The sequence below is a fragment of the Streptomyces massasporeus genome, assembly GCF_014648995.1.
In the GTDB taxonomy this organism is placed as follows: Bacteria; Actinomycetota; Actinomycetes; order Streptomycetales; family Streptomycetaceae; genus Streptomyces; species Streptomyces massasporeus.
In genome coordinates this window covers 113334-164258 of record NZ_BMSE01000020.1, presented here as the reverse complement: position 1 = coordinate 164258, position 50925 = coordinate 113334, and the positions used below count along the sequence as shown (strand labels likewise).

The window sequence follows — 50925 nt, the reverse complement described above, 5'->3', positions numbered from 1 at the left end:
GCGGAACGTGCCGTGGGGCTGCTCGGGGGTGCCCTCCGAGCGCGGGAAGAACTCGTACCAGGAGCCGTACAGGGCCCGCTCACGCTCCACGAGGAGCGGCAGGGGCTCACTGCTGGTGACCAGGTCCCGCAACGGGTGCCGCTCCAGGACCGCGTCCACCTCCGGCGTCAGCGCCGCAGCGAATCTGTCGGCCGTGGGCAGCGAATCGTCGCGCAAGGCCTCCGCGGCGGCGAGCAGCACATCGCGGCCGGCTTCCTTCGGCACGCCGGCCGCTGCCCGCTCGTGGAGTTCCGCGCCCTCCTCCAGGACCAGGCCCGGGTCGATGCCCGCCGGGATCTTTATGCCCGCCGTGTGGCGCCAGGTGGCCACCGGGTCGCTCCAGGCCTCCACCCGGTACGACCAGCGGCCGACGGCGTTCGCGCTGACCTCGGCGCCCCACCGGTCGCTGCCGGGGGCGAGCTCGCGCATCGGCGTCCACGGGCCGGGACGGCCCTCGGGATCCTTCAGGACGACATGGGCGGCCACCGCGTCGTGCCCCTCCCGGAACACGGTGGCGGTGACCTCGAACGTCTCACCCACGACCGCCTTCGCCGGCCGGCTGCCGCTCTCCACGGCCGGGCGGACGTCCCGTACCGGGATACGGCCGATGGCCCGGGTCCTACTCATGGTCCTCACCTCCACCGTGCTCGAAAGCCGGGCCGCGGGGCCCGGTTCAGGGGACAAGAAGTGCGGGAAGGGCGCTACCTTCCCGCGGTGGATCTCCGCTCGGCGGCCGGGGATCTCCGTTCCGCCGCCGGCGGTCTGCGTCGGACCGCCGCGGCCGGACGAGGCCGCTCGACGGGTTCCTGCAGACAGGTGACGTGCTGCTCCTGCAGGCAGGTGATCTGCTGCTCCTCCAGATACGTGATCTGGTTCGTGCGCAGGTACCGCTCGGCCGCGTCCGCCGCCTCCCGTGCGCAGCGCTTGCCCATCAGCACGCAGAGCGTGTAGCCGGAGTCCTCGAACGTGGTCCGCACCGTGCGGTCGTTCGGTGCCGCGAGCATCACGCGTTCCCAGGCCCGGTAACGCCGCAACTGCCGGGCGACTTCGGCTTTGGCGGGTAGCAGCATGGCGCCGATCACCTTTCGGGGCTCGAGGGGCACGGTCTCCCGACGGTCGGACGGCGGCCGTGCGCACAGCGGCACGGATCCGTAACGGCGATCGAGTTCTTCACACATGGTGCACGCGCGGCGACGCAGCGTCTTGTTGGATCTTCAACCAGTGGCGCTCCTCTGCGCCGTTCGGGCCATCTCGGCCCGCTCACTTGTGTGCCATACCGCCTCAACCGTGCGCTCGTGTTGCACGAACGGGCTAGCACCCTCAGGCTGAGGGTGACTCAGAAGCGAGAGGCGCTCACGTTCCGTGTTCGGGGAACGTCCCGCAGACCGCGGGAGTGAGAAGGAACTGAGCTTCGCGGTGAGGAGAGCCGACCGATGAAGACCGCAGTGCCCTGCTACTACCACCTCGACGTGGAAGTCAGCCCGGAACGGGTGGGACAGGTCAGCCGCATTCTGGCCGCTCACCTGAAGTTCTGGGACCTGGACAACCTGGTCCAGCCCGTCTGCGGCGGTGCCGAGATGCTGCTCAACGCCATCGACGAGCACGCCACGGACAAGAACACGTCGATCGAGATGTGGTGGAACCGGCAGCACCTGATCACCGCCATCGGGGACAACGACCGGGCCCTGCGCCCGGACCAGGAGCTGCGAGGCTGCCTGGAGCACCTCGCGGCGATGAGCGACGGCTGGGGCTGCTGTGCGACCGAGACCGGCAGCAAGGTCATCTGGTTCTCGCAGCGCGCCCGCGCCGGTGAACGCGTCCCGCTGGTGCCGACCGCCCCCGCGCCGCGGGAGAGCGAGGGTCTCGACGTGCCCCGCGAGGAGCGCGTCGCGCAGCTGGCCGGACCGGCCAGTACGCCGGGCGACGTCCTGGAGGACGCCCGGTGACGCGCCGGCAGACTCGGAAAGGGGTGTCCGCCTGGAGCGGGCGCCCCTACCCGCTGGGTGCGGCCTACGACGGGGAGGGCACCAACTTCGCGCTCTTCAGCGAGGTCGCCGAACGCGTCGAGCTGGTCCTCGTGGACGACGACGGCACCCACGCCCGGGTGCCGCTGAACGAGGTCGACGGCTTCGTGTGGCACGGCTACCTCCCCGGCGTCGGCCCCGGCCAGCGCTACGGCTACCGCGTGCACGGGCCGTGGGCCCCGGCCGCCGGGCACCGCTGCAACCCGGCGAAACTCCTGCTCGACCCGTACGCCCGTGCGGTGGACGGACAGATCGACAACCACCCCTCGCTCTACGAGCGCAACCCCGCCGGCCCCGACCCGGCCGACAGCGCCGGGCACACCATGCTCGGCGTCGTGACCGACCCGGCCTTCGACTGGGGCGACGACGCCCGGCCCTGCCGGCCCTACGCCGACACCGTGATCTACGAGGCGCACGTCAAGGGCATGAGCCACACCCACCCCGAGGTGCCCGAGGAGCTGCGGGGCACCTACGCCGGGCTGGCGCACCCCGCGGTCGTCGACCACCTGACCTCCCTGGGCGTCACGGCCGTGGAGCTGATGCCGGTCCACCAGTTCGTCCACGACGGTGTGCTGCACGACCGCGGCCTGGCGAACTACTGGGGCTACAACACCATCGGCTTCTTCGCGCCCCACAACGGCTACGCCGCCCACGGCACACGCGGGGAACAGGTCGCCGAGTTCAAGCAGATGGTGAAGACCCTGCACGGGGCCGGGCTCGAAGTGATCCTCGACGTGGTCTACAACCACACCGCCGAGGGCAACGAGAGGGGCCCCACGCTGTCCTTCCGCGGCATCGACAACTCCTCGTACTACCGCCTGGTCGACGGCGACTGGGAGCACTACTACGACACCACGGGCACCGGCAACAGCCTGCTGATGCGGCACCCCTACGTCCTTCAGCTGATCATGGACTCGCTGCGGTACTGGGTGACCGAGATGCATGTCGACGGCTTCCGCTTCGACCTCGCGGCGACGCTCGCCCGGCAGTTCCACGAGGTGGACCGGCTGTCGGCGTTCTTCGACCTCATCCAGCAGGACCCGGTGATCAGCCGCGTCAAACTGATCGCCGAGCCGTGGGACGTCGGCGAGGGCGGCTACCAGGTGGGCAACTTCCCGCCGCTGTGGTCGGAGTGGAACGGAATGTACCGCGACGCGGTCCGCGACTTCTGGCGCGGCGAGGACCACACCCTCGGCGAGTTCGCCTCCCGGCTCACGGGCTCCTCCGACCTGTACCAGCACAGCAGGCGCCGGCCCCGTGCCAGCGTCAACTTCGTCACCGCGCACGACGGCTTCACCCTGCGTGACCTCGTCTCGTACAACGACAAGCACAACGAGGACAACGGCGAGGACAACCAGGACGGCGAGAGCACCAACCGCTCCTGGAACTGCGGCGCCGAGGGCGCGACCCGCGACCCGGCCGTGCGGGAGCTGCGCACGCGCCAGCAGCGCAACTTCCTCGCCACGCTGCTGCTGTCCCAGGGCATCCCCATGCTCTCCCACGGCGACGAACTCGGGCGCACCCAGGGCGGCAACAACAACGCCTACTGCCAGGACAACGACATCTCCTGGATCGACTGGCGGCTCACCGAGGAGCAGCGCGACCTGCTGGAGTTCACCCGGTGCCTCATCCGGCTGCGCACGGGACACCCCGTACTGCGCCGGCGCCGCTTCTTCCGCGGCGAGACCCTGACCCGGGCGGACCAGCCGCTGCCCGACCTGGTGTGGCTGGCGCCCGACGCCCGCGAGATGACCGACGACGACTGGCAGCGCGGCGACGCGCACTCCGTCGGCGTCTTCCTCAACGGCGACGCCATCGCCGAACCCGACCCGTGGGGCCGCCCGGTCGTCGACGACTCGTTCCTGCTGCTGCTCAACAGCCACTGGGAGCCGGTCGACTTCCGCCTCCCGAAGGCCTCCTACGGCGAACGGTGGACGGCCCTCATCGACACGGCCGACCCGGAGGGCACGCCCGACGAGGCGGAGCACAAGGCGGGGACGGGCCTCACCGTCGACGCCCGCAGCCTGGTCCTGCTGTCCCGGCCGTCACGGGCGGCGCGCGAGAAGGAGTGAGGGGAGTGACCCGGGTCGGTGCTCGTGGAGCGGGCCCGGGTCAGTGCTCGCGGCGCGCGGTCACCGTGAACTGCGCGCCGTCGTGGTCCCGCAGCACGGCCTCGTCGCTGCCCTTGGACAGGACGCTGCCGCCGTGGAGTTCCGCCGCGCGGGCGCAGGCCTCCACGTCGTCGACGGAGAAGTGGACCTGCCAGTGCGGCCGGATCGCGGGGTCGGGGGCCGCTTCCAGGGCACCGGAGTCGATCCGGGCCACCACGTCCCCGCGGCTGCGCAGCACGACCTCGCCGCCCTCGTAGTGGACCTCGCAACAACCGGGCCGCTGTGTCGCCCATTCGAGGATCTCGCCGTAGAAGATCGCCGCGTCGAACGCGTCACGGGTGTGGAGCGTGATGAAGGCCGGCTGGGCGTTGCGCCACGTCTCCCAGTCGGTGAAGAGGTCGCCCTCCCAGATGCCGAACGTGGCCCCGTCCCGGTCGGCCAGCAGCGCCGCCCGCCCAGGCGGCAGGGAGATCGGTCCGACCGCGACCGTGCCCATGCGCTCCTGCACCCGCGCGACCGCCTCGTCCGCGCTGCGCACCGCGAAGTACGGCGTCCACGCCACGGCCATCTGCCACATGGCCGCCACCCCCGCGATCCCTGCCACCGGCGAGCCGTCGACCAGCGCGATCCGGAACCGGTCGCCGAGTTTGGCCGGCCGCCACTGCCAGCCCAGCACGGCGCCGTAGAACTCCTCGGTCGCCTTGACGTCCCGGCTCGTCAGGCTCACCCAACAGGGCGCGCCGAACACGGAGTGTGATGAGACGACGTCCTTCGTGCCGGAGGAGGTGGGCATGTCGTGATTCATGGCAGTCGCGTCCTGATCTCGTCGGCCTGGCAGCCACCGGAGGATTGACACCAGTGTCCAACCGGAACCGCATCGGGCGCCTGCCGAGTACCCCGGCGAGGGTGCCGAAACGGCGTCCGGCCTGGTCCGCCCCGGTGGCACCGGGCGGGCCGAGTGAGGACGATGGATGGGTCGGACACTGCGTCAAGGTACTCAAGCACCCGGTGAGACCTCGGGCGCAGCGGCGCACCGGACCCGGAGGTGACCATGCCCACGGACGGGGGCTCGGATCGGATCTTCGCGTTGCAGGAAGAGGTCCAGCAGCTGAAGGAGGCGGTCGTATCCCACGCCGTCGTGGACCAGGCGATCGGCATGGTCGTCGCGCTCGGCCGGATCTCCCCCGACCAGGGGTGGGCCGTGCTGAAGGAGGTCTCCCAGCACACCAACATCAAGCTGCGCAACGTCGCGGAACTGATCCTCGTCTGGGGGCGCACGGGCGTGATGCCCGAGGAGATCCGGGCCGCCCTGGAAGACGCCCTCGACGGCGCCGGACCGACGCAGATCCCCGGCTCGCCGCCGGAGGGGTGATCCCCGGCGGCGCCTGCTTCACCGGGCCTCGGCCAGCAGTTCCTCACGCAGATGGGCGAAGCAGCTGCTCAGCAAGCGGGAGACGTGCATCTGCGAGATGCCGAGCTGCTCCGCGATGCGGCTCTGCGTCATGCCCTTGAAGAACCGCAGATAGAGAATGATCCGCTCGCGCTCGGGCAGTGCCTCGAGACAGGGCCTGACGGCGACGCGGTTGACGACGATGTCGAAGGCCGGGTCGGGCCCGCCGATCGCGTCCCCGAGGGCGTAACCGTCGGTCCCGGGCATCTCCGCCTCCAGCGACAGCGCGGAGAAGCACTCCAGGGCCTCCATGCCGGTGCGCACCTCGCCCTCGGTGAGCTGGGCGTACTCGGCGATCTCGGCGACCGTGGCGGAGCGCCCCGGGGTGGTCTGTGACAGCTCCTTGGAGGCGTGCCGCACCCGGTTGCGCAGGTCCTGGACCCGGCGGGGCACGTGCAGTGTCCACATGTGGTCACGGAAGTGGCGCTTGATCTCCCCGGTGACCGTCGGTACCGCGTACGCCTCGAAGGCGTTGCCGCGGGCCGGGTCGTAGTGGTCGACCGCCTTCACCAGGCCGAGAGCCGCCACCTGGTACAGGTCCTCGAGGGCCTCGCCACGGCCCCGGAAGCGGACGGCGATCCGCTCGGCCATGGGGAGCCAGGCCTCGACCAGCTCGTCCCGCAGGGCCTTGCGCTCGGGCCCCTCAGGCAGCCGTGCCAGTCGCGCGAACGCCGCGGCGGTGTCGGGGGCGTCGTCGTGGGGGTGCGTTCGGGTGCTGCCGGCGATACGCATGGTGCGTACCTCCCTGAGCAGGTGCTGAGTAGGGACAGACACCGTGGGAAACGCGGCCTCGGACCTCACGGAAAAGCACCGGGGGCCCGGTCGGCCGGCTCCCCACGCACGTGCCTCCTGTCCGAAGCACTGACAATTCAGACAATACGGCATTTGGGGGACGCGGGCGCTCTCAAGGCCGCGCTCAATTCGAGGGCGTCTCTTGACCTCGCTCGACCTCACCTTGGGCCGGTTACCTCTGTCGCAGAGCTGATCTCGGCCGCATGGAGCCGGAGACCTTTCCCGAAGAGCTGGCCGACGCGCTCGTCGGTGTCCAGCGGCTGATCCGGCGGCGACTGCGACGGCAGATGCCCGACCCGCGGCTGCGCGGCGCCGAGGTGGAACTGCTCCGTCTGGTCGTGACCCGGCCCGGCATCGGCATCTCCGACGCGGCCAAGGACCTCGGTCTGGCGGCCAACTCGGTGTCCACCCCGGTCAACCAGCTGGCGAAGGCGGGCTACCTGGTCCGCGAGACCGACCCGGCCGACCGGCGGGCCGCCCGGCTGCTGCCCACCGCCGCCGCCGGGACACGGCTGCGCGCGTGGCGCCGCCGCCGCGCCGAGCTCGTACGCCGCCATGTGTCGCTCCTCGACGAGCCGGACCGCCGGGCGCTGCACGCGGCGATCCCGGCCCTGCGCAAACTGGCCGACACCCTGCACGAGGAGGCCGAGGAGCCATGGCGTCCGACACCGCCCCGTCCGGTACCGACGCGACCACCTCACCCTCGGCCGACGCCGTCGCCGGCATCGTCCTCAGCCGGGACCGCCTCATGGGCATCGGGCAGGCGATCACCATGCCGCTGTTCTTCGGCTCCAACGCCCTGTACCCGGTGTCCGTGATGCACGGCTGGCTCCAGGCCGTCAGCAAGGCCAACCCGCTCAGTTACGAGGTCGACGCCCTGCGCGGGCTCCTGCTCGGCACCCCTCACCATCTGGCGTCCGGCTTCGCCGTGCTGTTCGTGGCGGCCGCGCTCGGCGTCACCGCGGCCTCGGCCCTGCTGGGCCGTCTGGCCCGTTGATCTTCACTCGTGGAAGTGATGTGCGGCACGCCGGTGCAAGCGCTTTCTCCGGTTGTTTCCGGATAACTGCTGGGCACGGCTTGATCACCGATCAAAAAGGATGAACTGCCTGGCCACAGCGCATTCTGCTCATTTGACAGTGCGCTGAGACCACAGATAGGAAGCAGCTTCCAGAGGTCGAGAGGGTGCAGCGTGTACGAGCCGAACGTGGTCGGGGACTGGCAGGAGTACGACGAGCATGCCGGTCTGCGCGTCCGCGTCCACCGTCTGGAACTGGCCGAGCCGCCCCGCGGCCGGGACGACGCCGCCGACGGACTGACGTACTTCTGCCTCCGGGTGACGGTCGAGAACCGCGGCAACCGCCAGCTCGGCGTCCACCTCGAGGACGGCCAGATCGACGTCCGGCTCGGCCCGGACGGGGAGAGCGCCTTCATCGACTGGCGCAACTCGCAGTTCATCGAGGGCTTTGACGTCTATCCGCTGCGCCGGGCCACCGCAGTGCTGTACGCGGCCGGTGCCGAGGCCTCGTTGAGCCTCGTGGACGTTCAGGTGCAGTTGCGCGTCGAGGAGGAGTGGACCGGCCGCAGGCTGTGGGCGGGCGGCATCGGGGCGCACGAGGGAGCCGCCGGCGGCCAGCAGGGCGCGGTGCGGGACAGCCTGGCGCACCAGGTGAGTGTCTTCCTGCGGGAGCAGGCGGAGGAAGGCACCGCCTGATCCGGCGTCAGGGCGTCGCGGAGGTCAGTGCGGGATGCCGTCGATGATCTCGCGGGCACCCTGACGCAGCAGGGCCACGGCGACCGAGGTGCCGAGCGTGGCCGGGTCGAGGCGGCCCGCCCACTCGTGGGCGTTGAGACGCGTCTTGCCGTCCGGGGTGAACACGCAGGCCCGCAGGGACAGTTCGCCGCTGCGGTCCACCTGCGCGAACCCGGCGATGGGGCTGTTGCAGTGCCCCTGGAGCACATGCAGGAACATGCGCTCGGCGGTGGTCTCACGGTAGGTGTCCGGGTCGCCGAGACCGCTCACCGCGTCGATCAGCGCGGCGTCGTCCTCGCGGCACTGCAGCGCCAGCACACCCGCGCCGATGGGCGGCATCATCGTCTCGGTCGAGAGGATCTCGGTGATCACGTCCTCGCGGCCGATGCGCTCCAGGCCGGACACCGCGAGCAGCAGGGCGTCCGCCTCCCCGGCGGCCAGCTTCGCCAGACGCCGGTTGGCGTTGCCGCGGAACGGCACGCACTCCAGGTGCGGATGCGTGGCGGCCAGCTGCGCCACCCGGCGCACCGAGGAGGTCCCGATCCGCGTCCCGGCCGGCAGCTCGTCCAGGGTGAGTCCGCCCGGGTGGATCAGGGCGTCACGGATGTCGTCCCGCTTGAGGAACGCGGCGAACACCGTCCCCGCCGGGAGCGGCCGGTCGGCGGGCACGTCCTTCACGCAGTGCACGGCGAGGTCGGCCTCGCCGGCCAGCAGCGCCGCGTCGACCTCCTTGGTGAACGCGCCCTTGCCCTCGACCTGGGAGAGGTCGCCCATCCACTTGTCGCCGGTGGTCTTCACCGGCACGACCTCGGTACGCACTCCGGGATGGGCGGTGGCCAACTCGGCCCGGACGCGCTCCACCTGGGCGAGGGCCATGGGGGAGTCGCGGGAGACGATGCGAATCAGTTCGGGGACGGACATGCGGACACGATAGACCCTTCCGCGGGGGCGTTCGTGCCGTACGTCCTCCGACCGCCGGGGATCGGGCGTCAGTTCGGGACGAGCGGATCACGCGGCGCCGACCCGGCCCGGCCGGACGGCCGGACCGGGTCCGCAGGCGTCAGGCGTACGGGTCGAAGGAGATGCCGGAGGGCTTGGCCGACGCCAGATGATTGGCGAAGTTGCCGTCCTTCAGGCCGAAGTTGGCGCTGCCGAAGTCGTACGACGTGAGCTTGTCGCGCACCCCGGCCGGGTAGCCGTTCCAGCCGACCAGCGCCGGGTACTGCCAGGTGCGCTTGTGGTTCTCCGGCGGCTCGTCATTGGAGTTGGCCGCGCGGAAGCAGTGGGTTCTGACACCGTCCTTGTGGTAGACGATCTTCGCGTGCGTGCCGTCGAAGCGGACCGAGGAAGCCGCGTGCACCGTGAACCCGCCGTGAGCGGACGTCGACACGTACTTCACCTGGTTGTCCTGCACGAACACCGCGACGTGCTCGAAGTCGTGCCGGTGGCCGCCGATGCTGCTCCCGGCCACGGCCTGGTCCTTCTCGAAGTAGAGCGCGTACAGGATCGCGCACCAGCCGTTGTTGCACTTGGAGCGCGCGTAGCCGTTGGTGTTGTCGAGGTCCGAGGCGTCCCGGCAGTTGCCGTTCAGGGCACCGGTCGGGTTGAGCCCGCCGTTCACGGCGCCGTCCGGGCCGATGGCGGGGCTCGAGTAGCAGCCGTCGGTGTCGTAGTCGTAGGCGGGCTGGTACGTCTGCTCCAGCGCGTCCGCGTTGGCGGGCAGCGCCGGCGGAGGGGCCGCGAAGGCCGTGGCCGGGAAGGCGAGGACGAGGGCTGCGGCACCGGCCGCTCCGGTGAGCCATCTCCTGCGGTGGGCGAACGGGCGTGACGACACTGCGTCCTCCTTGGTCCGGGCGCAGCCCAACGGCTGTGGGGGAAAGGGAGGTTCAGCTTCCAGGTTGAACGCGTTCATGCCAAGAGGGGTGGAGGATCTCAAGGGTGAATCGCAGCCCAACAGGTGGAGTCCGGCCGCCGTTTCAGACCAGGTCGTCCGGGATGTCCGCCGCCGCGTCCTCGGGCGCCAGGTCGGGCCGGAGCCGCAGCCAGGACGGCTGCCTCAGCAGCCCCTCCCGGGTGCGGGTGCTGTAGCGGACCTCACCGACCAGGCGGGGCAGGACCCAGTGCGCACCCGGGGCGCGCGGGGCGGGATCGAAGGGGCAGACGTCGGTCGCGGCGGCCCGCAGCAGCCCCGCCAGTTCCGTGCGTTCGGCCTCGCTCCAGCCGGTGCCCACGCTGCCGACGTAGCGCAGCCGTCCGGCGGCGCGCTGTCCGACCAGGACCGCGCCGGGCAGGCCGGTGAGCCGCCCCTTGCCGGGCTGCCATCCGCCGACCAGGACGTCCTCGGTGCGCATGTTGCGGATCTTGATCCAGGCCCGGGAGCGGACGCCCGGTTCGTACACCGAGTCCAGCCGCTTGCAGACCAGACCCTCCAGGCCGTGCTCCCGGGTGGCGCGCAGGGCTTCGGCGCCGTGACCGACGAGGGCGCGCGGGGTCGACCAGGAGGGCCCGGAGAGTCCGAGGTCCTCCAGCGCCGCGCGGCGTCGTGCGTAGGGGAGCCTGAGGAGGGAGTGGCCCTCCAGGTGCATCAGGTCGAACAGCGCGAGATGGACCGGGACCTCCGCCGCCCGCCGCGCGGCCCTGGCGGGTGCGTGCGCCAGGCCCATCCGTGACTGGAGCAACTGAAAGCTGGCGCGGCCCTGGTCGTCCAAGGCCATGATCTCGCCGTCCAGTACGGCGGGCGTGGCGCCGAGCGCGGTGCTCAGCGGCCGGAGTTCGGGGTAGGCGGCCGTGATGTCGTCCCCGGAGCGGGCGCGCAGCAGTACGCTGCCGTCCCCGGGCAGGTAGACCACCACGCGCTGGCCGTCCTGCTTGGTCTCGTAGGCCCAGCGCGTGTCCTGCGCGGCGGGCGGCAGGGTGCCGGACGAGGCGAGCATGGGCGGGATCAGCGGCAGGTCCACGGGTGAGGTGTCGACGAGCCGGCAGGCCGTCACGCGTGTTTGCGGCCTGTTTCCCCTGAACGGCGCCCCGGGCCGATTTAGTTGAGTTACGCAACGAGATGGTAGTCTGGTGCTCATGTCCACACCACCGCTCCCCGACGTCCCCTCCCCGGAAGTGATCGAGATCGAGCGTGCGCTCACCCGCATCACCTACCTGAGCACGCGCGCCCGTCAGCACGACCGGCTGATGGCCCTGGCGGGGGTGCCGCTCGACCGTGCCGCCGTCGCGTTGCTCCGTCAGATCGCCGACTCCGAGCCGCTGCGGCCCGGGGAGCTCGCCGTCCGGCTGGGCGTGGAGGCCTCGCACGTCACACGCACGGTGCAGCAGTTGCAGAAGTCCGGGTACGTCACCCGCGTCCCCGACCCGGACGACCGCCGCGCCCAGCGCATCGAGCTCACCGACGCCGGCGGCGAGGCCATCGCCAAGGTCCGCGACGCCGGGGTCCGCGGCATGCAGATGGCCCTCTCGGACTGGTCGCCCGAGGAACTGCGCCACCTCGCGACGCTCTTCCACCGCATGGTCGACGACTTCCTCGCCCACTCCGTGGACGAGGAGGGCGAACCCCAGTCGGCCCGGGCCGGCACGGTGTGATCCGCGGCCGGACCGGCCGGTCCGTCATGTCACGGCGGGGAAGAGCCCAGCCGGGCACCGCCGGAGTTCCGCTCCGGGCCGGATGACGCCGGCAGGCCGTCCCTGAGCCCCGTCACCCCTTCACCGCGCCACCGGCTCCTGCGGATCCACCCGCTCGGGCGCCGCGGCCCCTGGCGGCACCGGCTCGCGCAGGCCGCACAGCAGCAGTCGGCCCAGCGCGGGCAGTGCGACGAGGGGCAGCAGGGCCGCCCGGAGGGACGTCGCGTCGGCCAGGGCGCCGAGCGCGGGCGCCGCGAGACCGCCGACGCTCACCGTCAGGCCCAGCGTGACCCCGCTCGCGGTGCCCACGCGCCGGGGCAGGAAGTCCTGGCCCAGCGTGATGTGCAGCGAGAACGGCACATACAGCCCCGCCGACGTCAGGGCCACGAACAGGTGCACCGGCGGCCCGGGCACCAGGACCAGCCCGGCCACGGCCAGGACCGTCAGGGCGTAGGACCGGCGCACCACCGCCGTCCGCCCGTACCGCTCCGCCAGCCGGCCCCCGGCCAGCGTGCCGACCGCGCCACCGGCGTAGAGCACGAACAGGGCCGCCGTACCGGCCGCCTCCCCGCCACCGGTGCGCTCCCGCACATGGAGGGAGACGAACGTGCTCAGGCCGACGAACACCACGGAGCGGCAGACCACGGCCCCGGACAGCCGCAGGAAGGACGGCCAGTCGTCCTCGCCTACGGCGGTGGACGCACCGGCGCTCCCGGCTCCGGGCCCCGCCGACCGCATCGCCGCCGCGCACAGTGCCGCCCCCGCCAGGGCCGGGACGACCAGCAGGGGAGTGGCGCGCAGCCCACCCGTGGCCACCACGGCGAAGACCAGCAGGGGCGCCAGGGCGAAGCCGGCGTTGCCGCCGAAGGAGAACCAGCCCATGGCCGTGTGCCGGCCCCGGGAGACGACCCGCGCCACCCGGGCGGCCTCGGGATGGTAGGCGGCCACGCCCACCCCCGATACGGCCACCGCCGCCAGGGTCAGCGCGTAGGAGCCGGTCACCCCGCTCAGGGCGACGCCCGCCCCGGCCGTCAGCGCGCTCAGCGGCAGCAGCCACGGCATCGCCCACCGGTCGGTGAGCACCCCGAACAGCGGCTGCACCAGCGACGACAGCAGGGACGCCGCCAGGACGACACCCGAAGCGGCGGCATAGGAGTAGGCACGCTCGGCGACGAAATACGGCACCAGAGCGGCCACGGCTCCCTGGTACACGTCCACACAGGCGTGCCCCGAAGACATCAGGGCTACGGGTCGATCGCGTCTCGAAGTGGTCACCCGGCGATCGTCGTCCGCCGGGCACCTGGCCCGCTTCCGATAATCTGCCGGATCGTGCCGAAGATCCGCCACACCCCCGCGGCCCCGACCCGCGCCCAGCGGCTCACCGCCGGCGACCGCATCGACGCCCACCGGCACGACGACCACCAGATCGTCTACGCGGGCGCCGGCGTCGTCGCCGTCACCACCGACGCCGGCACCTGGTTCGCCCCCGGCACCCGCGCCATCTGGGTCCCGGCCGGCACCGTCCACGCCCATCGCGCCCACGGCCGGCTCGACCTGCACCTGGTCGGCCTGCCCGCCGCCGACAACCCCCTCGGCCTGGACCACCCGGCCGTCCTCGCCGTCAGCCCCCTGCTGCGCGAGCTGATCCTCGTCTACACCCGCGACCCCGGCGACGACAGCCCCGAGCGCCGCCGACTGCGCGCCGTCCTGCGCGATCAACTGCGCCTCTCGCCCCAACAGCCGCTGCGCCTGCCCACCCCCGCCGACCCGCGCCTGGCCGCCGTCTGCGCACTCGTGCACGCCGACCCGGCCGACGTGCGCACCCTCGCCGAGCTCGGGGCGGCGACCGGGGTGGGGGAGCGGACCCTCAGCCGGCTCTTCCGCGCCGAGGTCGGCATGACGTTCCCGCAGTGGCGCACCCAGTCGCGGCTCTACCACGCCCTGCGGATGCTGGCCGACGGCCTGCCCGTCACGACCGTGGCCCACCGCTGCGGCTGGTCCTCCGCCAGCGCGTTCATCGACGTCTTCCGCCGCTCCCTCGGCTACACGCCCGGCAGCCACCACCGGCACACCCGGGGCCCGGTGAACTGACCTGTGTACCGACCGGTAATAATGCGCGGCAGGCCTTCAGAGGAGGAACCGTGTCCCGGTCCGAACGCTCGCCCCTGCTGCTCGCCGGCCTGCTGGCCACCGCGGGCGTCGCCCACTTCGCCACCCCACGCCCGTTCGACGCGACCATCCCGCGCGGCCTGCCCGGCACACCGAGGGCCTGGACCTACGCCAGCGGCGCCGCCGAGCTCGCCCTCGCCGCCGGTCTGGCGCTGCCGCGCACCCGCAAGGCCGCCGCGCTCGCCACGGCCGCCTTCTTCGTCGGGGTGTTCCCCGCCAACGTCAAGATGGCCGCCGACTGGCGCCACCGCCCCACCCCGCAGAAGGCCGCCGCCTTCGGGCGCCTGCCCCTGCAGGTGCCCCTCGTGCTCTGGGCCCGCGGCGTCGCCCGGAACGCGGAGGGCAGGTCGTGACCGCGCGCGTGGAGACCGGGGACAAGGTCGAGGACTTCACCCTGCCCGACGAGACCGGCACGGTCCGCAGCCTGTCCGAGCTGCTCGCCGAGGGCCCCGTCGTGCTCTTCTTCTACCCCGCCGCCCTGACCCCCGGCTGCACCGCCCAGGCCTGCCACTTCCGTGATCTCGCCGCCGAGTTCGCCGCCGTGGGAGCACGCCCCGTCGGCATCAGCGGCGACGACGTCGAGCGCCAGCAGGAGTTCGCCGGACGACACGGCCTCGGCATGCCGCTGCTGTCCGACGCCGACGGCGCGGTCCGCGAACGGTTCGGGGTGAAGCGCGGCTTCTCCCTGGCGCCCACCAAGCGCACCACCTTCGTCATCGCACAGGACCGCACCGTCCTCGACGTCGTCCGCAGCGAACTGCGCATGAACGCGCACGCCGACCGGGCGCTCACCGCGCTGCGCGCCCACCGGACCTGACACTGTCACGAATGCTGCGTCGCGGTTGATAGAGGGCGGCAAAGGGATAATCCTGGACGATATGGAGGACGCCTCCGCTGCTGCGATCATCGACGCCCGCGGCATTCTGACGGGGTGGAGCGAGGGAGCCCGGCGGCTGACCGGCTATCCGGCCCATGAGGCCCTGGGCCGTGCCGTGCGGGAGCTGCTCGCCGAGGCCGTGCCGCCCGAGGCGGTGTCCGCGCGGTCCGGCACCGTCATGGTGCGGCACCGCGACGGCTATCTCGTCGGGCTCCGCGTCAGAGCGTGCGCCGTGACGGGCCCGGACGGGGAGTCGGGCGGGTACGTGATCACCGCCGCGTCGCCCGGCCACGGGGAGACGTCCCTCGCGGGCCTCGCCTTCCAGCAGGCGTCCATGTCGATGTCCGTCTTCGACACCGGCCAGCGCTACCTGCGGCTCAACGAGGCCGCCTGCCATGTGATGGGCGTGCCCGAGGAGACCCTGCTCGGCCGGCACTTCCCGGAGACCGTGGGAGAGGCCGAGCACATGCGTGGCTTCAACTGGCATCTCAGGCATGTCGTGGAGACGGGCCGGCCAGTGCGCTACGAGAGCTACACCGGTGCGCCGGCCCTGAACCGGGAGCACGCCTGGGTCACCGAGATGTGGCCGGTGCGGAATGCCGCCGGCGAGCTCGTCGGCACCGCCCTGGCCGCGTTCGACAGCACCGAGCAGTACTGGGCCCGCCAGCGGCTGGCCCTGCTCAACGAGGCCGCGGCCGCCATCGGCACCACCCTTGACGTGGTGCGCACGGCCGAGGAGCTCATCGGGGTCGTGGTGCCCCGCTTCGCGGACTTCGCGAGCGTGGATTTGTTCGACTGGGTGCTCGGCGCGGACGAGCAGCCGACGGTGCCGGCCGACGAGATCGCCCTCAGGCGGGTCGCGCACGGTTCCGTCACCGAGGGCACCCCCGAGGCGGCCGTGCATCTGGGAGAAGTCGACGTCTACACCCCGTTCTCGCCGATCGCCCGGGCCATGCGGGAAGGCGGGGCCATCCTCAGCCAGGCAGGAGAGCCGGCGTTCATGCGCTGGGTCGCCGAGCGCAATTCCCGCGCCCCGAAGGGACGGCCCTACCGCGAAGGCGCCCATTCGATGCTGGCCGTACCGCTGCGGGCCCGCGGCACCACGCTGGGTGTCGCCGTGGCCGTCCGCGTGGCGCAGGCCGACGACTATGGCGCGGACGACGCCGTGTTCGCCGAGGAACTCGCCAGCCGGGCCGCGGTCTGCGTCGACAACGCCCGCCGCTTCGCCCGCGAGCGCACCACCGCCCTCGCCCTCCAGCACAGCCTGCTGCCCAGGGGCCTGCCCGGCCAGGCCGCCGTCCGGGTGGCGCACCGCTATCTGCCCTCCGGATCGGCGGCCGGCATCGGTGGCGACTGGTTCGACGTCATCCCGCTGTCCGGCAGCCGCGTCGCGCTGGTCGTCGGGGACGTCGTGGGGCACGGCATCCCCTCCACGGCCACCATGGGCCGGCTGGTCACAGCCGTCCGCACCCTCGCCGACGTGGACCTCCCGCCCGACGAGCTCCTCACCCACCTCGACGACCTGGTCACCCATCTCGCCTCGGACGACCAGGGCGACGAGGTCGCCGAACTCGGCGCGACCTGCCTCTACGCCGTCTACGACCCCGTCACACGCCGGCTGAACCTGGCCGCCGCCGGGCACCCCGCACCCGCCCTGGTGCTGCCCGACGGATCCGCCCGGCTGATCCCCATGAGCGCAGGCCCCCCGCTGGGCGTGGGAGGCCTGCCGTTCGAGGCGACGGAGCTCCAACTGCCCGAGGGCTCCGTCGTCGCCCTCTACACCGACGGACTCGTCGAGGACCGCGACCGCGACGTCGACCACGCCACCGACGAGCTGTGCCGCGCCCTGACCGTGCCCGCCGACTCGCTGGACGCCCTGTGCGACACCGTGCTGAAGGCCGTCCTGCCGGAGGAACCCGGCGACGACGTGGCCCTGCTGCTGGCCCGGACCCGGGCCCTGGGCGCCGACCAGGTCGCCACCTGGGACGTTTCCCCCGACCCCGCGGAGGTGGCCGCGACCCGGCAGGCCGCCACCGACCAGCTCGCCGCGTGGGGCCTGGACGAGACGGCCTTCGTCACCGAACTCGTCGTCAGCGAACTGGTCACCAACGCCATCCGGTACGGCGCCCCGCCCATCCAGCTCCGCCTGATCCGGGACCGGACCCTCATCTGCGAGGTGTCCGACGGCAGTTCGACCTCCCCGCACCTGCGACGGGCCCACCAGGACGACGAGGGCGGCCGCGGTCTGCTGCTGGTCGCCCAGCTCACCCAGCGCTGGGGCAGCCGGCAGACCACCCGGGGCAAGACGATCTGGTGCGAACAGTCCCTCACACCGCTGTTCTGACCGGCCGGCTCACGCCCCGGACGCGTCCGAGGCGACCTGGGCGAGCGTGCGGCCGGACTTGGCCGAACGGGCCCGGCGGGGATCGGGGGCCCCGTGCGCACGGGCCGGGCCCCCGGCCCGCTTCACCAGCAGCCAGGCCTCCTCGCCGTCGCCGTCCCGACCGCTGCGGAACCGGGTCAGGGCGTACTCGCCGTGCAGCTTGGAACCGCTCAGCCGGAACGTGGCGTGCCCGCGCTCCAGCGACTCCGCGAAATCGACGGGCCGCCCCTCGCGGTCATGGCTCAGCGGCTCGTAGGTGCCGTGGTCCCAGACGATCACCGTGCCGCCGCCGTACTCGCCGCGGGGGATCACGCCCTCGAACTCCTCGTACTCCAGCGGATGGTCCTCCGTGGGCACGGCCAGCCGCTTGTCCTTCGGGTCGGCCGAGGGGCCCTTCGGGACCGACCAGGACTTCAGCACGTCGTCCACCTGCAACCGGAAGTCGAAGTGCATCGTGCTCGCGTCGTGGATCTGCACCACGAACCGGGGCCCGTCGCCCCCGGACGCACCACGTCCCCGGGGCTCGCCGGTCCGGTCGAAGTCGCGCTTGCCGCGGTAGTCCCGCAGCCGGTCCCGCTCGGCCACCTGCGGCTCCCTCCTGCCTCGGGCGCCCCCGGGTACCCGTCAGAACTCCTCGTGCACCTCGGGGTCCCCGCCGACCCTCCGCTGCGGCCTGTCCGCGACGGCCCGCATCTCGTCCTCGCTCAGCTCGAAGCCGAAGACGTCGAGGTTGGCGCGCTGCCGCTCGGGGTTCGCCGACTTGGGGATCGGTACCGCGCCCAGCTGCGTGTGCCAGCGCAGCACGACCTGCCCCGGCGACACCCCGTGCGCCTCGGCGATCCGCGCCACGGCGGGATCCTCCAGCAGGGGCGTACCCGGGCGCAGCGGGCTCCAGCTCTCGGTGACGATGCCCTTGCCCGTGTGGAAGGCGCGCAGCTCCTCCTGCGGCAGCAGCGGGTGCAGCTCGATCTGATTGACCGAGGGCAGCACCCCCGTCTCCTTCTCCAGCCGCTCGATGTGCCCGGCCGTGAAATTGGAGACGCCGATCGACCGGACGAGCCCCTCCTCGCGCAGCTTGATCATGGCCTTCCAGGAGTCGACGTACCGGTCCACGCGCGGCAGCGGCCAGTGGATCAGGTACAGATCGACGTACTCCAGGCCCAGGCGGGTCCGCGACTCCTCGAAGGATGCGAGGGTCTCCTCGTAGCCGTGGTGCCGGCCCGGGAGCTTCGTCGTCACGACGACCTCCTCGCGCGGCACCACGCCGGAGGCCACAGCGCGGCCGACCCCCGTCTCGTTGCGGTAGTTCGTCGCCGTGTCGATCAGGCGGTAGCCGGCCGCCAGGGCCGAGAGCACCGCCTGCTGCGCCTCGTCGTCGCCGAGCGGCCAGGTCCCCAGGCCCAGGGCGGGGAGCGTCGTACCGTCGTTGAGCGTGTGGGTCGGGATGCTGATCACCATCGGACCTTCCCGTTGACTGTGTCGTCCCTCCAGCGTCACGGATAGGGTGAGCAATGATCAACCGGACAGGTGGGGGATGAAGGCGGCGGACGGCATGGGCAGCGCCGAGGAGAAGCCGGCGACAAGATCGGGACGACCCACCTCGCGGGACGTCGCACGGCTCGCCGGCGTGTCGCACACCGCCGTGTCCTTCGTGTTCAACGGCCGGGCCGCCGGCAACCTCTCGCCCGCGACCCAGGAACGCATCCGGCAGGCCGCCACCCAGCTGGGCTACCGGCCCGACCCCGTCGCCCGCGGCCTGCGCCGCAGCCGTACGGCCGTGATCGGCCTGGTCACCGACGAGATCGCCTCCTCCCCGTTCGCCGGACGGCTGCTGCGTGGCGCCATGGACACGGCCTGGGCGGGCGAGCACCTGGTCCTCACCATCGACTCCGGCGGCGACCCGGACAAGGAGGACGCCGCGGTCGCCGAACTCCTCGACCGGCGCGTCGACGGCATCATCTACGCCGCCATGTCGCTGCGCAGCGTCCGTGTCCCCGAGGGCCTGCACCGCACCCTCTCCGTCCTCGCCAACTGCCTGCCGGAGGACGACTCGCTGCCCGCCGTCATCCCCGCCGAGCGCGCCGGAGGCCGTACGGCGGCCCGGCTGCTCCTGGAGCAGGGGCACCGGCGGGTCGCGCTCGTCGGCGGGCAGGACGACATCGCCTCCGCGGAGCGGCTGCGCGGCTTCCGCGACGCGCTGCGCGCCGAGGGCATCACCGTGCCGCGCGACTGGGTGGTCCGCACCGGAGGAGAGATCTCCGCCGGCTACGAGGGCGCCACACGCCTCCTCGACAACGCCCCGCCCGAGCTCAGGCCCACCGGGATCTTCGCCTACAACGACCGGGTCGCGGCGGGCGTCCTGCACGCCGCGACCCGGCTCGGCATCACCGTCCCCGGTGATCTGTCGGTGGTGGGCTACGACGACCAGGAGCACATGGCCGCCCACCTGGCGCCGCCCCTCACCACGGTCGCGCTGCCCCACCGGGCGATGGGGGAGGCCGCCGCGCGGCTGCTCCTCGACTCCCTCGCCACGGGCCGGACGCCGCCCGCCACGGTGCGGCGCCTGGCCTGCCCGGTGATCAGCCGTTCGTCGGTGGGACCAGCGCCCATCCGGTGACGGACGCGCCGGGCGTCACGCTCAACTCCCTGCTGTCGTCCGCGCGTGCGTAGACGCGCTCGGTGACCGTGGCCCGGTCGCCCACGAACAGTTCGTACAGCGAGCCGTCGACGAGGACGCGCAGGGTGAGCTCCTCGCCCGGCGGCACCGGGACGACGACCGGTGCCGCGGCCTCCGCGCGGGGCCACCCGTCCCGGTTCACTGTCACCGTGCCCGCGTCCGGGTCCAGGCAGACCGTCAGCTCGTCGCCCGCGGCCGACCTCAGCAGACCGACCGTGGTGCGGGCGCGGGCGCTGACCGTCAGGTCGTAGGCCGCCGGCAGCGCGGCCCGGCCCGGGGCGGTGACGAACGGCTCGGCGGCCCGCAGCCGGTGCAGCTCCGGCGCCGGGGACACCCGCAGCGCCCCGTCCGGATGGACGTCGACGACACGGGGAGCGGTGAGGACACCGGCCCAGTCGGCCTCGCCCTGCTCGCGGGCCTCCCACGACCAGCCCCACATCAGGGCCCGGTCCGGTTCCTGCAGCACGGCGGGGGCGTAGAAGTCACGGCCGTGGTCGAGCAGGCCGCCCGTGCGGGCGGTGAAGCGCAGGTCCGTGTCCAGGCGGCCTGTGAGGTAGCCCGTGGTCCACGGGTGGCCGTCCCACAGGGACACCACCAGCACCCACGCGCCGTCCCGCGCGGCATACAGCTGCGGGCACTCCCAGCCGGTGGCCCGGCCGCCGAACGCGGCCCGGGCGGCCGGGGCGTGCCCGTCCAGGAAGACCCCCGCGAACCGCCAGTCGGTGAGGTCGTCGCAGTCGTAGAGGAGGACCGACGGCGTGCCGTCGGCGTGCCCCGCGCCGACCAGCGCCCGGCGCCGGCCCTCGTGCCGGAAGGCGAACGGGTCGCGGAACATCACCACGTCCAGACCCTCGGGCGGGCCCGTGACCACCGGGACGGGCAACGGCGTCCACTCGGCCAGCGCGGGATCGTCCGGGTCCGCCGCCCGGGCCAGGCAGATCGTGCCGAGCCCGCTGTGATCGCGGTCGACCCCGGTGTAGACGGCCGTCGGCACGCCCCCGTCGTCGACCACGCAGCCCGACCAGCAGCCCGCCTCGTCCGGCCCGCCCGGGGTGGGGGTGAGCGCGATCGGATGGTGCTCCCAGTGCGCGAGGTCGGCGCTGGAGGCATGGCCCCAGTGGACGTTGGCGTGCACCGGGGCGTCCGGGTTGTGCTGGTAGAACAGGTGATGGCGGCCGCGCCAGCGGAAGGGACCGTTGGGGTCGTTCATCCAGTTGGCGGGCGGGCGGACCCGGAAACGCGGGGCGTGCGGGTCGTGCGGGGGAGCGGCGAGGCTCAACGGTTGACTCCAGCGGACGTGATGCCCTCGCGCAGAGGGCGCTGGCCGACGACGAACACGGCGACGGCGGGGATCATGGACAGGACGACACCGGCGAGCACCACGGAGATGGAGCCGGTGCCGAGGTTGCCCTGGAGGGAGACCAGCCCCAGCGGCAACGTGTAGTTCTGGCCCGACGTCTCGAGGATCAGCGGGCGGAAGAACTCGTTCCAGTGGTAGTTGAAGGCCAGGACACCGACGATCGCGAGGCCGGGCGCGGCCAGCGGGGCGTACACCGACCGGAAGGTCCGCCAGGGCCCGGCCCCGTCCAGCATCGCCGCCTCGCCCAGGTCCTTGGGCATGCCGAGGAAGTACTGGCGCATCAGGAACGTGCCGAACGCGGTCGGGAAGGCCGGGACGATCAGCCCGAGCAGGGTGTCGGTCAGGCTCATCGACTTCAGCACCAGGAACACCGGCACGATGGTGACCTGCAACGGCACCATCATCGTCGCCAGCACCAGGCCGAACAGCGGCTTCTTGAAGCGGAACTCCAGCCGGGCGAAGGCGTATCCGGCCAGGCCCGCCGTGATCATCTGGCCGACGGCGATCAGGGCCGTGACCAGCGTGGAGTTCAACGCCAGCAGCCAGACGTCGATCTGGTCGAAGACCCCGCGGTAGGCCTCGGTGGAGGGGTTCGACGGGATGAGCTGCGGCGGGAGGTCGAAGGCCTCGGCGGGGGTGCGCAGCGAGGTGGACACCGTCCACACCACCGGGCCGAGGGTGAGCAGCGCGCACACGGCCAGGCCGGCGATCCGCGCCCACGGCGCGAGCCCGTGCCGCACACGGCTGTAGGAGAGGGTTGCTTGGCTCATGGGAGGACTCACCCGGCTCACTGGTAGTGGACGAAACGCCGGCTGAGCCGGAACTGGAGGGCGGTCACCGCCATGATCAGCACGAACAGCAGCACACCCACCGCGGACGCCTCACCGAATCGCAGCTGCTCGAACGCCGTCTCGTAGATGACCATCACGACCGTGCGGGTGGAGTCGCCGGGGCCGCCGTTGGTCAGGACGTACGGCTGCTCGAAGACCTGGAGGGCGTTGATGATGCCGACGACCGAGGCGACCAGCAGCGTCGGCGAGAGCAGCGGCAGCGTGACGGTGAGGTGCTTGCGCAGGCCCGTCGCGCCGTCGAGGGCGGCCGCCTCGTGGATCTCCTTCGGAATGTTGTTCAGCCCGCCGACGAACAGCAGGAACGAAAAGCCGAACTGCTGCCAGACGTAGACCAGGACCACCGTCGCCATCGCCGCGTTCTCCGACGTCAGCCACGGCACCGGCGCGATCCCGACGAAGCCGAGCAGCCAGTTGATCACCCCGAAGTCCTGGTTGAACAGGTACTTCATCACCACCGAGATCGACGCGGCGGACAGCACCAGCGGGAAGAAGAACGCCGAGCGGAACACCGACCGCAGCCACACCGGCATCCGCCCGTTGATCGTCAGCGCGAGGGCCAGCGCGACGAGGAGTTGCAGGGCCACCGCGAACACCATGAACACCAGCGTGTTGCGGAAGGAGACCAGCACGGTCTCGTCGCCGAACACCTCGCCGTAGTTGGAGAGCCCGGCGTAGGAGGGCGAGTCGATGACGTTCCAGTGGAAGAGACTCAGGATCACCGAGCCGACGATGGGCACGACCGTGAAGACCACGATCCCGACGATCGTCGGGGTCAGGAACAGTGTGGCCAGCAGCCGGGTGCCGCGGTCACGGGCCGAGGGGCCCTTCGGCGCCGGGGCGGGCGGTGCCGCGGGGCGTTCCGCCCGCGCGGGCGATATCTGGGTGTTCGTCATACGTCACGCTCCATGGCCTTCTCCAGATCGCCCTGCATCCGGCGCAGCGCGGGACGCACCGAACGCGCGGAGGCCAGGGCCGTGCCGGTGTGCTTCAGCAGCACCTGCTCGACCTCGGCGACCTGCGGCGGCGCCGGGATGGGTCCCGTGTCGGGGAACCGGTCGAGGGTGTCGTAGAAGACCGGCCAGTGGGCCGGGCCGGTCTTCGCGTAGCGGCCGGCGGTCAGCAGCGAGCGGCGGGCCGGGGTGGTCTGGTTCGTGGCGAACAGCCGCTCCAGGGTGTCCTTGCGGGCGGCGTACTTGATGAACTCCCACGCCTCGTCCTGCATCTTCGAGGTGCGCAGCAGCGCGTAGCCCGCCGCGCCGTACTGCATGCGCTGGGTGCGCCAGCGCGGGAAGTACTGCACGTCGAACCCGTCCCGCTCCATGCCGGCCAGGTGCAGTCCGCCCGCCCAGAAGCCGCCCGCCGGGGTGACGCCGACCCGGCCGGTGGAGAACACGCCGATGAGGTTCTGGCCGTTGCCGCCCTCGGGGCGGGTGCACAGGCCGTCCTGGATCAGGGAGGCGAGGTAGTCGTAGACCTCCTCCACCCGGTCGTGCGTGGCCTGCGGCGTCGTCCAGCGGAAGCCCCCGCCGCGGCCCTTGCGCTGCCCGGCGGGGTAGAAGCCGTCCCACAGCCAGGCGCCGCCGGGTGCCTTGGACTCGGTGAGCAGGTTGGTGTCGTTCGCGAACAGCCAGGGCACCACACCGCCCCAGAGCCGGTTGGTCCAGAAGTACGGCGTGAAGCGGGCGCCGCTCGACTTCTTCATGTCCCGCAGCAGGGCCGTGAAGTCGTCCCGGGTCCAGTCGGCCGGCGGGAAGTCCGCGCCCGCCCGGCGCAGCACCTGGCGGTTGACGTACATGTCGGCCGCGTTGAACTCCACCGGCAGCTGGTAGAGGCTGCCCTCGTACATCATCGACTCCACCAGCGAGGGGTGGACGTCGGTGAAGTACTCCTTCAGTTCGGCCGCGTCCCGCTTCACCCACTTGTCCAGGGCCACCCCGAGCCGCTGCGCGAACAGCTGCACGCCCTCGGTGGCGACATAGACGAGGTCGGGGGCGGTGCCCGCGGCGACCTGGGTGAGGATCTTCGCGAAGAAGTCCGACCAGTCGACGGCCTGGACCGCGTTGATCCGGAGCTTGATGCCGGGGTGCAGCTCGGCGAAGCCCTCGCGGAGCGTGCGGATGGCCTCCGGCCCGTAGGCGGGGCCCAGCGTGGCGACGACGAGGGAGCCGTCGTCCCGGCCGGGGATGTCGGCTCCGGTGAGCCGGTCCCAGCTCGCGGCGGTGCCGGCCAGGGCGGCGGCGCCCGCGCCATAGGCGCCGTACCGCAGCAGAGAGCGGCGGGTGAGGTGCGAGTCGGTCATCGTGTGTGGGGCCTAACTCGTGTTAGCCGTGGGTTGATGCCCCAGATGATGTGAGCGCGGAACGGCCCTGTCAAGGCGTGCGGGCGCTTGACCTTTAACGAGTTAGGTCCGAAAGTCCTGATCCCATGAGCCGCAGTTTCCGAGGAGAGGGACGAGGTGTGTGATGCGCGGAATCACCAGGAGAGCTCTGTTCGCCGGGTCGGCCGTGGGCGCGGCCGGCGCTCTGCTGCCGACGGCGGGCCCGGCGGCGGCCGGGCCCCGGACGGCCCGCGCGAGCTACCGCGCCGGGTACCACTTCACCGTCCCCGAGCAGTGGAAGAACGACCCGCAGAGGCCTGTCTGGATCGACGGCAGGTATCACTACTACTACCTGCACAACGCCGACTACCTCGCCGGTGAGATCGGCACCGCCTGGCGCCTGGCCACCAGCACCGACCTGGTCTCCTTCACGGACCAGGGGATCGCCGTGCCCAAGGACACCACGCCGGGCGGCGACGTCTGGTCGGGGTCGGCGGTGGTGGACACGCACGACACGGCCGGCTTCGGGGCGGGCGCCGTCGTCGTGCTGGCCACGATGTCACCGCACGACGGCCCCGCCGATCAGGCCCAGTACCTGTACTACTCCACCGACCGCGGCCGCACCTTCACCCCGCACGGCACCGGCCCGGTGCTGCCCAACCCCGGCGTGCGCGACTTCCGCGACCCGAAGGTGATCCGCGACGAGGAACGCGACCGGTGGGTGATGACCCTCGCCGAGAACGACAAGGTCGGCTTCTACCACTCCGCCGACCTCAAGTCCTGGACGTACGTGAGCGGTTTCGTCCGGGGCGGCATCGGCGTGCTGGAGTGCCCCGACCTGTTCCGGATCCGCGCCGGGGACGGCACGCCGAAGTGGGTGCTCGGGGTGAGCGCCAACGGCAAGGGGGCCGGGCTGCCCAACACGTACGCGTACTGGACGGGCTCCTTCGACGGCAGCGCCTTCACCGCCGACACGACCGATCCCCAGTGGCTCGACTACGGCTGGGACTGGTACGGGGCGGTCACCTTCGACAAGCGCGGCACCGACGGCACCCTCGACGAGGGGACCCGCTACGCGATCGGGTGGCTGAACAACTGGGACTACGCCCACATCACGCCCACGATCGACGGCGACGGCTTCAACGGCACCGACTCGATCGTCCGCGAGGTCACGCTGAAGCGAGGGGGCGACGGCAGGTACTTCCTGGCGTCCCGGCCGGTCACCGCGCTCGACGGGTACGTCTCCCGCACGGTGACGCTGGGCGACCTGGAGGTCGAGGGGACGCGCCTGCTCGACTACCGGGGCACCGCCTACGAGCTGACCTGCGAGATCACCTGGGACCAGCTCACGGGTGCGGGGGTGCAACTGCGGCGCTCCCCGGACGGCGTCCGGCACATCGACGCGGGTGTCCACCGCGACTACGCCTACCTCAACCGCCGCCCCACCGTGTCGCCCGACATGACGGGCAGGTGGCAGGAGAGCCACAGCCCGTTCGACCCGGGCCGGCGGGCGGTGCGGCTGCGCATCCTGGTCGACCGCACCTCCGTGGAGATGTTCGTGGACGACGGCCGGTACGTGCACTCCTCGGCGGCCTTCCCGTACCTGGTCGACACGGGGCTCGCGCTCTTCACGGTCGAGGGGAAGGCGGTGTTCCGGAACACCGTGATCCGCGAGTTCAGGGTGTAGGGCGGGCCTTCCCGTGCAGCAGTGCCCCGGTCTGCTCGAAACCGCGGTCCCGGACGACGGGCCGGGAACCCTCCACCGCGTCGACCCAGTCGTCGATCGCCGCGGGGGAGGTGCGCACGGCGTCGATCAGCTCCTCGACGAGCCGCAGCGTGTCCTCGCCGAGGTTCGCCCTGAGCTGGTCGAGCGTCACCTCCCGGTAGGGCATGCCCAGTTGCCACCAGAACCGCATGAGGTAGCGGCACTCCTGCTGGTCGCGGTCGTCGGCGAGACGGTCGTGGATCACCCGGCGGACGTACCCGCGCTGCTCCTCGTCGCGAAAGCCCGCCGGCAGGTCCGTCAAGGTCATGGGGCCTGACGCTACCGGCGAAACCCGCCCGGCTCGACCGGATTTCTGTCTCGCCCCGACCCTCTCGTCGAGGCATGGTCGCCCTCTGCTGAGATCGCTGTCACGATCTTCGGGAAGGCCGGACCACGCCCACGACCAGCGGAGCGCTCATGACGACGGACAGCGGGATGACGGACGAGGCGGCGCGGAAGGCCGGGTTGGAGGTGAAACCGGCCGCCGGGTACATCGGGGCCGAGATCGGCGGGGTCGATCTGGCCGGGGATCTCGACGACGCCGTGGTCGCCGCGATCCGGGCGGCGGTGCTGCGGTGGAAGGTGGTCTTCTTCCGGGGGCAACGGCTGGACCACGCCGGGCACATGGCGTTCGCGCGCCGGTTCGGCGAGATCGTGGAGCTGCCCCGGCGGGGCAAGGCCTCGCCCCCGGACTTCCCCGGGATCGAGACGACCGCCGACCGGCTGGAGCTGGGCGGGCGGTTCGGCATGGAGCACGACGAGTGGCTGCGGCGCCGCCGTCACACCCTGCTGCGCGGCTGGCACTGCGACCACGGCGCCCGCGTCGACCCGCCCGCCGCGACGATCCTGCGCGCCGAGACCGTACCGCCCTACGGCGGCGACACCACCTGGTCGAACCTGGCGGCGGCGTACGCCGGACTCTCCGCGCCGCTGCGGCGGTTCGTCGACGGACTGCGTGCCGAACACCGCCTCGGCGTCGGTTATCAGCCGCGGCCGGGCGACGACGCGTACGTCCGGCACCTGCTCGACCGTCAGGTCGCCTCCCTGCACCCCTTGGTGCGCGTCCACCCGGAGACGGGGGAGCGGATCCTGTACGTCAACGGCTACTACGTGGAGCAGATCGCCGGCCTCTCCAGGCCCGAGAGCGCCGCGATCCTGGAGATGCTGCTGGAGCAGGCGGTCCGGCCCGAGTACACGGTCCGCTTCCGTTGGGAGCCGGGCAGCGTGGCGTTCTGGGACAACCGCGCCACGATGCATCTGGCCCCGGGCGACACGTCCCAGCTCGACCATCCGCGCATCATGCACCGGGTGATGCTTGCGGGGGACGTGCCCGTCGGGGTGGACGGCACGGCGTCGGAGCCGATCACGGGGAGCAGCCCGGGCCACTGGTGACCCGGGGGAGGTCTAACGTGCCCGGTCTGCAGGTCTACGTGCCAGGTTGCCAACCCAGGGCCGGGCCCAGCCTGGTCGCCATGTCGGTGAGGATCTGTTCGTAGTCCTCGTGCTCGAAGGTGAAGGGCAGGGCGAACGCCACCTCGTCCACCTCCCGGAACGCGGCGTGCGCGTGCAGTCGTTCGGCGATCTGCGCCGACGTGCCCACGAGGTCCGGTGCGAAGATCAGCCGTCCCGGGCCCTGGGGCGAGGCCGTCCGGGGGGTGCGCCGGTCGGCGTAGGCCTCGTAGCGTGCGCGCTGCTCGGGCGAGGCGGAGTCCGTGGGGATGACGACCAGGCCCTGCGAGACCCGGGCGGCCTCGCCGTCGGGGTGGGAGGCGCGGAAGGCTCGGATCTGGGCGAGCTGGATCTCCGCGAAGTCGTAGGGGCCCTCGGGCTCTTCGGCCTTGACGACACTGCTGGTGAGGAGGTTCATGCCGTGCTCACCGGCCCACCGGGCCGACCGCAGGCTGCCGCCGCCGTACCAGAGGCGGCGGCCCAGGCCGGGGGAGTGCGGCTGCACCCGGTCGGAGAAGACCTCGAAGCCCTCGACCCCGCTGAAGTCCGTCGCCGGCTTGCCCCGCACGAAGTCGAGCAGCCGCTCCACCCGCCCGTAGCCGAAGTCCTCGGCGTCGGCCGTCTCCGGATAGAGCGCCCCCTTGACCTGGTCGAAGTGCATCGGCGGGCCCACGCTCACGCCCGGGTTGAGCCGGCCCCCGGACAGCAGGTCGACCGTGGCCAGGTCCTCCGCCAGCCGCAGCGGGTTCTCCCAGCCGAGCGGGATGACCGCCGTGCCGAGTTCGATGCGGCGGGTGCGCTGGGAGGCCGCGGACAGGACGGCGACGGGGGAGGAGATGCCGTACTGCAGGTGCCGGTGACGCACCCACGCGCTGTCGAAGCCGAGCCGCTCCCCGAGCTCGATGATCTCCAGCGTGGACTCGTGGCCCCGGCGCGGATCCGCCTCGTCGAACAGCCCGATGGTCAGGAAACCCAGCTTGCGCAGCGGTCGTGGGGTCGGCGGCACAGGACCTCCATCATTGAACCTTCAATGGTCTACGGAGGTGTCAACCCGGCGGCGGCCCGTGCTGTTCCCGCTCCGCCCGGTCAGCGCAGCGGGATCGTGACCTCGTCCTCGACCGGCGGGGCGACTTCCTGGGCCCGGTTGCCGGTGGCCGCGTAACAGCGCAGCCGGACCGACTCCGGGGAGACGTCCAGATGCAGGAAGCATTTGAAGAACGGCGGGCTGTACGTCGCCGAGCTCGGCGAGAACAACGACGTGTAGATCTTCCGCACCGGCAGCCTGAACCGCCTGGCCTTGTCGGGGCGGCGGCCGGTGCCGAGCAGTCCGGCGGCCAGGCGGACGCGCCGGGTGATACGGGCCGGGGCGCCCGGGGCGCGGGTGGGCTTGATCCCGAGGCGCTCGGCGATCACGGCCGTCGCCTCGGCCTCGGTGAGCGTGAAGAAGCGGCGCATCCGCAGCCGCCGGCCGTAGAGGCGGCTGTAGAAGGCCAGGGAGTCGCCGCGCAGCGGGTAGCAGCGGAAGTCCTGCTCGGTGACGCCCGCGACGTTGACGCGGGGGATCGTGTGGGTGGCGTGCATGAACGCGCCGCCCCCGCCCGCGACGACGTACTGGAGCGTGCGTCCGTCGTCCAGCCGCACCGGGTAGCGCTGGTAGTTGTGGATGTCGCCGCCGATCGCCGCCACGTAGTGGTGGTCCGGGGCGCGGACGATGTCGTCGACGGTGCCGCCCCCTTCGATGGCGCAGGGCTCGCGCCGGCCGTCCACGTACAGGGGTGAGCCGGTGACCAGGATCTTCGGGCGGGGCCCCCGGGAGACCTCGCGCAGCCAGGCGCCCTGCTCGGCGTCGAGGGTGCCGAGCAGACCCGTGTCGATGCCGATGATCCGCACCGGACCGGCGTCGATCGCCCAGTACGGGCCCGGCTGGACGGCCTGTTGCTCGGGGGCGGAGCGCAACGTGCGCGCCTCGGGCAGGTGTTGCCCCGCGTCCGGGCGCGGCCGGTGCCACAGCAGCGAGCGCAGCCAGGCCCGGGTGAGCGGGCGCGGCCGGGGCTCGCGCGGCAGGGGCGGCGCGTCGTCGCAGAAGACGCGCATGAAGCCGCCGAGGTCCTCGTACCAGTCGTGGTTGCCGGGTATCGCGTAGATCGGCGCCCGGTAGTCCTGGTACGGGCGGAAGAACTTGGTGTCGTAGTCGTCCGCGCTGCCCACCGGGTAGATCACGTCGCTGGCCAGCACGGCGAACCGGGTGTCCTGACCGGTCTTCAGAAAGCCCGGCACGACGGCGTACTGCGGGTCGTCGCCCTCACCGGTGTCGCCGATCACCAGGAACGAGAACCGGTCCGGGTCGTCGCGCCGGATCACCTTGTCGGCCGGTGCGCCGGAAGCCGCCCGCTGAGCCACCCATCGGCTGCGCGTCCGGCCCGTCGGATCCCCGAACCACGAGGCCAGCACGCCGTTGCGCGCGACCCACAGCATCTTCGGGTCCAGCCAGGAGATCTTCTCGGCCTTCGGCGGCATCAACCGCCGGTAGGCGCCCCGTTCGCTGGTGCCCCAGCCGGCGCCTTCGGCGGTATCGCGTGAGGAGTCAGACACCGGTGCACCGTAACAATCGATCTATGTCGCGTCCGCAGGCGGGCCGCTCACCGCCTGCGTGCGGATGAGGCCGACGCGCGCCATGAAGGGCGGTTCGGGGCCGCCGAGTTGGCGGCAGGGGCGTCCGGCCGGGGCGCCGGCGACCGCTCGCCCAGCACCAGCAGGGGATCGAACATCACCACGACCCCGGCCAGCAGCAGGAAGACCACCGGCCCCAGCAGCATCGGCAGCAGTAGGGAGGTGGGTGAGTCGCCCGCCCATGTCCCGCCGGTCGAGTCGTGCACATGGACGCTGACGGCGGCCATGCCCGTGTAGTGCATCCCGGACACCGCCACGCCCATCACAAGGCTCGCCCCGAGGCTCGTCAGGAAGCCGCGGATGGTGACGGCCGACCACAGCGCGGCGGTCGCGGCGCCGATGGCGATCAGCACGGACAGCGCGACACCGACCGGGTCGTAGCCGACCTCGCCGTTCAGCCGCATCGCCGCCATGCCCAGGTAGTGCATGCCCGCCACACCCAGTCCGGTGATCGCACCGGCGACCGCCAGCGTGACGCCGCCCGTGCCGCGGTGACCGACGATGAACACGCCGACGCCCACCACGACGACGGCCACGACGAGACTGAGCACCGTCGTGGCCGCGTCGTACCGGACCCGGGTCTCCTCCACATGGAAGCCGATCATGGCGATGAAGTGCATCGTCCAGATGCCGCATCCGATGGAGGCGGCGCCTAACGCCAGCCAGCCCGCCTTCCACGACTGCGCGTCGAGCAGCGAGCGCACGATGCACCGCAGCCCCAGCGCCCCTCCCAAACAGGCCATCAGATAGGCCGCCACCGGGGTCACCGCACCGTAGCGGAACCCGTCGACCGTGCCGTCCATGAGCCAACTCCCCCCAGAGTCCTGGCTGGTTTTCAGCAAGGTCTACGCGCAGGGATCACGGGAAAGCAAGCCCTTACCGTCGGTAGGCCGTCAACGCGCGTTCCCAGGGGGCCGATTGGCGTCAGAATGTGCGCTTCAGCAGGTCGAGCAGCGCCGACCAGTGCCGCTCGTCGCCCTCCTGGTGGTACGACGCGGTGTCGGCCTGCGTGAAACCGTGGGGCGCGCCCGTGTACACCTCGCACCGGTGGCGGACGCCGGCGGCCGTCAGGGCGGCCTCCAGGCGCTCGATCTGCTCCTCGGGCAGGGAGGGGTCCTGGTCGGCGTGGCCGAAGTACAGCTCGGCGGTGACCTTGCCGGCCACCAGGTGAGGGCTGTCCGGGGTGTCCGTGGCCAGCCGCCCGCCGTGGAATCCGGCCGCGGCGGCGACCCGCTCCGGGTAGGTGCCGGCGGTGAGCAGCGAGAGGCGGGCGCCCATGCAGTAGCCGGTCAGCGCGACCGGGCCGTCGGCCACGGCCGGGTGCCCGTCCAGCCAGCCCAGATACGCGCCGGCGTCCCGCATCGCCAGGTCGGGCGTCAGGGCCTGCATGACCGGGACGATGCGCTCGAATATCTCCGGGCGGGCCCCCGGGTCGATGAACTCGGGCAGGTCGAACAGCGGGGCGCGACCGTGCCGGTGGAACAGGTTCGGCACCAGCACCGTGTAGCCCTCGGCGGCCAGCCGGTCGGCCATGGACCGCGGTTGCGGGCGCAGTCCGAAGGCGTCCATGAAGACCAGGACCGCCGGGTGGGCGGCCCCGTCGTCGGGGTGGGCCAGATACGCGTCGGCGGTGCCGTCCGCGGTGGGGATGTCGACGGCGGTTCCCTGTACGGCGGTCATGGCTGGGCTGCCTCTCTGCGGGGGTGGGGGCTCTGCGGGGGCGGGGGCCAGGAACCCGTCCGCGTGCGTGACCGGGCGGATCACGCTCATCGTGGCACGCCCGTTCCGGGGGTATTTCGCCCACCCCCGGCACGTGGTTGAACCGTGAACGACCCTTGGTTCCCGCTTTACCGTCTACTCGAACCGTGAGGCGTCCCCCGCGCCGTACCGCACGATCTCGGCCTCCCCGCCGGAGAAGTCGACGACCGTCGTCGGCTCGGTACCGCAGTCACCGGAGTCGACCACCCCGTCCAGCACGTGGTCGAGCAGGTCCTTGATCTCCCAGCCCTGCGTCATCGGCTCCTCCTCGCCGGGCAGCAGCAGGGTGCTGGACAGCAGCGGCTCGCCGAGCTCCGCGAGCAGGGCCTGGGTGACGACATGGTCGGGGATGCGCACGCCGACCGTCTTCTTCTTGGGGTGCTGCAGCATGCGCGGCACCTCCTTCGTCGCGGGCAGGATGAACGTGTAGCTGCCGGGCGTCGACGCCTTGATCGCGCGGAACACGTCGTTGTCGATCCGCACGAACTGGCCGAGCTGCGCGAAGTCCTGGCACACCAGGGTGAAGTGGTGCCGGTCGTCCAGCTTGCGGATCGTACGGATCCGGTCGATGCCGTCCCGGCTGCCGAGGCGGCAGCCCAGTGCGTAGCAGGAGTCCGTGGGGTAGGCGACAAGAGCGTCGGCACGGATGCTGTCGGCGATCTGGCCGATGGTGCGGGGCTGGGGGTTGTCGGGGTGCACGTCGTAGTACTTCGCCATCCGCCGAGCTTATGCCGCCGGTGCGGGTCGGCGGAGCAGGAGGGGGCCGGGCCCGCGGACGCGGGCCCCCGTCCCTCCCCGCGTCCGGCCGGGGCGAGGGCCTCAGGGACGTGAGGTAACGTCCCCGACCGGTGCGCCGGAGGCGGCGCGAGGAGCGAGGGGAAGGCCGAGGTGACAGGCCGAGAGGACGACAACCGGCAGCGGGAGACGCAGGCCGGCACGGATCCGGCATGGGCGGAGGAACTGCTGGAGCACCTGCGTCCGGCGGGGCGCGACGTCCGCAGGGTCGTCGCCTGGCTCGCCGGTACCGTGGGCGCGACCGTGGCCCTGCAGGACGCCGCCGGGAACCTCCTCGCCGGAAACCGGCTGCCCCTGGACGAGGACCTGGTCACGGACATCACCGCCGGCCGGCTCGCCTCCGCGGCCTGGGAGAGCCGGGAGCGCCACTTGCGTCTGGTCGGGGTGGAGCACCCGTCCCACACCTGCGTGCTGGCCGTCTCCCGGCAGGACCCCTTCGACCGGCGGGCCTCCGAGGTCGTCACGCACACCGCCCAGGTGATCGAGCTGCTGCTGGCGGCGGGTGAGTCGACCGCGGCCGGGCAGCGGCTGCGCCGGGCCACCGCCGACCTGCGCCTGGCGATCCTGCAACTGCTGATGGTCGAGGACACCATCGCGGCCCGCCGCGTCGCCGCCGGACTCTGGCCCGGCCTCCTCGACGCCGAGACGGCGTGCGTGTACGTCGTCGAGTCCGCTCCCGCCGACCGCGACCGCGTCGCCGAGGAGTGCCTGGACAGCACCCGGGAGGAGGCCCTGGTCGTGCGCTGCCCCGCCATGGACGGGCACGTGATCGTCGTCAGCCCCCGGGAGGCCACGGGGGACGCCCTGCGGTCCCTGGTGGGACGGCATCCGGACCTCTTCCTCGGCGGCAGCGTCCGGCAGAGCCTCGCCCGGACCGCCACCGCCTACGGGCAGGCCGTCAGCGCCCTGGCCGTCGCGCACTTCCGGCCCGACAAGACGGCCGTCTACGCCGAGCGCACCCACCCCGAGCGCCTCATGGACCCGGTGGCGCTGCGCGGCTGGACGTCCCGGGTGCTGCGCCCGCTCGACACCCTGCCGCACCACACCCGCGCCGAACTCCTCGCCACCAACCGGCTCGGCCTGGAGTTCACCGCCGTCAACGCCGCCAAGGTCCTCGGAGTCAGCCGCAACACCGTCCGCGCCCGCATGGAACGCGTCGAGACGCTGCTCGGCACGGACTTCGCCGACCTCACGGTCCGGGCGGTCGTCCACCTGGCGCTCAACACCCAGATCGGCCTGACCGACGCCCGGTCCGACGACGGCACCGACGACCCGGGGCTGCGGCTCGCCGACCTGCTGTCCGGCCCCGGCGTCCGCACCTGGGCGCAGGACCTGCTGAGCCGGCTGGACGCCGACGCCAGGAACCCGCGCCGGACGCTGCGCACCTGGATCGCCGTCGGCGGAAACGCCGAGCGGGCCGCGCAGGCCCTCGGTGTGCACGCCCAGACCGTGCGCGAACACGTCCGCAGCGCCGAACCCGTCCTGGAGCGCCAGCTGCTCGCCGCGGGCACCGATCTCTACGAGGTCGTGCTGGCCCACCTGGCCGTGGGCGACCTCGACGTGCCGGACTTCCGCCGTCCCGCGTGAGACTGTTTTGCCTCTCGGGCAACCGGTTGGCCTGGTCCGGGCGGGACGAAACCGGGCCATCCGGACTCAGCTGTGCACGGGTGAGCCCTGCTGAGCGTGTAGCGGGCATCGACACGGTTCACAAGGGCTCGGCCATGGACGTAAGTTCAACTACCGCGGGGGCACGACCGGAACGGGGGACCGGTCGCGCTCCCGTGCGCCGCCCCTGCGAGGCGGCGTGCCCCAGATGGCGTCAGCCCCGCAGCCGCACCGGGATCTCCTGCCAGCCGAACGCGATGAACGACGGCACCTGCCGCAGGCCCCCGTCCCCCTCGGCCAGGCGCAGGCCGGGGAACCGTTCGAACAGCGCGGGCAGCGCGGTGAGGGCTTCCAGCCGGGCCAGTGGTGCCCCGATGCAGCGGTGGACACCGATCCCGAACGACAGATGGTCGTCGGCGGCGCGCGCGGCATCGAACCGGTCGGCGTCCGGCCCGTAGTGCTCGGGGTCGAGTCCGGCGGCGGCGTAGGTGGTGATGATGGCGTCGCCCGCCGGGATCGTGACGTCCCCGACGGTGAGGTCGGTGACGGCGAACCGCAGCGGCAGCGACGCGATCGACGGGTGGGCGCGCAGCGTCTCGTCCACGACGGCGTCCCAGCCGATCTTCCCGGCGCGTACGGCGGCCAGCTGCTCGGGGTGGCGCAGCAGGGCCACGATCGCGTTGCCGATGAGGTTCACGGTGGTCTCGAACCCGGCGCCGATCACCAGCAGCAGCGTGTACAGCAGCTCCTCGTCACTCAGCCGGTCGCCGTCCTCGTCGCGGACCCGGATCAGCTCGGTCGTGATGTCGTCCCCGGGGTGCTCGGCCCGGTGGGCGATCAGCGCGGGCAGCACCGTCCCGATCTGCCGCTGCACGGACGCCGCGTGCTCCGGGCTCGGGTCGGTGGTGTCCATGATGGCCGCGATGAGCCGGCCGGTGTCCTCCCACAACGCGTCCGGCACGCCCATCAGTTCGCAGATCATCCGCATCGGCAGCGGATGGGCGAGGCCCGCCTTCACGTCGACGACCTCGCCGTCGGCCGCCTCCAGCGCGGCCAGCAGCTCCGACGTGATCGCCTCCACCCGGGGCCGCATCGCCTCGGTGCGCCGGTGCGTGAAGCTGGGCGCGACCAGCTTGCGCAGCCGGGTGTGGTCCGGGCCGTAGGTGGAGAGCATGTTGACCACGCCGACCCAGCCGAGGATCCAGCCCCAGGAGGGGTGTTCGCCGATCTCGGGCCACAGCCGCCAGTGCAGCCGCGGGTCCCTGCTGACCCGGGGGTCGAGGATGAGCTCCTTCAGCGTGCCGTAGCGCGTGGGCGCCCAGGCGGGGATGCCGCCGGGCAGCTCCACGGGCACGATCGGGCCGAGGGTGCGCAACCGGGCGCTCTCGGCGGCGATGTCGGCGCCGAACGGGTCCAGAGCGATGCGGTCGGTGACGGTCACGGTCGTCCTCCTGGCTGGTCGGGGGAGCGGGGGCTGAAACGGACGGGCAGCGCCGTCAGCGAGCGGTGGAACGGACCGGGCCGCCACGTCAGGCGCTCGCGGGGCAGCACGGGTTCGAGGTCGGGCAGCCACTGGGTGAGCCGTTCGATCGCCTCGGTGGCGATGAGCAGCGTGTGCTGCTTGACCGGACAGGCGTGCGGGCCCGCCGACCAGGACAGGTGCGAGGCGTCGGACGGGTGGCGGTCCGTGCCGCGCTCCCGCTCGGCGGCCTCGGCGAGCGCCCCGTAGGAGATCACCACCGGCACCGCGGCCCTGATCCACACGCCGTGGAAGGTGACGGGCGTACGGGCGTAGTGGATGCCGTAGTTGGCGAGCGGTGTCTCGTGGTGCAGGACCTCCAGCACCGCGTCCGTCACAGGGCGGGCGCCGCTGGTCAGCGTCGAGTAGTAGGCCGGGTTGCCGAGGATCCGGGAGAGCGCGTTGGACACCAGGTTGGCCGTCGGCTCGTGCCCGGCGCCGAGGGTGAGGAACACCTGCCAGGTGACCTCCTCGGGGGTCAGCCCCGCCGGATGGTCCAGCAGCCAGCTCGGCAGGTCGTCGCCCCGCAGCTCGCTCTTGGCGGCGATCAGCTCCAGCACGTACCCGCCGAACTCGGCCTCGCCCCGGGCGGCCTGGGCACCGCCCTCGATCAGTTTGCCCAGCGCGGCGTCGAGCCGCTCGCTCGCGCTGTCCGGCAGCCCGAACAGGCTGTTGAACACCAGCGCCATCAGCGGCCGGGTGAAGTCGCCCACCAGGTCGGCCTCGCCACGCGGCCCGATCCGGCTCACCAGCAGGTGCACCGCCCGGTGCACCCTGGCCCGCAGATCGTGCGGTTCCACCAGGTCGAAGGCGTCGATCAGCGAGGTGCGGTAGCGCAGGTGGGCGCCGCCGTCCGCGAACAGGGTGTTGGGCCGCCAGCGCATCATGCCGAGCACCGGCGAGTCGTCGGGGACGGTCGCCTCCCACGGCCGGGGATCGTGCGAGAACGTCTCCGTGTCGTGCAGCAGCTCCAGCGCCGCCCGCCGGTCGGTGACGACGTACGCCGGGACACCGGGGGCGAGTTCCGCCCAGCCGACCGGGCCGTGGGCGCGCAGGGCGGCGTAGTAGGGGTGGGGGTCGCGGGCGAAGCCGTCCTCCCACAGGCGGACGGGTGCCGCGAGGGAGAAGGCCTGCTCGGCGGGGGACGGGTGGGTCACCGGGGCTCCGGGGGGTGGTGGTCGATCAGGTGCTGCACCAGCGCGAGCAGGGCGTCGATCGAGGAGTTCGCCTCCCGCGCGTCGCAGGTCACCATCGGGGTCGTGGGCTCCAGGTCGAGGGCGGCGCGCACCTGCTCGGGCGTGTGGTGGCGGGGCGCGTCCGGGAAGGTGTTGAAGGCGACGGCGTACGGCAGCCCGGTCTCCTCCACCAGCCCCAGCACGTCGAACGAGGCGTCGATCCGGCGGGCGTCCACCAGGACGAGCGCGCCGAGCGCCCCGTAGGCGATGTCGTCCCACAGCGACCGGAACCGCTCCTGGCCGGGCGTGCCGAACAGGTACAGCACGACGTCGCCCGGCAGGCTGATCCGGCCGAAGTCGATGGCGACCGTGGTGGTCGACTTGTCCCGTACGCCGGCGAGATCGTCGACCTGCGCGGACGCCTCGGTGAGCTGCTCCTCCGTGTGCAGCGGGCGGATCTCGGAGACCGAGCGGATCAGGGTGGTCTTGCCCACCCCGAACGGCCCGGTGACCAGGATCTTCACCAAGTCCTGGGCGGTGTCGCGCAGGTGGACGTCCGTGGCGCCGGGAAGGTCGTCAACGGTGCTTGAGGTCGCGGAGGCCATCGGCCACTCTCTTCAGCAGGTCGGGGTCGAAGCGCCGGGCGGGCGGGATCGGCGCGCGGGCCAGTACCAGGTCGCGGTCGAGGAGGTCGGCGGCCAGCACGAGCACCGCGGAGACCGGCAGCCGCAGCAGGGCCGCGGCCTCCTGCACCGTCAGTGACCCGTACTCCAGCTCCTCCAGCAGGGCCGCCTGTGCGGCGGGCAGGTCCGCGGGGGCCTGCTCACCGCTGCCGGTGAGGACCGACAGCCGCTCCAGATGGGCACGGCTGGGCCGCGCCACCCCGCCGGTCGACAGGTACGCGGGAACCAGGGGACGGCCGCCTCGGCGGCCGGTCATGCCGGCGTGTCGCCGTCGGCACCTCGGGGCCCGGCGGCCATGGCCTTCTCGCCCAGCCGCGCCACCTGCGAGTGCACCCGGTGGGCGAGCAGGTCGAGCCGCACCTCGGGGTCACCGTAGGCGGCGACGCAGGTGCCGTGGTCCGTCGGCACGATGAGTACATAGCCGTGGTCCGACTCGATGACGACCTGCCGGATGTCGGCCCGGTCGGTGTCGGCGAACGCGGCCGCCGCGGTACGGCAGGCACCCTGCACGGTGCTCGTGATGGCCGCGACCCGCTCGGCCGACGGCCGCGACAGCGCGTCGGTGTAGCCGGTGACGAGCCCGTCCCGGGTGAGCAGGACGGCGGCCACGACATGCGGCACCTCCAGGACCGGTTCGAGCACCCATGCCGTGTCCCCCGCTGCGCGGCTGGTCATCGAGCCGTTCCCCCTTCGTGGTCGTTGCTGTCGGTGTCCTCGGACGCCCCGTCGGCCGTGGTCGCGGCCGGGGCACCGTCAGATACGGCTGGGACGGCTGTGGTGTTCGGCCCGGCGGCGGAACGCGCCGCGGCGGTGCCGGACTGGAGGGCGCCGAGGGCGGCGGCGGACTCCTCGGGGCGGCGGGGACGGCGCTGTGGTGCCGCTTCGGCCGCGGGACGGCGAGGTGCCGCGGGTTCGGCCGCGGCGGGGCCGCTCGAGTTCGTGGCGCGGCCGCGGCGACGCCGCTGGGGGAGGCCGCCGCCCTCCCGCGGGCCGTGGTGACCGGGGACCGGGGTGTCGTCGCCGGCGTCCTGCTCCGAGCCGTAGCCGTGATCGTGCTCCTGGCTCGCGGTGGCGGTGGCGGCGGTGGGGAGCGGTTCGGGATTCCCGGGCTCGGCGGCCGGCCGGGAGCCGTCGGACTCGGCGGCCGGGGCGGGTTCGGGCTCGTGCGGCGGGGCGACGGACTCGGGCTCGTGCGGCGGGGCGACGGGTGGGGCGGCGGTGACGGGCCGGGGCGCGGGGGGCGTCCCGGGCAGGCCGGCGCCCGAGCCCTTTGGTGTGCCGGAACCGCTTCCCGAGCCCCGCACGGCCGCCTTACGGGTCGAACGCGGGGCGCTGGCCGCCGGGGGCAGTTCCTCGGGGTCGATGCGCGTCAGCAGGTGACTGTCGACCCGCAGCACCGCCCGCACCCCGCCGTACGGCGACGGGGACGACACGTCCACGGACAGATCGAACTGCCGGGTCAGCTGGCCGATGGCCGCGAGCCCCATGCGCGGCGGATCACCGAGCTCGGTCAGCAGGATCGGATCCGAACCGGCGACCATCCGCTGGGCCCGGGCCCGCTCGTCCTGCGTCATGCCCAGACCGGCGTCGTCCACGGTGACACAGACACCGTGGTGGACCGCCTCGAGATTGACCACGACGTCCGTGTCGGGCGCGGAGTGCCGCAGCGCGTTGTCGAGGAGCTCGGCGACGATGATGGCGACCGGCTCGACGGCGTGGGAGACCAGGGCCGTACCGGAGTCCAGGTGGTTGGCGACCCGGACGCGCCGGTAGCCCGCGAGCCGGGCCTGGCCACCCGTGACCGCGTCCACCAGGTGGGATTCCTCCCGGGCGAGCCCCACCCAGGCCCCGCACACCACGGCGGCGATCTGCGCGCGCCGCAGCGACTGCTCGTTCTCGTGGTCCAGCTCGAACAGCGTCTGCGCCAACTCGGGATCGTCGTAGCGCTGTTGCAGCCCGCGCAGGGCGTCCTGCAGCCGGTACAGGGCCGCCTGGATCTCCCGGGTGGCCCCGCGCATCCCGGCCTGCGCCGCCGCGTCGATCCGGGTGCGCTGCGCGGCCAACTCGGCGTGCAGCCCGTTCAGGACCTGTTCCAGGGCGAAACCCAGGGGCGAACCGGCCAGTTGCGGGTTCAGCGGGCCCGGCACGGTGACGTGGGAATGTGCGGCCTGCCGGGCCGCGGCGGGCAGCCGCCGCGCCGCCAGATGCTCGACCTCGGATGTGAACGTCCGCGATGTGCCGTCGAGTTGCGCCCGCAGCGCGGCCGTCTTGGCGCGCTGCGCGGCCAGTTGCCGTCGTGAGCGCAGCAGCCCGCCGCCGAGGGCGAACGCGGACAGTGTGCCGAGGGCGAGGGCGCCGACGGCCAGGTCCGGTACTTCGATCATCGAGTCGATTCCAGGAGGGAGTCGGGCAGGGCTGGGTCCGAGGGGCTCTGGCGAGCCACCCGCAGCACAGTACACACCGTCATCGACCGGTCTCGCACGGTGGAGTGCCACTTCGTTCCGAAAGTGATCGGTGTCTGTGGGCTTCCGAGGCAACTGTCTGAATTGCCGTACAGGAGAGGGGAGTTGGTGGTGCGTGTGGATCTGGCCGACCGGCCCGGCGTCGTGACGGGTAGTCACTGCATGTGACGGGCGCAGGCTGGGTGCCCTGCCGGAGGGCGGGTGCAGGGTCCGGGCCTCCCGCTGTCTCAGAGCCGGAAGACCTGGCCGACCCACCCGGCGAGTTCGTCCACCGTCATCGTGCCGTCCACGGTGATGGCGGGCAGTCCCCGGCGCGCGGTCTCCTCGCCCAGCCGCCGCGTGAACAGGGCGTCCCGTACGGCGAGATTGCGATCGGCCCGCGCGGGATCACTGGTCCGCCGCGTGAACCCGCCCTGCGGTGTGGCACGGCTCGTGAACGCGAACTGGCGGAATTCCGGGGTGGGAAGCAACCAGACGGCGTGTCCGGGGCCGGGGAGCAGCGGCTCCACCAGGTGCGGCAGCAGACGGAACCCCTCGACGACGACGGGCGTCCCCGCCGGCATGCGCGCGAGATCCTCGACGATCAGACCGAAAGCCTCGCCCCGGAACCAGTGGAACGTCTCGAGCATGGTCTCGGGCGACCGGTCGACCCACCGTTCGTCCATGTCCATGGCCATGAACGCATGGAGGAACGGCGCCTCATCGGCGGTGGTCCGGCGCGCGTGATCGGCCATCACGTCGTCGGTGGAGTAGACACGCCAGCCGTGCCGGTCGGCCAGACGGCGGGCGATCGTGGACTTGCCCGCCCCACTCCCGCCGCCGATCCAGTAGACGTGCCGCATGGCTCTCCTCTTCCGTGGCCGCCGGCTGTCAGTGCCGGATGCCACGATGCCGACAGCTCACACCATCCCATCCCCGTGCGAGGAGGAGCTGATCGTGCGCAGGCCGGTCGAGGGAGAGGTTCATGTGCACTACGGCCAGATCTACGTCGAGAGCGACCCGGATGATCACGGGCCGGGCCTCGCGGAGGCGTTCGCCGGGCAGAGGGCCGGGTTGTGCGGGGCGGCGACACCGGGCCTTCTCTGGCTGAACACCGGCCTGCACACCGGCGATGTCGGTTTCACCGTCGAAGTGCTTGATCAGGCCCCGCCACTGGATCCCGCCTGGGAGGACGTGGTGGAGGTGTCCTTCCGCCCCGCCTCGGCGCAGAGCGCGCTCGTGCAGTGGGCGGGGGAGGACTCCTGGGACCTGGACCTCGAGGAAACCGACCACCGGGTGCGCTACTGCGCCAGGGGCATGGACCGGGCGAGCGAGACGGACACCCGATCGGCCGACGAGCCGCAACTGGACCGCTACCTCCTGCAGTTCTGGCCCGCCCCGCCCGAGCCGGACCGCGTCCTGAAGGAGACCTCGCGGACCGCCGCCTACTGGCACCGCTACGCCCGGACGCTGCCACCCCCTCCCACCCCTGCCGAGCGGGCCGAAGCCGCACGCCGGGAGCGCCTCGCGCGGGAGACGGAGGAGCGGGAGCAACAACTCGCCCACGAGCGCCGGCAGTGGGGCGGACGCCTGCCGAGCGACGCGCTGCGCACGGTCGGCGGCAACGTCAGCGGGCTGCGCGATTTCGACCCCGCCCTGCTCCACGCCATCGACGCCGCGGGCCCCGCCACCCAGCGCGCGGTGGCCCGGTTCGCCGCCCGCCGGGCCTGCGAGGCGGCCGGACTCACCGCCCTGGACTGGGTCGCCCACGCGCTCACGGCCCTGGCCGAAGACCACCCGCTGCCCCCGCCCTTCGACGACGACGCCCGCATGTGGCACGCTCTCGCCTCCGACCCGGACGTCCCGGACCGCACCGTCGGCCGGGCCGTCCCGCCCGAACGGCCGCCCCACGAGCCTGCCGACTCCCCGCTCACGTCCGGACTGTTCCAGAGGGCGGCACCGTTCGTGGTGGGCCCCGCGGCGGCCTTCGAGGAGCCGCACGACCCGTCGCCGTCGCGCGAGGAGTGGCAGGACCCGCCGCCGTCGGACTCCGCCTCGAGCCCGCTCGTCGCGATGCTCACCATCGGCCGCCCGGACCCGTCCCTCCGCATCTCGCAGCCGCACACGGCCCTGCCCGCCGTGACCGCCGCAGCCGACCCGCTCCGGGCGGCTCTCGACGCCGTCTACGCGGCCGTCGTCACCCATGGCGAGGACCATCCGGCCCTCCTCGCGGAGGTCTGGTCCTTCTGCGAGGAGCGGCCCGAGCCACCGGGGCCCCGGATCACGCACTGACCATCCGTCTCCCAAGCCCGGGCAACGCATCGGGAACGCGGAGACATGGCCGGTCAGGTCTTGGCCAACCCCACCCCGTGCAGTGTCCCCTTGTTCGTCGACTGCCCCTGACCCGCCCGGGCCTGCCGGGCGGGTCAGTGATCGACGGCCCGGCCGGCAGCCGGGCCGGCACGGCGAACGAGTTCGTCCAGGGGCTGCCGATCGGCGGCGGGTTTCCGTGTGCCCGCCATCGTCGTCTCGCCGTGGACGGTCGGCTGCTGGGTCGCCTCCGAGCCCTTCGACCACACCTCCGCGCTCTTCCTGGAGCGGTTCACCGGCGTCGAGGAGCCCGACGCCAGCGACTGGCGCCGGGAGACCTTCGGTGACCTGACCTCCGCCTTCCGCTTCACCCACGGCCGGCCGCGCCCGCCCCGCCTGCCCGACGGCACGGCGGAGCAGCCGCGGAAGGCCGAGCAGGAGGTCGCGACCCTCCCCGAGCCGGCCCTGCCGGGAGCCGACCAGCGTTACCCGCGGCAGGAACGGGGGCGCAGGCCCCACGTGTGACGGAGCGTAGCGGCGGTGCCTTCCCGGCTCGGGGGAGGCCACCGCCGTCCGACGAGGTCCGTGGCACGTGAGTGACTCGGCCCCTTCGGGTACCCGGCCCGTCCCGCCAGGACCGGCCGGGCGCCGCTCGCGGCACCGACCCGGCAGGCCGCGGCCCCGAGCCGAAGGAGCCCACACACATGACGGACGTATCCGGCACCGGCCCCGCACCGGGCGACGACCGCGAGGTACTCACCAATCGCCAGGGCCATCCGGTCCACGACAACCAGAACCAGCGCAGCGTCGGCGCCCGCGGCCCGGCCACGCTGGAGAACTACCAGTTCCTCGAGAAGATCAGCCACTTCGACCGGGAACGCATCCCCGAACGCGTCGTGCACGCCCGCGGCGTCCTGGCCTACGGCCACTTCGAGGCCTACGGCACCTGGGGCGACGAGCCGATCAGCCGCTACACCCGGGCCAGGCTGTTCCAGGAGCGGGGCAAGCGCACGGACGTCGCCGTCCGCTTCTCCACCGTGATCGGCGGCCGCGACTCCTCCGAGGCCGCCCGCGACCCGCGTGGTTTCGCCGTGAAGTTCTACACCGAGGACGGCAACTGGGACCTGGTCGGCAACAACCTGGGCGTCTTCTTCATCCGCGACGCCATCAAGTTCCCGGACGTCATCCACGCCCTCAAGCCGGACCCGGTGACCTTCGAGCAGCAGCCGGGCCGCATCTTCGACTTCATGTCGCAGACGCCCGAGGCCATGCACATGCTGGTCAACCTGTTCAGCCCGCGCGGCATCCCCGCCGACTACCGCCACATGCAGGGCTTCGGCGTCAACACGTACAAATGGGTGAACGCCGAGGGCGAGACCAAGCTGGTCAAGTACCACTGGATGCCCAAGCAGGGTGTGCGCAGCATGACCGAGGAGGACGCGGCCAACGTCCAGGCCGACACCCTGGGCCACGCCACCAAGGACCTGTACGAGGCCGTCGCCCGCGGTGACCACCCGGAATGGGAGCTGCTCGTCCAGATGATGGACGACCACGACCACCCCGAGCTCGACTTCGACCCGCTGGACGACACCAAGACCTGGCCCGAGCAGGACTTCCCGCCGCGGCCGGTGGGCCGGATGGTGCTCGACCGGATGCCGGAGAACTTCTTCGCCGAGAACGAGCAGATCTCCTTCGGCACCGGCGTCCTCGTCGACGGCCTGGACTTCTCCGACGACAAGATGCTCGTCGGCCGGACGTTCTCCTACAGCGACACCCAGCGCTACCGGGTCGGCCCGAACTATCTCCAGCTCCCCGTCAACCAGGCCAAGAACGCGAAGGTGCACACCAACCAGCGCGACGGCCAGATGGCCTACCACGTGGACGGCGGAGGCGAGAACCCACAGGTCAACTACGAGCCGTCCATCACCGGCGGCCTGCGCGAGGCCCGCCACCCGACCCACGACGAGCAGGGCCCCGAGATCCACGGCCGGCTGACCCGCAAGCGCATCCCCCGCACCAACGACTACCTCCAGGCCGGTCAGCGCTACCAGCTGCTGGAGGACTGGGAGCGCGACGACCTGGTGAAGAACTTCATCGGTCAACTGTCCGCGTGCGACCGGGCGATCCAGGAGCGCATGGTCTGGCACTTCCTGCTGGTCGACAACGACCTCGGCCTGCGGGTCGGGGAGGGTCTGGGCATCGGACCGGAGGACGTGGCCTCACTGGAGCCGCTGGCGAGCCAGGACCTCACGGACGACGACCGTGAACGCCTGGCCGACCTGGGCAGGAACAAGCCGCGTAACGTAGAGGGCCTGACCATGACCCACTGCGTCCCCGACGCGCGGCACGTCGTGACCCGCTGACCGCTCACCCCGCCAGAGCCGTACGGGCCACCGCGAGGGCCTGTTCCGCGTAACCCCGGCCGAACAGCACGGCGTGCACCAGCAGCGGAAACAGCTGGTGCACGCCGACGCGCTCCGTCCAGCCGCCGGCGAGCGGCGCCTCCTGCTGGTAGCCGTCCAGCACCTGCTCCAGATGCGGACAGCCGAAGAGGCGCAGCATCGCCAGATCGGTCTCGCGATGCCCGCCGTGCGCGGCCGGGTCGATCAGCCACACCTGCCCGTCGGCCGCCCACAGTACGTTGCCGCTCCACAGATCGCCGTGCAGCCGCGCGGGCGGCTCGGCGGGGCCCGCCAGCCCCGGAAGCCGCTCGCACAGACGTTCCACGACGGTCGCTTCGCCGGCCCGGACGGTGCCCTGGTCGACCGCCCGCCGCAGATAGGGCAGCACGCGCTGCTCGGCGTACCAGCGCGGCCAGTCGGCCGCGGGCTCGTTGCGCATCGGCGCGAGCCCGATGAACGCGTCCATCGGCCCCTCCGGCGGCGGCGCGCCGAACGCGGGCGCCCCGGAGGCGTGCAGCGCGCCGAGGGCCCGGCCGAACCGCACCGCCGCCTCCGGGCCCGGACGCCCCTGCGGAACCCGCTCGACGACGAGCCAGCCCTCCTCGTGGCCGTGCACCCCCGGCACCCGCACACTCTCCGCAGCGGCCAGCCAGCGCAGCCCCGCCGCCTCGGCCCGCGCCGCCCCCGGCGCGTCGGACCGCTTGACGACCACGACCCGACCGTCGTCGAGGGTGACTTCGGCGAGAGCCCCCGACAGCGGCCTCTCATCCCTGACGGCCCGGCCGGTGTGCCGGGCCACGACCTCCGCACGGGCGGCCATACGTACTCCCTTTCAGCGCCGTGCCCGACCGGCACCCAGAGTACGACGACGGCTGCTCAGCCCTGGGACCCGCAATCCACGTCGAGCAACTGGATCGGGCGCGTGGCGTCGAGGTCGACGTACGCGGTGAAGTCGGCCTTGTCGGAGCCGCCGTTCCAGTACGTGCTGACCGTCGCCCAGCCGACCCGCGCCGACTGGGCCGTGGTGACCGGGCCGATGTCGATGGACGCCGGGATGTTCTGCGCGCACAGCAGGACGTCGAACTCCGGGTTGTCGGCGACCTTCTCCTTGAGCTGCGGCGAGATGCCGTACGTGCGGGCGAAGTCGCCGGGACCGTGCTCCCCGTAGAAGTCCTCCAGGAACGTGTGGATCTCCTGCGCGGTGTAGCGGTCGTTGCCGTCGGTGGCCGACGCGGCGGCGGCGGGAACCGCGGCGGCCGCGATGCCGAGGGCGGCGACACAGCCCACGGCGACGACACTCCAGCGGTTCGGGCGCGAGGCGTTGCGGAACATTCTGGAACCCCCGTTGTGGTCACTTCTCCGTGCTCCCCGGGCCGTTCGCCCGGCGAGCCGATCGCAGGAGTAGACCTCTCGCCCCCGGCACCCGTTGCACCGTCCCCGAGGGCTGTTTCGATTCCCGGACAATCGCCACCCGCCGGTCACGCGGGGCGGTGAAATCCCGCCGCCGGCCGACAGAACCGGCCAGCGCCGGGGAAGCAGTGGGGTCATGACGAGTTCACCGTTCCAGCGCACCATCGCCCTGCCCGCCCCCGTGTGCGAACAGGCCGCACAGCATCTGGAGCAGGCCGCGCACCGGGCCATCGACGGCGTCGCGATCCCCCTGAAGGCGTTCCGCACGGCCGCCGACAACGACTTCACCCTGCCCGTCTCGGTCGTCGAGCAGGCGGCTGCCTGTCTGCTGGTCCTCGCCACCGAGACCGCCCAGACCGTCCGTCCGTCCGCCCTGCGCGCCACCATCAGCGTCGCGCTGCGGCTGCGCGACGCGGTGCAACTGGCCCATCAGCCCGCCCTCAGCAGCAGGTTCTGGTGAGCCGGGGCCGGTCTCTCAGGCTCCGCGGAAGGCGACCTCGACCTGCTTGTGACGCAGCCCCTCCAGCGTGGCGTGCTGCCGCCGGGCGCGTTCGATGAGGTCGTCGAGCTGTCGCGGGTCGAGACGTGTGTCAGTGGCGGCCAGATCGCGGAGCGTCTCCCAGCCCGCCAGCTTGCCCTCCACCCCCAGCGCCAGTGCCTCCAGCTCCCACAGCGTGCTCAGCGGGGACCGCCGTACCAGGCTGCCGTTGCTCTTCAGCCGCCCCACCTGCTCGGCGGCGCGGCCCGCGTAGACCTTGTAGCGGCGCACCGGCACGTCCAGGCGCCGCATGATGTGCAGCAGACTCGTCCGGTCCTCGGCGATCTCGGCGGCCACCGGGGCCAGCGCGTCGGCGAGCGGGGTGCCACCGCACGACCGCAGCAGGTAGCGCACCCGCGCGGTCCCGGCGGTGGCGCCGGCGAGATGGTCGTTGAGGTAGATGCCCAGCAGGGACATGTCGGTGGCCGGGGCACGCCTGGCGTCCGGGGAATCCGCTCGCTGTTCCGTCATGACGCAGCTCCTGTCGTACTCCGGTCCTGCCCCACGGCCACCGTCGTGGTGACCCGTACGAGGCAGGGACGGCGGGGTGTCGAGCCGGATCCGAAGCGCACCGGAGGCTCGACCGGGGTGAGGGCACCGAGGTTCTCGCCCTTGAAGGTGGCGGTGGCCGAGGTGACCGGGTGCAGGTCCCGGGCGCCGTACCACTGGTGCCGTCCGGTCCGGGCACTGGCGTGGGTGTGTGCTCCCAGCAGCAGTCGGGCGGGCCGGTCCCACAGCGCGATCCAGCCCGGGCGGGTGGCGAGCGCGCCCGGGACCGCCCGCAGCGCGAGGCCCGGCAGGCTCCGTCGGCCGGTCCCGAACCGCAGGTGGAGCGGCGGGGCGGTGACCGTCCAGTGGCGGCGGCCGGCGACCCGCACCTCGACCGGTACGACCCGCACCTCGTCGAAGACATAGGTGCCGGCGACGAAGTCGGCCGTCTCGCGCGTCGGCGCCAGCAGCAGCCGGCGTCCGTCGGCCTCCTCGACCATCACGTCGCTGAACGGCCCGAACGGCGAACGCGGCCAGTGGCCGAGCACCACGCGGGCGCCGGACGCCGTGCCGATCCCGGCGATCCAGCCGTCGAAACGCAACGACCGCACCGGCGACCGGCTGACTGCACGCGGGGCCGGACCTGCGGATTCGGGTCGGTGAGAGAACACGCGGGCCGGGTGCCCGGCGCCCCTGCGGCGAAACGGACGCCGACACTGCGCGCGGCGTCCCGAGGGGCGGGGTGCCGGCCCGCCCGCTCGGCGGCGCGGGTCGGTCCGGGTGCCACTGCCCGGGTGACGTCCGCGCGGCGGGGGAGCGGCTGTCCCGTGAGCTTCGGCGGACGAGGCCGAGTGGCGCCGTTCCTCCGCTGTCCCGCCGGCCCGTCCGGGTGGTGGCGTCCGGCCGACGGGGCAGAGGCCCGGCCGGGCTCGCGCCGCCGGTGATGTGGTCGAGGCCACGTCCCGGACGAGGTCCCGATCACGTCCGGGGACGGGAAGCGGCGGTTACCGTCTACGACCAGATCCCCGCCCCCTTCCCTTCGGACGGCCCGGCAGTGCAAGCAGATCTCTCCCCTGTCATCGCGGCGACCGCCCAGTGGCTTACCCGCGCCTTCCCCGCCTCCGGCGGCGCGCTGGCCTCCGCCCTGTGCGAGGTCCAGGCCCGGCAGGCCGTGACGGTCGCGGCCTGGCTCAGGTACCCGACGGCGATGGACGCCGCCCTGCTCGGCGTGTCGGGCCCCGGCGGTTCCGGGCGGCTCGACTGGGTCACCGGCGCCGACGCGGCCCTCGGCGACGACACGGACGCACACGCCTGGCGCACCTGGGTGGACGAGGTCGTGGCCAGCTGGGCCGCCTGCCTGCTCACCGACCAGGAGCTGGCGGCCCGGGCCGTCGCCGCTCTCGCCGACGGCAGCCACAGCACCGGCACACGGGCCGAGTTCCGCCGGCTCGTCGCCCCCGACGACAGCGACCGGAACGCCGCCGCCCTGCTGCGCCACCCCGACCTGCTCGCCCCCGTCGCCGATCTGCACCAGGCCCAGCTCCTCGACCGGCTGAACCCGGGCCGCAGGCTGATCGCCTGACGCACATCACGCGGACCTTTCCCGGCCGCACCTCTCACCTCACCCTCCGTCACTCACCGGTTTGCCGTAGGCGACCGTGCCGTGCCCGCACGGTGGGCGGAGGCTGAGCGTGGCTCGACGGCCCTCCGGCCCGTTTTCGCCGGCCCGAGGCACGGCCGTCGTGCCGCGCCGCCGCCGACGGAGGAGAGACCGACATGACCACCGCCCTCTCGCGGAACTGGGAACACGCCGTCGTCACCGGCGGCGCCGGGTTCGTCGGCTCCCATCTGTGCGCCGCCCTGCTGGGTGCGGGCGCGGCCGTCACCTGTGTGGACGACTTCAGCAGCGGCCGGCCCGAGAACATCTCGCCGCTGCTCGAACAGCCCGGGTTCACACTCGTCCAGGCCGATGTCGCCGAGGGCCTTCGGATCAATCGGCCGCCGGACCTCGTCCTGCACTTCGCCTCACCCGAGTCCCCGGCGGACTACCTGCGCCTGCCGCTGCACACCCTGGAGACCGGCAGCACCGGCACCCGCAACGCGCTGGACCTCGCGCACTCCTCCGGCGCCCGCTTCGTCCTCGCCTCGACCTCCGGGGTCTACGGCGACCCGCGGCAGAACCCCCAGGACGAGCGCTACTGGGGCGACGTCAACCCGGTCGGCCCGCGCAGCGTCCACGACGAGGCCAAGCGGTTCGGCGAGGCGCTGACCACCGCCCACGCCGACGCCCGGGGCACCGACACCTGCATCGTGCGGCTGTTCACCACCTACGGCCCCCGGATGCGCGCCCACGACGGACGCGCGGTGCCGACCTTCGTACGGCAGGCCCTCGCCGGCGAGCCGCTCACCGTGACCGGCGACGGCCGCCAGACCCGGTCGCTGTGCTACGTCGACGACGCCGTGCGCGGCATCCTGGCCGCCGCCGCACACGGCCTGCGCGGCCCCGTCAACATCGGCAACCCGACCGAGATCACCATGCTCGACCTGGCACGCCTGGTCATCGAACTCGCCGAGTCTCCCTCGGAGATCCGCCACATCGACCGCCCGGTGGACGATCCGGCCGTGTGCTGCCCGGACATCACGCTGGCCCGCGACAAGCTCGGCTGGGACCCGCAGGTGCGTGCCGAGGAGGGGCTGCGGCGCACGATCGCCTGGTTCCGCGAGGCCGGTACCGAGGACTGACCGCCCGGGCACCCCCGCACCGCCGCGACCGTGTGCTTCCCGGCCACCGCGTCCGTGGGCGTCCCGATCGCGGAGTCCCGGCGCCTCCCGACCACCACCCCGCCCGAGTGTCCCCCCACCACCACCACGACCGGGTGTCTCCCGACCCACCACCACGCCCGGGTGTCTCCCAACCGCCGAAAGGCCCGCATCCCCATGCCCCTCCCCGGAACCAGCGCCCGCTTCCCCCAGCCCGCCCCCGCCCCGGTGACCGACGGGCCGCCCGTCGCCGCCCCGCTCGGCTTCCGATCCGACGACGCCGGAGTCCCGCGATGACCCGACCCCACGCCCCGGCCCGAGACGTCGCGTACGCCGTCGTGGTCCCCACCCTCGGCGGTCCCGCTCTGAGGGCCTGCCTGCACGCCCTCGCCGAGGCGACCGGGCCCGGCCCGGTCCGGGTGGTGCTCGTCGACGACCGGCCCGAAGCGGCCCGGACGCCCCTCACCGCCGCCGTCCCGCCGTCCCTGCGCGAGCGCACCATCGTCGTGCCCGGCGGGGCGCGCGGACCCGCCGCCGCACGCAACCTCGGCTGGCGGGCCGCCGGTGACGTGCCCTGGATCGTCTTCCTCGAAGACGACGTCGTCCCCGGCCCCACCTGGGGCGACGACCTGGTCCTGGACCTGGCCGCGGCGACCGGGCGCACCGCCGGGAGCACCGCCCGCATCGACGTGCCCCTGCCCGCCGACCGGCGCCCCACGGACTGGGAAC

The 50925-nt window shown here is 72.6% G+C and carries 50 protein-coding genes and 3 pseudogenes (1 of these 53 cut by a window edge); 22 read left to right on the top strand and 31 right to left on the bottom strand.

Annotation, left to right across the window (positions count from 1 at the left end):
* A partial coding sequence (locus IE153_RS33470; protein ID WP_189593479.1) for a maltotransferase domain-containing protein occupies nt 1–666 on the bottom strand: 666 nt, incomplete at its 3' end.
* Between the two features lie 74 nt (nt 667–740).
* Nucleotides 741–1109: a DUF5133 domain-containing protein gene (locus IE153_RS33465; RefSeq protein ID WP_189593478.1), complete on the bottom strand. Its 369-nt coding sequence runs from the start codon at nt 1107–1109 to the stop codon at nt 741–743.
* A 363-nt stretch (nt 1110–1472) separates the two neighbouring features.
* Here IE153_RS33465 and IE153_RS33460 point away from each other — a divergent pair, with 363 nt between their 5' ends.
* On the top strand, nt 1473–1985 hold the full coding sequence (locus IE153_RS33460; RefSeq protein WP_031112475.1) for a hypothetical protein: 513 nt from the start codon (nt 1473–1475) through the stop codon (nt 1983–1985).
* Nucleotides 1982–4135 (top strand): glycogen debranching protein GlgX, encoded by a 2154-nt coding sequence (glgX, locus tag IE153_RS33455; RefSeq protein ID WP_189593477.1) that lies wholly within the window; start codon nt 1982–1984, stop codon nt 4133–4135. The genes IE153_RS33460 and glgX overlap by 4 nt, the downstream gene beginning before the upstream one ends.
* 40 nt (nt 4136–4175) lie before the next feature.
* Here glgX and IE153_RS33450 read toward each other — a convergent pair whose 3' ends face one another.
* Nucleotides 4176–4979 (bottom strand): VOC family protein, encoded by an 804-nt coding sequence (locus IE153_RS33450; protein WP_189593476.1) that lies wholly within the window; start codon nt 4977–4979, stop codon nt 4176–4178.
* A gap of 246 nt (nt 4980–5225) precedes the next feature.
* Here IE153_RS33450 and IE153_RS33445 point away from each other — a divergent pair, with 246 nt between their 5' ends.
* The gene (locus tag IE153_RS33445; protein ID WP_189593475.1) at nt 5226–5546 is read left to right on the top strand and encodes an ANTAR domain-containing protein; all 321 of its coding nucleotides are present in this window, start codon (nt 5226–5228) and stop codon (nt 5544–5546) included.
* Between the two features lie 18 nt (nt 5547–5564).
* Here the strand turns inward: IE153_RS33445 and IE153_RS33440 are convergent, their stop codons facing one another.
* A complete protein-coding gene (locus IE153_RS33440; protein WP_189593474.1) occupies nt 5565–6356 on the bottom strand; it encodes an RNA polymerase sigma factor SigF in 792 nt (263 codons plus the stop codon).
* Between the two features lie 263 nt (nt 6357–6619).
* On the opposite strand from IE153_RS33440, the pseudogene IE153_RS33435 reads away from it, so the two are divergent.
* The 3 genes and pseudogenes from IE153_RS33435 to IE153_RS33425 form a co-directional block, all read left to right on the top strand.
* A pseudogene (locus IE153_RS33435) lies at nt 6620–7069 on the top strand (MarR family winged helix-turn-helix transcriptional regulator); the annotation flags it as partial.
* A gap of 62 nt (nt 7070–7131) precedes the next feature.
* Nucleotides 7132–7413 (top strand): annotated as a pseudogene (locus IE153_RS33430) (ABC transporter permease); the annotation flags it as partial.
* A gap of 192 nt (nt 7414–7605) precedes the next feature.
* Entirely contained in the window at nt 7606–8127 is a 522-nt protein-coding gene (locus tag IE153_RS33425; RefSeq protein WP_189593473.1) for a hypothetical protein, read from the top strand.
* Between the two features lie 24 nt (nt 8128–8151).
* On the opposite strand, the gene hemC is transcribed toward IE153_RS33425, so the two are convergent.
* The 3 genes from hemC to ligD form a co-directional block, all read right to left on the bottom strand.
* The gene (hemC, locus tag IE153_RS33420) at nt 8152–9087 is read right to left on the bottom strand and encodes a hydroxymethylbilane synthase (protein ID WP_189593472.1); all 936 of its coding nucleotides are present in this window, start codon (nt 9085–9087) and stop codon (nt 8152–8154) included.
* A gap of 139 nt (nt 9088–9226) precedes the next feature.
* Nucleotides 9227–10000, bottom strand: coding sequence for an NPP1 family protein (locus tag IE153_RS33415; protein ID WP_189593471.1), 774 nt, complete (start codon nt 9998–10000; stop codon nt 9227–9229).
* A gap of 142 nt (nt 10001–10142) precedes the next feature.
* Complete coding sequence (gene ligD / locus IE153_RS33410; RefSeq protein ID WP_189593489.1) at nt 10143–11123, bottom strand: non-homologous end-joining DNA ligase; 981 nt, start codon at nt 11121–11123, stop codon at nt 10143–10145.
* A 115-nt stretch (nt 11124–11238) separates the two neighbouring features.
* On the opposite strand from ligD, the gene IE153_RS33405 reads away from it, so the two are divergent.
* A complete protein-coding gene (locus IE153_RS33405) occupies nt 11239–11754 on the top strand; it encodes a MarR family winged helix-turn-helix transcriptional regulator (RefSeq protein WP_097222799.1) in 516 nt (171 codons plus the stop codon).
* A 120-nt stretch (nt 11755–11874) separates the two neighbouring features.
* Here IE153_RS33405 and IE153_RS33400 read toward each other — a convergent pair whose 3' ends face one another.
* Entirely contained in the window at nt 11875–13032 is a 1158-nt protein-coding gene (locus IE153_RS33400; protein ID WP_189593470.1) for an MFS transporter, read from the bottom strand.
* Between the two features lie 90 nt (nt 13033–13122).
* On the opposite strand from IE153_RS33400, the gene IE153_RS33395 reads away from it, so the two are divergent.
* The 4 genes from IE153_RS33395 to IE153_RS33380 all read left to right on the top strand — a co-directional run bounded on the left by IE153_RS33395 (nt 13123) and on the right by IE153_RS33380 (nt 17183).
* A complete protein-coding gene (locus tag IE153_RS33395; RefSeq protein WP_189593469.1) occupies nt 13123–13884 on the top strand; it encodes an AraC family transcriptional regulator in 762 nt (253 codons plus the stop codon).
* Between the two features lie 50 nt (nt 13885–13934).
* Complete coding sequence (locus IE153_RS33390; RefSeq protein ID WP_175430573.1) at nt 13935–14315, top strand: DoxX family protein; 381 nt, start codon at nt 13935–13937, stop codon at nt 14313–14315.
* Nucleotides 14312–14779 carry a peroxiredoxin gene (locus IE153_RS33385; protein WP_308432224.1) on the top strand — a complete coding sequence of 156 codons (468 nt, stop codon included), beginning with the start codon at nt 14312–14314 and terminating at the stop codon, nt 14777–14779. Before IE153_RS33390 ends, IE153_RS33385 begins: the two co-directional genes overlap by 4 nt.
* Before the next feature lie 61 nt (nt 14780–14840).
* Nucleotides 14841–17183 (top strand): ATP-binding SpoIIE family protein phosphatase, encoded by a 2343-nt coding sequence (locus IE153_RS33380; protein WP_189593468.1) that lies wholly within the window; start codon nt 14841–14843, stop codon nt 17181–17183.
* Between the two features lie 9 nt (nt 17184–17192).
* Here IE153_RS33380 and IE153_RS33375 read toward each other — a convergent pair whose 3' ends face one another.
* Together IE153_RS33375 and IE153_RS33370 are read right to left on the bottom strand one after the other, a co-directional pair.
* On the bottom strand, nt 17193–17807 hold the full coding sequence (locus IE153_RS33375; protein ID WP_189593467.1) for a DNA polymerase ligase N-terminal domain-containing protein: 615 nt from the start codon (nt 17805–17807) through the stop codon (nt 17193–17195).
* A gap of 39 nt (nt 17808–17846) precedes the next feature.
* Nucleotides 17847–18677, bottom strand: coding sequence for an aldo/keto reductase (locus IE153_RS33370; RefSeq protein ID WP_189593487.1), 831 nt, complete (start codon nt 18675–18677; stop codon nt 17847–17849).
* 97 nt (nt 18678–18774) lie between these two features.
* Between IE153_RS33370 and IE153_RS33365 the strand changes: the two genes are divergently transcribed.
* Nucleotides 18775–19839 (top strand): LacI family DNA-binding transcriptional regulator, encoded by a 1065-nt coding sequence (locus IE153_RS33365; protein WP_189593486.1) that lies wholly within the window; start codon nt 18775–18777, stop codon nt 19837–19839.
* Here the strand turns inward: IE153_RS33365 and IE153_RS33360 are convergent.
* From IE153_RS33360 to IE153_RS33345, 4 genes are read right to left on the bottom strand one after another with little or no spacing between them, the layout of a single operon-like run.
* Nucleotides 19802–21178, bottom strand: a complete 1377-nt coding sequence (locus IE153_RS33360) for a glycoside hydrolase family 32 protein (RefSeq protein ID WP_189593466.1) — start codon at nt 21176–21178, stop codon at nt 19802–19804. The two genes, IE153_RS33365 and IE153_RS33360, sit on opposite strands and share 38 nt — an antisense overlap.
* Nucleotides 21175–22029 carry a carbohydrate ABC transporter permease gene (locus IE153_RS33355; RefSeq protein WP_189593465.1) on the bottom strand — a complete coding sequence of 285 codons (855 nt, stop codon included), beginning with the start codon at nt 22027–22029 and terminating at the stop codon, nt 21175–21177. Before IE153_RS33355 ends, IE153_RS33360 begins: the two co-directional genes overlap by 4 nt.
* Before the next feature lie 17 nt (nt 22030–22046).
* The gene (locus IE153_RS33350; protein WP_189593464.1) at nt 22047–23003 is read right to left on the bottom strand and encodes a carbohydrate ABC transporter permease; all 957 of its coding nucleotides are present in this window, start codon (nt 23001–23003) and stop codon (nt 22047–22049) included.
* Nucleotides 23000–24409, bottom strand: a complete 1410-nt coding sequence (locus IE153_RS33345; protein ID WP_189593463.1) for an extracellular solute-binding protein — start codon at nt 24407–24409, stop codon at nt 23000–23002. Before IE153_RS33345 ends, IE153_RS33350 begins: the two co-directional genes overlap by 4 nt.
* 163 nt (nt 24410–24572) lie before the next feature.
* Between IE153_RS33345 and IE153_RS33340 the strand changes: the two genes are divergently transcribed.
* Entirely contained in the window at nt 24573–26114 is a 1542-nt protein-coding gene (locus tag IE153_RS33340) for a glycoside hydrolase family 32 protein (protein ID WP_189593462.1), read from the top strand.
* Here the strand turns inward: IE153_RS33340 and IE153_RS33335 are convergent.
* On the bottom strand, nt 26104–26460 hold the full coding sequence (locus tag IE153_RS33335) for a hypothetical protein (protein ID WP_189593461.1): 357 nt from the start codon (nt 26458–26460) through the stop codon (nt 26104–26106). The genes IE153_RS33340 and IE153_RS33335 overlap by 11 nt on opposite strands.
* A gap of 149 nt (nt 26461–26609) precedes the next feature.
* Between IE153_RS33335 and IE153_RS33330 the strand changes: the two genes are divergently transcribed.
* Nucleotides 26610–27584: a TauD/TfdA dioxygenase family protein gene (locus tag IE153_RS33330; protein ID WP_189593460.1), complete on the top strand. Its 975-nt coding sequence runs from the start codon at nt 26610–26612 to the stop codon at nt 27582–27584.
* A 34-nt stretch (nt 27585–27618) separates the two neighbouring features.
* On the opposite strand, the gene IE153_RS33325 is transcribed toward IE153_RS33330, so the two are convergent.
* The 5 genes from IE153_RS33325 to IE153_RS33305 form a co-directional block, all read right to left on the bottom strand.
* Entirely contained in the window at nt 27619–28647 is a 1029-nt protein-coding gene (locus tag IE153_RS33325) for an LLM class flavin-dependent oxidoreductase (protein ID WP_189593459.1), read from the bottom strand.
* 80 nt (nt 28648–28727) lie between these two features.
* A complete protein-coding gene (locus tag IE153_RS33320; RefSeq protein ID WP_189593458.1) occupies nt 28728–30233 on the bottom strand; it encodes a metallophosphoesterase family protein in 1506 nt (501 codons plus the stop codon).
* 47 nt (nt 30234–30280) lie between these two features.
* Nucleotides 30281–31114 carry an MHYT domain-containing protein gene (locus IE153_RS33315; protein ID WP_189593457.1) on the bottom strand — a complete coding sequence of 278 codons (834 nt, stop codon included), beginning with the start codon at nt 31112–31114 and terminating at the stop codon, nt 30281–30283.
* 121 nt (nt 31115–31235) lie between these two features.
* Nucleotides 31236–31991, bottom strand: coding sequence for a dienelactone hydrolase family protein (locus tag IE153_RS33310; RefSeq protein WP_189593456.1), 756 nt, complete (start codon nt 31989–31991; stop codon nt 31236–31238).
* Nucleotides 31992–32165: 174 nt separating this feature from the next.
* Nucleotides 32166–32786, bottom strand: coding sequence for an L-threonylcarbamoyladenylate synthase (locus tag IE153_RS33305; RefSeq protein ID WP_189593455.1), 621 nt, complete (start codon nt 32784–32786; stop codon nt 32166–32168).
* A gap of 171 nt (nt 32787–32957) precedes the next feature.
* Between IE153_RS33305 and IE153_RS33300 the strand changes: the two genes are divergently transcribed.
* Entirely contained in the window at nt 32958–34451 is a 1494-nt protein-coding gene (locus tag IE153_RS33300) for a helix-turn-helix domain-containing protein (RefSeq protein WP_189593454.1), read from the top strand.
* Nucleotides 34452–34683: 232 nt separating this feature from the next.
* Here the strand turns inward: IE153_RS33300 and IE153_RS33295 are convergent, their stop codons facing one another.
* The 7 genes from IE153_RS33295 to IE153_RS33265 form a co-directional block, all read right to left on the bottom strand.
* Nucleotides 34684–35910: a cytochrome P450 family protein gene (locus tag IE153_RS33295; RefSeq protein ID WP_189593453.1), complete on the bottom strand. Its 1227-nt coding sequence runs from the start codon at nt 35908–35910 to the stop codon at nt 34684–34686.
* A complete protein-coding gene (locus tag IE153_RS33290) occupies nt 35907–37145 on the bottom strand; it encodes a cytochrome P450 family protein (protein WP_189593452.1) in 1239 nt (412 codons plus the stop codon). The genes IE153_RS33295 and IE153_RS33290 overlap by 4 nt, the downstream gene beginning before the upstream one ends.
* On the bottom strand, nt 37142–37768 hold the full coding sequence (locus IE153_RS33285; RefSeq protein ID WP_189593451.1) for a GTP-binding protein: 627 nt from the start codon (nt 37766–37768) through the stop codon (nt 37142–37144). The genes IE153_RS33290 and IE153_RS33285 overlap by 4 nt, the downstream gene beginning before the upstream one ends.
* A complete protein-coding gene (locus tag IE153_RS33280; RefSeq protein WP_189593450.1) occupies nt 37740–38102 on the bottom strand; it encodes a DUF742 domain-containing protein in 363 nt (120 codons plus the stop codon). Before IE153_RS33280 ends, IE153_RS33285 begins: the two co-directional genes overlap by 29 nt.
* Complete coding sequence (locus tag IE153_RS33275; protein ID WP_142166142.1) at nt 38099–38521, bottom strand: roadblock/LC7 domain-containing protein; 423 nt, start codon at nt 38519–38521, stop codon at nt 38099–38101. The genes IE153_RS33280 and IE153_RS33275 overlap by 4 nt, the downstream gene beginning before the upstream one ends.
* On the bottom strand, nt 38518–40230 hold the full coding sequence (locus tag IE153_RS33270) for an ATP-binding protein (RefSeq protein ID WP_189593449.1): 1713 nt from the start codon (nt 40228–40230) through the stop codon (nt 38518–38520). The genes IE153_RS33275 and IE153_RS33270 overlap by 4 nt, the downstream gene beginning before the upstream one ends.
* Nucleotides 40231–40535: 305 nt before the next feature.
* Nucleotides 40536–41150 carry a P-loop NTPase family protein gene (locus IE153_RS33265; protein ID WP_189593448.1) on the bottom strand — a complete coding sequence of 205 codons (615 nt, stop codon included), beginning with the start codon at nt 41148–41150 and terminating at the stop codon, nt 40536–40538.
* 94 nt (nt 41151–41244) lie between these two features.
* On the opposite strand from IE153_RS33265, the gene IE153_RS33260 reads away from it, so the two are divergent.
* From IE153_RS33260 to IE153_RS33250, 3 genes and pseudogenes are all read left to right on the top strand, one after another.
* Entirely contained in the window at nt 41245–42579 is a 1335-nt protein-coding gene (locus IE153_RS33260; protein ID WP_229829292.1) for a hypothetical protein, read from the top strand.
* A 149-nt stretch (nt 42580–42728) separates the two neighbouring features.
* Nucleotides 42729–43122: pseudogene (locus IE153_RS33255) on the top strand (alkaline phosphatase family protein); the annotation flags it as partial.
* 179 nt (nt 43123–43301) lie between these two features.
* A complete protein-coding gene (locus IE153_RS33250) occupies nt 43302–44960 on the top strand; it encodes a catalase (RefSeq protein ID WP_189593446.1) in 1659 nt (552 codons plus the stop codon).
* A gap of 4 nt (nt 44961–44964) precedes the next feature.
* Here IE153_RS33250 and IE153_RS33245 read toward each other — a convergent pair whose 3' ends face one another.
* Both IE153_RS33245 and IE153_RS33240 read right to left on the bottom strand, forming a co-directional pair.
* Nucleotides 44965–45819, bottom strand: a complete 855-nt coding sequence (locus tag IE153_RS33245) for a fructosamine kinase family protein (RefSeq protein WP_189593445.1) — start codon at nt 45817–45819, stop codon at nt 44965–44967.
* Between the two features lie 56 nt (nt 45820–45875).
* A complete protein-coding gene (locus IE153_RS33240; protein ID WP_189593444.1) occupies nt 45876–46331 on the bottom strand; it encodes a hypothetical protein in 456 nt (151 codons plus the stop codon).
* Between the two features lie 214 nt (nt 46332–46545).
* Between IE153_RS33240 and IE153_RS33235 the strand changes: the two genes are divergently transcribed.
* Nucleotides 46546–46869 carry a hypothetical protein gene (locus IE153_RS33235; protein WP_185015034.1) on the top strand — a complete coding sequence of 108 codons (324 nt, stop codon included), beginning with the start codon at nt 46546–46548 and terminating at the stop codon, nt 46867–46869.
* A gap of 15 nt (nt 46870–46884) precedes the next feature.
* Here IE153_RS33235 and IE153_RS33230 read toward each other — a convergent pair whose 3' ends face one another.
* Both IE153_RS33230 and IE153_RS33225 read right to left on the bottom strand, forming a co-directional pair.
* Entirely contained in the window at nt 46885–47418 is a 534-nt protein-coding gene (locus IE153_RS33230) for a hypothetical protein (RefSeq protein ID WP_189593443.1), read from the bottom strand.
* Nucleotides 47415–48047 (bottom strand): hypothetical protein, encoded by a 633-nt coding sequence (locus tag IE153_RS33225; RefSeq protein WP_189593442.1) that lies wholly within the window; start codon nt 48045–48047, stop codon nt 47415–47417. The genes IE153_RS33230 and IE153_RS33225 overlap by 4 nt, the downstream gene beginning before the upstream one ends.
* Before the next feature lie 443 nt (nt 48048–48490).
* On the opposite strand from IE153_RS33225, the gene IE153_RS33220 reads away from it, so the two are divergent.
* The 3 genes from IE153_RS33220 to IE153_RS33210 all read left to right on the top strand — a co-directional run.
* Nucleotides 48491–49018 carry a hypothetical protein gene (locus IE153_RS33220; RefSeq protein WP_189593441.1) on the top strand — a complete coding sequence of 176 codons (528 nt, stop codon included), beginning with the start codon at nt 48491–48493 and terminating at the stop codon, nt 49016–49018.
* Between the two features lie 194 nt (nt 49019–49212).
* Nucleotides 49213–50178, top strand: a complete 966-nt coding sequence (locus IE153_RS33215) for an NAD-dependent epimerase/dehydratase family protein (RefSeq protein WP_189593440.1) — start codon at nt 49213–49215, stop codon at nt 50176–50178.
* A gap of 311 nt (nt 50179–50489) precedes the next feature.
* Nucleotides 50490–50925, top strand: the beginning of a protein-coding gene (locus IE153_RS33210; protein WP_189593439.1) for a glycosyltransferase family 2 protein. It continues 638 nt past the right edge of the window; only the first 436 of its 1074 coding nucleotides appear in the window; its start codon is at nt 50490–50492; its stop codon lies off the right edge, out of view.

Bases quoted from the DNA above. Each gene is read 5' to 3' on its own strand.
- IE153_RS33465 (WP_189593478.1), bottom strand. From the start codon at position 1,109: ATGCTGCTACCCGCCAAAGCCGAAGTCGCCCGGCAGTTGCGGCGTTAC.
- IE153_RS33460 (WP_031112475.1), top strand. From the start codon at position 1,473: ATGAAGACCGCAGTGCCCTGCTACTACCACCTCGACGTGGAAGTCAGC.
- IE153_RS33450 (WP_189593476.1), bottom strand. From the start codon at position 4,979: ATGAATCACGACATGCCCACCTCCTCCGGCACGAAGGACGTCGTCTCA.
- IE153_RS33445 (WP_189593475.1), top strand. From the start codon at position 5,226: ATGCCCACGGACGGGGGCTCGGATCGGATCTTCGCGTTGCAGGAAGAG.
- IE153_RS33440 (WP_189593474.1), bottom strand. From the start codon at position 6,356: ATGCGTATCGCCGGCAGCACCCGAACGCACCCCCACGACGACGCCCCC.
- hemC (WP_189593472.1), bottom strand. From the start codon at position 9,087: ATGTCCGTCCCCGAACTGATTCGCATCGTCTCCCGCGACTCCCCCATG.
- IE153_RS33405 (WP_097222799.1), top strand. From the start codon at position 11,239: ATGTCCACACCACCGCTCCCCGACGTCCCCTCCCCGGAAGTGATCGAG.
- IE153_RS33400 (WP_189593470.1), bottom strand. From the start codon at position 13,032: ATGTCTTCGGGGCACGCCTGTGTGGACGTGTACCAGGGAGCCGTGGCC.
- IE153_RS33380 (WP_189593468.1), top strand. From the start codon at position 14,841: ATGGAGGACGCCTCCGCTGCTGCGATCATCGACGCCCGCGGCATTCTG.
- IE153_RS33365 (WP_189593486.1), top strand. From the start codon at position 18,775: ATGGGCAGCGCCGAGGAGAAGCCGGCGACAAGATCGGGACGACCCACC.
- IE153_RS33355 (WP_189593465.1), bottom strand. From the start codon at position 22,029: ATGAGCCAAGCAACCCTCTCCTACAGCCGTGTGCGGCACGGGCTCGCG.
- IE153_RS33350 (WP_189593464.1), bottom strand. From the start codon at position 23,003: ATGACGAACACCCAGATATCGCCCGCGCGGGCGGAACGCCCCGCGGCA.
- IE153_RS33345 (WP_189593463.1), bottom strand. From the start codon at position 24,409: ATGACCGACTCGCACCTCACCCGCCGCTCTCTGCTGCGGTACGGCGCC.
- IE153_RS33340 (WP_189593462.1), top strand. From the start codon at position 24,573: ATGCGCGGAATCACCAGGAGAGCTCTGTTCGCCGGGTCGGCCGTGGGC.
- IE153_RS33335 (WP_189593461.1), bottom strand. From the start codon at position 26,460: ATGACCTTGACGGACCTGCCGGCGGGCTTTCGCGACGAGGAGCAGCGC.
- IE153_RS33330 (WP_189593460.1), top strand. From the start codon at position 26,610: ATGACGACGGACAGCGGGATGACGGACGAGGCGGCGCGGAAGGCCGGG.
- IE153_RS33315 (WP_189593457.1), bottom strand. From the start codon at position 31,114: ATGGACGGCACGGTCGACGGGTTCCGCTACGGTGCGGTGACCCCGGTG.
- IE153_RS33310 (WP_189593456.1), bottom strand. From the start codon at position 31,991: ATGACCGCCGTACAGGGAACCGCCGTCGACATCCCCACCGCGGACGGC.
- IE153_RS33305 (WP_189593455.1), bottom strand. From the start codon at position 32,786: ATGGCGAAGTACTACGACGTGCACCCCGACAACCCCCAGCCCCGCACC.
- IE153_RS33285 (WP_189593451.1), bottom strand. From the start codon at position 37,768: ATGGCCTCCGCGACCTCAAGCACCGTTGACGACCTTCCCGGCGCCACG.
- IE153_RS33280 (WP_189593450.1), bottom strand. From the start codon at position 38,102: ATGACCGGCCGCCGAGGCGGCCGTCCCCTGGTTCCCGCGTACCTGTCG.
- IE153_RS33275 (WP_142166142.1), bottom strand. From the start codon at position 38,521: ATGACCAGCCGCGCAGCGGGGGACACGGCATGGGTGCTCGAACCGGTC.
- IE153_RS33270 (WP_189593449.1), bottom strand. From the start codon at position 40,230: ATGATCGAAGTACCGGACCTGGCCGTCGGCGCCCTCGCCCTCGGCACA.
- IE153_RS33265 (WP_189593448.1), bottom strand. From the start codon at position 41,150: ATGCGGCACGTCTACTGGATCGGCGGCGGGAGTGGGGCGGGCAAGTCC.
- IE153_RS33250 (WP_189593446.1), top strand. From the start codon at position 43,302: ATGACGGACGTATCCGGCACCGGCCCCGCACCGGGCGACGACCGCGAG.
- IE153_RS33245 (WP_189593445.1), bottom strand. From the start codon at position 45,819: ATGGCCGCCCGTGCGGAGGTCGTGGCCCGGCACACCGGCCGGGCCGTC.
- IE153_RS33240 (WP_189593444.1), bottom strand. From the start codon at position 46,331: ATGTTCCGCAACGCCTCGCGCCCGAACCGCTGGAGTGTCGTCGCCGTG.
- IE153_RS33235 (WP_185015034.1), top strand. From the start codon at position 46,546: ATGACGAGTTCACCGTTCCAGCGCACCATCGCCCTGCCCGCCCCCGTG.
- IE153_RS33230 (WP_189593443.1), bottom strand. From the start codon at position 47,418: ATGACGGAACAGCGAGCGGATTCCCCGGACGCCAGGCGTGCCCCGGCC.
- IE153_RS33215 (WP_189593440.1), top strand. From the start codon at position 49,213: ATGACCACCGCCCTCTCGCGGAACTGGGAACACGCCGTCGTCACCGGC.